We start from the raw sequence: 57,671 nt of genomic DNA, 5'->3' as shown, positions 1-57,671 counted from the left end.
TCCGATTGTGCATGCGGCGGATGATCTGAGCGTCATGCAGACGCTGGAGGCGCTGCCTTTCATTACCCGTTCGGTACGCGCGATCTACGGCGACAAGCCCTATCGCATCGGGCCGTCGACCATCCCCATGCGCCAGAACCCTTATGGCAGCAGGACGATGGAAAACCCGAATGGCAAGCGCATTGCGATGGCCAATCGCGACCCGCGCCATAATGGGAAATTCGCGGAAAGCTTCGCATTGGCCTATGCAATATCGGTGCTGAATGCTGATCTCGACAGCCTTACGCTTTCAGCCCTCACCGGGCCTTTCGGACTCATTGCAGACGAGAATGAACCGGTCGCTACTGGTAACACGCGCCCTTTGTTCAATGCTGTAAAAATGCTTGCACAGCTTGCCGGAAAAAACTTCAGGCTATGCCAGTCTTCGCGTCCATCGGACGTTTTGGCAATGGCGGTAGAAAAGAAGGTCTGGCTGGTCAATATTACACCACATGAACAGGATGTGGTGGTTGCAGGTAGCAAGATGATGACTTTGCCACCCTATGGCTTGCAGTTGAGCATGATCTAAAAAACGGGCCAATGGCCCGTTTTTCATTTAGACACTCGGATACTGAGCGTCCGTCACATGCTCCATCCAGTCGACGACTTTACCGTCGAGTTGTTCCTGAATGGCAATATGGGTCATCGCATTTTTTGGTGACGCACCATGCCAATGCTTTTCATTTGGCTCAAACCAGACAACATCGCCGGGATGGACTTTTTCAATCGGTCCGCCCTCACGCTGCACCAACCCCAAACCAGCGGTAACAATCAGTGTCTGTCCCAGTGGATGGGTATGCCAAGCGGTCCGGGCACCCGGTTCAAATGTCACGGTAGCCGCTGCAGCGCGCCGCGCTTCATTGGGCGAAAACAACGGATCAATGCGAACCTTGCCCGTGAACCAGTCTACAGGACCCACACCTGATGGCGCAGATCCATTTCTTTTGATTTCCATAGCGTTCTCCTGTCCGTGCATAAGATAGCGTCATGACATGGCAAAGAAATAGCAAAACGCCGATCTCATGACCGGCGTTTATCAAATAGATTTGAATCAGTTAGCGGCGTTTTGCAGGAAACTCTCCAAGCTTCATGCCATGTCGCTTGCTCAGTTCGACGGTCACGGCCTCAATTTCCCGCGCTTTGCGTTCCGCATCCCAACCAAATTCAACACTGAGAATGTCGCCGATTGCCGCAAGATTGGCATTCGACAACGCGCCGTCAATTGCCAGTGTCGTGCGTCGCAGCACAACGTCCGAGAGATGCACCACCAGCTCATTGCGCGCAATCCACGCGATTTCCGCACGGCTGATGCTGTCCGTATCAGGCAGAAGTGTAACGCCAACTTTGGCTTCATCATGAATGATCGGCAGAGCGGTCGTGCCATAACGCTGCAAAAGTGTCTCGACACGTTCGACTGCAAGCCCGGTTTCCTTGGCGTTTTTCGCCACCCATGCGGCGCGTGCACGGTCATCAGTCGGGTAATCCTTGCCGCCACCGATGGTCAAAGTGCGGGTTGATTTGAGACGCTCACGATTAAAGCGCTTGAGCACCGTATCAGCGACTTCTTCGGCAAAGCCGCGGAACGTGGTCCACTTGCCACCAACCAGCGAAATGATCGGAAACGGACGACCAGCATCCGGCTCAATAACCGGAGCCGAGTGATCACGACTGATCAGGCCCGGCTCAGACGCATTCGACGCAGGCAGCGGACGAATGCCACTATAGGTGTAGACGATTTGGCTGCGATCAAATTTCAGCTTCGGCAGCAGCGAACGCAGGCTCTCGATGAAGTAATCGATTTCCTTGTCTTCCGCGAAAACCTCATCCGGATTGTTTGCCGGAATATCCGTCGAACCGACCAGCGCAAGACCATGATAATCATAGACAAGACAGATACGACCATCATCCGCCTCGAAATAGATCATCCGGCCCTTCAGGCTCTTCACCAGCTCGGGATGATTTACAAGAATATGCGAGCCCTTGGTGCCGCCAATCATCTTGGTTTCTTTGCCAAGCGCCGCATTTACATGATCGATCCATGGACCAGCGGCATTGATGACGATCTTTGGCTTGATCGTGAAAGCAGCACCATCCGGCCCTTCAAAGCTCACTGCACCGTCGCGGGCTGCAACAATGGAGCTGAAATTGGCTGCTGCGCTCTTGGGATTGGCTTTCACGCCGTCGCTGACAAGCTCATAAACCAGACGTTCCGGCTTGCTGACCCATGCATCATAATAAATGCCACCCGCCACGATAGAAGGCGTCATGTATGGCATTTCCTTCAAGGCACTCTTTTTGAAGAGAAAATTATGCTTTGGCATGACGCGCTCACGCGCACCAAAATAATCGTAAAGACCAAGACCAATCTTGATGAGAACCGCGCCACGGCTGCGCGGTGCTGTGGTTGAACCGAATAGGGTACGAAGTGCTGCGGCAATACCCTTAGTCCAGGAGAAAACCGGAATAAATGTCGGCAGCGGACGGACATTATGCGGCGCGTTTTTGAGCAGGATATTACGCTCAACAGTTGATTGCGCCACGAGACCAAATTCGCCGGTTTCCAGATATTTAAGGCCACCGTGAATAAGACGCGAAGGAGCAGCACTGGTACCAGAACCAAAGTCGCCCTTATCAACAATGAAGCAGCTCACGCCCTGTTCACTCAAATCGCGATAGAGCCCCGCGCCATTGATGCCAGCCCCTAAAATGAGCACATCAACACCTTCAGCTTCGAGTTGACTGATGCGGCTCTTCATTTGGGCACTGCTTACGAAATCGTTCATTTCACTGTCTTTACATATTCGGTGCGCTTAGAGGCGCATTGGATTTCAATCCGTCAGGGCATCGATCTTAGGCCAGATCGGTCCAAGTGCAGATGCGATTTCCTTGAACAACGCATAGCGCTTTTCATACTGCTCGCTGCGCGCTGCATCCGGTGTGTAGGTACGGCCAATTGCATCAAGATCGCGCGGATCGCTATAAACATCAGCAAAAACGCCAGCGCACTTGCCCGCGCAAAGTGCTGCACCCCATGCTGCCGCTTCATCCGTATCAGTGACTGTGACCGGCATACCCAGCACATTCGCAAACATCTGCGCAAAGGATGGGCTGCGCGAAACGCCACCAGTCAAACGTGCTGCGGAAATTTCGAAGCCGTCTTTGAGATGGTCGACATGAATACGGTGATTGAAGGCGATGCCCTCCCACACCGCGCGCAGCATATCGCCACGTTCCTGCCAACCGCGAAGTCCGAAGAACGCACCGCTTGCCATTGCACCATAAGGCGAGCCAAAGAGATAAGGATGGAACATCGCCGTTGAAGGCTTAGCTAATGCTGCATCAATTTCCGGGCGCAGCATATCATGAATGGAGCGGCCTGTTTCTTCCGCTTCACGGCGTTCCGCCGCGCAGAGCTTGTCCAGGAACCAGTCGTAATTTGCAGTGGAAGCAGGCGAGATGGACATATTGTTCCACTCTCCCGGCGCAATCCCATTGCGGCAGAACCAGCTCTTGTCGACATTTGGCTTGGACGACAGCGTTTCGTTGATCGAGTATGTGCCAGCCACGACCGCAACCGTACCGATCTTAAGACCGCCGACACCAAGGGCCGAAGCCGTCACATCGTGCAGACCGCCGACGACTGGCGTTCCCGCAACAAGCCCGGTACGGCTGGCGCATTCCTGCGAAACACCACCGATGATTTCGTCTGAGCGCGACATAGGCGGCAGCGCATCCCAGAGTGCTTCAAGGCCAAAAAGTTTGAGCGCATCTTTGGAATAGTCCTGCGTTTTATAATCAGTGAAAGACGTCGATGCCTCGGTGCGGTCAGTACCAACTTCGCCCGTCAAACAAAAACGCAGCCAGTCCTTACAGGCAATCACATGACCAATGCGATTATAGCGGTCAGGCTCATTTTCCTTGACCCAAGCCAAGATAGCGGAGGGAGCCGAAGCATGCGGCAGTTGGCCAGTAACAGCAATCGACTGGTCCGCGACTGCGCTGCTTAACCAACGTTCAGCAACATCAACGGCACGACTATCGAGCGACAAGATACCTTTGCCAAGCGGGCGACGGTCCTTGTCCAGCATATAAATTCCATCGCCATGCGCAGTGGTTGCAATAGCGAGAATATCCGATGCTGGGCGTCCACTTTTTGCGAGTGCTTCGGCAATGGCATCTTCCGTTGCATTCCAAAACTCATCCATGTCGCGCTCGACATGGCGAGGCTTTGGAAAATATTGAGGGACACGGCGGCGCGCAACGGCAAGCGTTGTGCCATCGACGTCGAATATAACGGCTTTCGTGACGGTCAGTCCGCTATCAATTCCCAACAGAGACGGCATGGATCGTATTTCCTGATATGTATGCGCTAAATTCTTAAGCCTTGCGGCTAATCTTTCGTTCCGCTCAAGCCGGCGATGACCACATTGATGCCCTGTGCCTGCATCCGTTCAACATGTTCGAGCGGCGTTTTGTCATCGACAATCACCACATCAAAATCTTTCAGCGCGCCAAAATTATGCAGCGCGCGACGTTCGAATTTTGTGTGGTCGGTCAACAGCACGCGTTTTGCAGAACTCTCCAGCATCGCCCGCTTGGTTTCCACCATTTCCGGCGATTGGTGAAACAACAGATCATCGGTAATTGCGGCGATAGAAATAAACACCACATCAGCGCGCAGACGACGAATTTCATGGATGGTCATGCCACCGACAAAGGCGTTGCACCAGTTATAAAGCTGACCACCAAGACCCAGCAGCGTGACATCTTTTATATCGCGCACTTCATTCATCAGGATCAGCGAATTGGTGATAACAGTCAGCGGACCCTTCTCGACTAGATATGGCACCATCTGGAGAACGGTTGTGGAATCATCCAGAAAAATAGCCTGACCCGGCTCTACGAATTGCATCGCGGCTTCAGCGATCAGCTTCTTTTCTTCGGATTGGCGAGCAACCCGATAGAGGTCGCTTGCCTCAATAAGGCTCGTCGGGGCTGCGGAAACAATGCCGCGCGATTTGCGAAACAGGCCGCGACTAACCAGTTCATCCACATCCCGATGCGCGGTCATGAGGCTGATTGCAAAACGCTCGGTCAGATCTTCGATCCGAACCGATCCTTCGGACATAATCAATTCGGCGATTTGCTGGCGGCGAACCAGCTGACGTGCGTGCCGACTATCGTTCGGCACCTGCTCTGTCATCAGACTGTCTATGCTTGCTTTGTTGCTTGTAACCATGCCTATCACTCGTCCCCAGCCCGCCAATTTCCTATTGGCCGGTCCCGATTCATAGCCTCGGTACTAAAATATAAAACGGGGCGCAGACTAAACCGCGCCCCATTTCATCAGGTCTTACTGTTCCAGAACGAATGGAGCAGTATACTTGTCAACATTGTCCTTGGTGATCAGGAAGCAATCAAAAAGCTGCTTTTCCTGGTCAACGCCGGTCTTGCCTGTCTTGATAAAGTTGTCGGCCTGCTTAACAGCAGCTTCCGAGAAAATCGCAACTGGCTGAAGAACGGTGTACTGAAGTTCACCGGCCTTGATTGCAGCAACTGCATCTGGCGAACCATCAAAACCACCAACTTTAACCTGATCAAGCTTGCCAGCCTTCTTCAGAGCAGCGATTGCACCGAGAGCCATTTCGTCGTTACCCGAGATAACGCCGATGATGTCTGGGTTTGCCTGAAGCAAAGCCTGCATCTTGTCGTGACCCTGAGTACGGTTCCAGTTCGCAACGTCCTGACCCGCCTTTACGAGGTCTGGGTACTGCGACAGAACAGTTTCGTAGCCGTTCGACCGAGTGGCTGCATTGTTGTCTGATGGCGAACCGAACAGCTCAACATACTTGCCTTCTTCACCAACGCTCTCAACCCACTGCGTTGCACCAAGTGCTGCACCCTGTGCGTTGTTGGAAACGAGCTGTGCCTTAGCAAGGCCTTCCTGGTTGATTTCAGCATTCACGAGGAAAACTGGAATGCCAGCTGCGACAGCGCGCTTAACTGCACCAACAGAACCATCAGCATTTGCAGGATCAAGAATGATCGCAACCGACTTGTTGGTGATCGCAGTGTCGATCAGGTTGCTTTCGGTGTTGGTGTCGCCCTTGTGGCCGCCAACAACAGCCGAATAGCCGAGGCCTTCAGCGGTCTTCTTGGCGATTTCGCCTTCAGTGTACCAATATGGGTTCGAAGGATCGTTGACCACGATTGAGATCAGACCTTCAGCCCATGCGGTGCTGGCGATAAGCGGTAATGCTGCTGCAGCAGCAAAAAGAACGCGCATACCCTTCTTAAACATGTCTCACTCCCGTAAAAGATTATCGTTGCACAATGCCGGTTTCCCGGCGTTACCATTTCCAAAAGGCGAGGCATTTTACTTGATCGCCGTTGTGGAATGTTTTCGCTACCCCCGAAGAACTGGCTCCGCCCGGAACGGTGAGCGGAGCCGTAGTGGTTTTTAACGTCGGGAATATTGAATGCTGTTGAGCAGAACCGCGAGCACGATAACCGCGCCGGTAAATACGGTCTGCCAGTAGGACGATACGCCGATGATCACGAGGCCATCGGAAAGGAAGCCGATAACGAAGGCACCCAGAAGCGTGCCCAGAATTGTACCGCGACCACCCGTCAGCGCTGCGCCACCAATAACCACTGCGGCGATCGCCGTCAGCTCGTAGGTCGTACCTGCGGTTGGGCCAGCTGAAGTCAGCTGCGACGACAGAACCAGACCAGCGATTGCGGCGCAGATGCCCGAAATCACATAGACCGAAATCTGCACGCGCTTGACCGGAACACCGGAAAGTTCAGCTGCACGTTCATTACCACCCGAAGCGTAAAGCCAGCGGCCAAAAGCTGTGCGGTTAAGCACGACTGCGACGATGATCGCGAGAACGGCCAGTACAAGAACGCCAATGGGCACGCCAAAAAGCGTATTAAAGCCAAGCCAATCAAAGCCGGTATTGCCAAGTTCAGGACGACCACCAAGATTATTGTAGGTCAGACCATTGGTCATCAGAAGCGCTACACCGCGTGCGCAATAAAGTACGCCGAGCGTTGCCACGAATGCTGGAACACGCAGATAGGCAATCAGAACACCGTTAATGCCACCAACAAATGCACCAAGCGCACAAGTGATGAGAACAACTGCCCAGACTGGGAAGTACAGAATGATGCCCAGTTCTGGAATATTGACGCCCTGCATCAAAAAGCCCGCGACAACGCCTGCAAGCCCCAGTGTAGAACCGACCGAAAGATCGATACCGCCATTCAAAATAACCAGCAGCATGCCAATCGCGAGCAGGCCAAAGATGGCCACATGCGACGACATGATCAGGAAGTTATTGACGGTGAAATAATAAGGCGAAAGGAATGAAAAGGCCGCGATAATCGCGATAAGCGCAAAAAACGCACGCCCTTCGAGCAACAAATGCACGATGCTGGTTTTCCGCTTCGCCCCGTTCGGGGCCGCTTTTTCTTTTGTAGTCGTGACTGACATTCTATCAGTGCTCCATAACTATTTTAATGGCCGACCATGGACTCGCCCGAGGCGGCCATGATCTTTTCCTTGGATACATCCGAGCCGAATTCGGCCGAGATGCGTCCACGGTGCATAACAATGATACGATGAGCGATGCTGAGGCACTCGCCGACTTCTGACGTGGTATAAACGACGGCCAGACCGCCTTTGGCCTTTTCGGCCAGAAGCTTAAACACTTCAGCCTTCGCGCCAATATCGATACCGCGGCTTGGCTCATCCAGCAGGATAACCTTCGGCTCAGTCGCCAGCATTTTGCCGATCACGACCTTCTGCTGATTGCCGCCCGAAAGCGAACCGATTGCGGCTTCACCACCATCCGTCTTGATGTGAACGTTCTTAATCGACTGATCAACGATGCTCTTTTCACGCTTTTTCGAGGTGAAAAGGCCTTTCGTCATTTCGCCAATGCTGGCGAGCGACAGGTTACGGCCAACTGTCATCGTCTGCACAAGACCATCGCGCTGGCGATCTTCCGGTACAAGAACCAGACCCTGATCGATGCGTTGCGCGATCGTCAGACCCGCGACGTCCTGACCCTTAAGCAGGATGCTGCCCGAACTTGCTTTCAGGCGGCCTGCAACGGTTTCGAGAAGCTCGGTACGACCTGCCCCCATCAAACCGTAGATACAAACGATCTCACCGGCACGCACATTGAGCGACATGTTATCGACAAGTGCGAAATCGCCAGACTTATCCTGAACGGTAAGCCCTTCCACGGAAAGTGCGACATCGCCCCATTCGTAGCCAGTCGGAGGCGAACCAAGATCGAAGTTTTCGCCAACCATGTTGCGGACGATCCACTCAAGATCAATCTCGGCACGCGGCGCATAAGCCGTCATCGCACCATCGCGCAGAACCACGGCATGATCGGTTATCTGAAGTGCTTCTTCGAGGTGGTGCGAAATGTAAACAATCGCCACGCCACGCGCTGTCAGATCACGAATGACCTTAAACAGCACCTCAACTTCCGACGCACTCAAGGCAGACGTCGGCTCATCCATGATTAGAATGCGAGAATTGACCGAAAGCGCACGTGCGATTTCGACAACCTGCTGCTGACCAAGACGTAGTTCTTCAACAGGCGTCAGCGGATCAATGTCTTCTTCAAGCTCTGCAAGCAATTCGCGGGTCAGGCGTTCTTCTTCAGCGAAGTTCACGCCCGATGCACCGCGGATTTCGCGCCCCATGAAAATGTTGTCACGCACATTCATGTTGGTCGCGAGGCTCAATTCCTGGTGGATGATCGAAATACCGCGATCACGGGCTTCCGAGGCGGAATTGAATGTGACAGGTTCGCCATCAAGAATAATCGTGCCTGATGTCGGCTGAATAACACCCGACAGAACTTTCATCAGCGTCGACTTTCCTGCACCGTTTTCGCCAAAAAGCGTGGTGACCTGACCGCGACGGATTTCGAAATTCACACCCTTGAGGGCATGAATGCGGCCATAGGCCTTGGCAACATCATGCGCGCTGAGAACAACGTCGCCGTGCTTGCCTTCAATTGTCTTCCTGTCAGGACTCATTTTACTTCGAGCCCCACTGGCGTTACAAGCCAGTTTTTAGGATTAACAAGCTTGAAAACACCCGTCACTGACACTGTCTTGCCGACGAGATTATCAACGTCGACGCCTTCAAGAACCTGTTTCTTCATCTCATTATTGAGAGCAGAACCAGCATTCTGGAATTCGATCTGATTCTTGAACTGACCAAATTCGATTGTGCCTGTGGCGTCACGCAGATCGGTGCCGTTCACTGCCGGGCCAGTCTGAACGCGGATCGCCATGCCTTCAGGAAAGCCATCGACCTTAATAACATTATAGTTGGACTTACGTTCTTCGACAGTGCCAGTGAACTTCACCGGGATAACCGGGTTCACACTGCCAACGCCGTATTTCTTACCGGCTGCATCCTTGTCGGCTGCAAGCGCTGTACCAACTTCAACAGCATCGGTTGCACGTTCTTCAACACTGGCCTTGACGGTTGGAAACTCTGCGGCACCGTAAGCTTCAGGCGAGAATACCTGCTGACGCACATCGGCATCAGAACCGATCTTCACGACTTTCGTGTCAAATCCAATTGCACCGATAACCACCACCGCAGCGATCACGCTCCAGAGGACGGCGCGACTTGATTTGGCGGGCTTTGGTGTAACTTGATTAGCTTGTGTACTCATTATCAAACGCCTTCAGCAAATTCTGCCGGATTGTCGTTATAGAAACGGGTGATGCGGTTAGACCTATACAGCCTCATGACTGCGCGGATGATGCGTAACCTTAGCGACCGCGAAATATCGAGCAGCCAAAGCGGCAAAACAAACAGGAGCAGAAATCTGAAACATAAATCCTCCGCATGTTGCCGGCACCGCCCCTCCGCGTAGCCTGGAAACAAATATGCCGCCGTCATGATCTATGATAGCAGCATGTTATCAACTCCAATAATCATGTTATAAAGACATATAACTGTCAATCATGACTTTTTGAAAGGCGCCTCATTTTGCACATTTGAACGCCAAAAATACACGCAACTCCGGCGAATTTCGCCGCGAAAGCTAGAATGCCTAACCCAATACTCCGAAAAACAGAAAGTACGCCTCCCGGAGATAAATCTAAATTTTTGTTAATTAAAACAATAATTTAAAAGAATTAAGCCACCTTAAATTATCCAAATAATACTTCTTTGCATCGATATAAACCCCGATAAAATGCAGTGAAATTTACTGCCATCACCTTTTGGTGAAAAAAAATGCTTGTGCACAAAAATTTTACAGACATGCCTGCATCCTTATGTTATCTCAACTATACGCGAAAGCCTATTTCGATTAAAACAATGGGCAGCGAGCGACAAATTTCGTCGCGGGAGGAAATCCAAATGTCCGTCATGGACCTCATTGGGAAAGCATAATTCAGTCATGCGTGGTCAAGGTGATATAATCATCGGCATCGACGCGGGCACATCCGTCGTCAAGGCTGTGGCATTCGACCTTAGCGGTCGGCAACTCGATTCGGCAGCTGTCCGAAACAAATATGAAACCGGCGAACATGGCGCTGTTACACAGTCGCTATCTCAGACATGGGAAGATTGCGCCAGTGCATTGCGTGGCCTTGCCGAGAAAATTCCAAACTTAAGCCAACGCACTGCTGCTGTTTCTGTCACCGGCCAAGGTGACGGTACATGGCTGGTTGGGCGCGATAACAAGCCCGTCGGCGATGCCTGGATATGGCTCGACGCGCGCGCCGCCAATACTGTTACCAAACTTGCAGCAGGACCGATGAACCGTGTGCGCTTTGAAGCGACCGGCACCGGGCTGAACACCTGCCAGCAAGGTACACAAATGGCGCATATGGACAGTTTCTACCCGGAATTGCTCGATCATGCGGAAGTCGCCCTGCACTGCAAGGACTGGCTTTATCTCAATCTCACCGGCGTCCGTGCCACGGACCCCTCGGAAGCCAGTTTCACTTTCGGCAATTTCCGCAATCGTCAATATGATGATGTGGTGATTGAAGCGCTCGGCCTTATTAAGCGCCGCAACCTGCTGCCCGAAATCGTGGATGGCACTCTGGCGCAGCATCCTTTGTCCCCCCACGCGGCCGCTGCAACTGGTCTTCTGGCCGGTACGCCGGTGAGTCTCGGCTATGTCGATATGGTGATGACAGCACTTGGCGCTGGCGTTTATTGTGGCAGTGCCGATGCGGGTTGCTCGACCATTGGATCAACGGGCGTGCATATGCGTGCAAAGCCTGTTTCCGAGATTAATTTGAATGCGGAAGGCACGGGCTACGTTATCGCGCTGCCAGTTCCCGGCATCGTCACGCAAGTCCAGACCAATATGGGCGCGACGATCAATATTGACTGGATTTTGCAGGTCGCTGCCGATCTAATGTCCACGCCGAACAAAGCAGTCTCGCTGAGCGATTTGATACCGCGCCTTGATGAATGGTTTAACGCAAGTCGCCCCGGCGCACTGCTTTACCATCCTTATATTTCAGAAGCTGGCGAACGCGGGCCTTTCGTCAATGCCTTTGCGCGCGCTGGCTTTATCGGGCTTTCAAGCCGCGACCGCTTCCCCGAACTGGTGCGTTCGGTGGTTGAAGGCCTCGGCATGGCGACGCGTGATTGCTACGCTGCGATGGGCGGTATGCCTGCCGAACTGCGCATAACCGGCGGCGCTGCACGCTCACGTGCCTTACGCAGCACGCTTTCCGCAGCGGTCAACGCACCTGTGCGCGTTTCCTCACGCGAAGAAGCCGGTGCTGCCGGTGCCGCGATGATGGCAGCGGTTGCAATCGGTACTTATTCGAACATGGATGACTGTATCGCGGAATGGGTTGCGCCTCTGCTCGGCTCGGGCGAAGCGCCTGATGCAGCCCGCGCGCAGCATTATGAAGAACTCTTCGACGCTTATAAGGATGCGCGACTGGCGCTTGCGCCCATCTGGGACAAGCTCGCCGCTGACCGATAAGCAACGCATTATAACGACACATGATTATGCCGAACAATCGGCATCCGAAGGAGCATGAGATGGCTGAACCGGAAACCTACGACCTGTTCGTGATTGGCGGCGGTATCAATGGCGCGGGTGTTGCCCGCGATGCAGCCGGGCGCGGCCTCAAGGTTGTGCTGGCGGAAAAAGACGATCTCGCAGAAGGCACCTCATCGCGTTCCGGCAAGCTTGTGCATGGTGGCCTGCGCTATCTCGAATATTATGAATTCCGTTTGGTACGTGAAGCGCTGATCGAGCGCGAAGTTCTGTTGAACGCCGCGCCGCATATCATCTGGCCGATGCGTTTTGTGCTCCCGCACAGCCCGCAGGATCGTCCGGCTTGGTTGGTGCGTCTTGGCCTGTTCCTTTACGATCACCTCGGCGGCCGCAAGAAACTCCCCGGCACCCGCACGCTTGATCTCAGGCGCGACCCGGAAGGCACCCCAATCCTTGATCAATACACCAGGGGTTTCGAATATTCTGATTGCTGGGTGGATGATGCCCGTCTCGTCGTGCTCAACGCCGTAGGTGCCGCTGAAAAGGGTGCAACTATTCTCACCCGTACGCCAGTTACCTCCGCACGTCGCGAAAAAGGCGGCTGGATCGTTGAAACCAAGAACCGCGATACCGGTGAAGTGCGCAGCTTCCGCGCGCGCTGCATCGTTAATTGCGCAGGCCCATGGGTAACAGACGTCATCACCAATGTTGCTGGATCGAATTCTTCGCGCAATGTGCGCCTGGTCAAGGGCAGCCATATCATCGTGCCAAAATTCTGGGCGGGTGCGAATGCCTATCTGGTGCAGAACCACGACAAGCGCGTGATATTCATCAATCCCTATGAAGGCGACAAGGCGCTCATCGGCACCACCGATATTGCTTATGAAGGTCGTGCGGAAGATGTCAGTGCTGATGAAAAAGAAATCGACTACCTGCTCACCGCTGTAAACCGCTATTTCAAGGAAAAGCTGCGTCGCGAAGACGTGCTGCATAGCTTCTCTGGTGTGCGTCCACTGTTTGACGATGGCAAGGGCAACCCATCCGCTGTCACCCGCGACTATGTTTTCGATCTTGACGAAACCAACGACGCGCCTCTTCTCAACGTATTTGGCGGCAAGATCACCACGTTCCGCGAGCTAGCAGAGCGCGGCATGCATCGTCTCAAGCACATTTTCCCGAAGATGGGCGGTGACTGGACGCATGGCTCGCCCCTGCCCGGCGGCGAAATTCCGAATGCGGATTATGAAAGCTTCGCCAATAGTCTGCGCGACAGCTATCCTTGGATGCCGCGCAAGCTGGTCCAGCATTATGGACGTCTCTATGGCGCACGCACTAAGGACATCGTTGAGGACGTGAGCAACATTGCAAGCCTTGGCCAGCATTTCGGCGGCAATCTCTATGAAGCGGAAGTCCGCTATCTCGTTTCCAAGGAATGGGCAAAAACGGCGAACGATATCCTTTATCGCCGCACAAAGCATTATCTGCACTTGAGTGAAACCGAACGCGCCGCATTCATTGCATGGTTCGACAACGCGAAAATTTCTGCCTGAGGAAACAATGGCCCTTACGCTTTCACTAAACACCAATCCGCTTGTAAACCGCTTTGCAGAGCCGGATGATTTGATCGAAACTGTTGCGCGCGACCTGCGCCTGCGTGATTTGCAGCTCACGCACGAGTTCATCAATCCAAGCTGGCAGGCTTCAACCATCCGCCGGCTCACCCGCGATATGGACAAAGCACTGCAGCGCACAGGCGTTCGCGTCACCTCCGGCATGACGGGCCCTTACGGTCGTCTCAACCATTTCGGCCATCCGGATGCCGACGTGCGCCGCTATTATGTGGACTGGTTCAAAACATTTGCCGATATTATCGGCGATCTCGGCGGCAAGTCGGTCGGAACACAGTTTGCCATTTTCACCTATAAGGATTTTGACAGTCCTGAACGCCGCGAAGAGCTGATCAAGATCGCGATCGACTGCTGGGCGGAAGTTGCCGAACATGCGGCTGGTGCTGGCCTTGATTATGTCTTCTGGGAACCAATGAGCATTGGCCGTGAATTTGGCGATACAATCGCTGAAAGCATCAAGCTTCAGGATCGCTTGACGGCTGCGAATATGGCAATCCCAATGTGGATGATGGCCGATATTGATCATGGCGATGTCACCTCATCGAACCCGGATGATTTCGACCCTTACGCATGGGCGCGCGCGGTTCCAAAAGTATCACCAATCATTCACATCAAGCAGAGCCTGATGGACAAGGGCGGTCATCGCCCGTTCACAGCAGCTTTCAATGCCAAGGGTCGCATTCAGCCAGAACCGCTGCTCAAAGCTTTTGCCGAAGGCGGCGCAGTGGACAACGAAATCTGCCTCGAACTATCATTCAAAGAACGCGATCCAAACGACCGTGAAGTCATTCCACAGATTGCGGAAAGTGTGGCCTTCTGGGCTCCGCACATTGACACCGGCGCTGGAGATTTGAAAATATAACCACAAGAAAAAAATAAAGAATCGGGAGCAGGCAGCACGAAAATGGCAGATGCAGAGGATTCCTTAGCCCTTCGTGCAGCCTGGCTTCACTTTATTGGCGGAATGACCCAGTCAGCAGTTGCAAAGCGGCTCGGGCTGCCTTCTGTAAAAGCACATCGTTTGATCGCTAAGGCCGTTGCAGACGGCGCGGTGAAGGTCACCATCGACGGCGATATTTCGGAATGTATCGATCTCGAAAATCAGCTCGCTGAAAAATATAACCTCGAATATTGCGAAGTCGCACCCGATCTTGGCGAAGACGCCCTGCCCCTGCTCTCATTAGGCAACGCAGGTGCGGAATTTCTGCGTCGTGAGATTGAACACGGCGACCATGAAGTAATCGGCCTCGGACATGGCCGCACACTTTCGGCGGCGGTCAGCCATATGCCGCGCGTTGCGGCAAAGGATTTAGAATTTGTCTCGCTGCTCGGTGGCTTGACGCGAAACTTTGCAGCTAACCCGCATGACGTAATGCACCGCATTGCCGAGAAGACCGGCAGACCCGCCTACGTGATGCCTGTGCCGTTCTTTGCCAATACAGCAGAAGATCGCGAAGTGCTGCTGGCGCAAAAGGGCGTCATAACCGTTTTTGACATGGGCTGTCGTGCGGAACTGAAAATTGTCGGTATCGGCACCGTTGATGCCCATGCACAGCTCGTCACATCAGGCGTGATTGATTTGACTGAGATGGAAGAGATTGCTGAATATGGTGCAGTCGGTGAAATGCTCGGACACTTCTTTGATAAGAATGGCACGCGACTAGCTACAAAGCTGACAGCCCGCACAATTGCCGCATCGGTAGAAAACGCTGATATGAGCCGCATCATCGGTCTGGCTGGCGGTCTGTCAAAAGCGGAAGCTATTCGCGCCGTTCTCAAAAGCGGTCGTCTGTATGGCCTCATCACCGATGAGCGCACCGCAAAAGCTCTTGTGGAGTAAGGCGCGCCTCACTCAACAAAACATCACAAAATCACATTTTATATGGATTATTATGTGATTTTGTGATTTAAACTTGCGTCATAAGCAACCACGCTTTGAGATCGGAATTTTCGTGAAACGCGACGACAGAAGACAGGCGATCATCAATCTACTGATTGAAAATCATGCAGTCGATCTGGACGATCTTGCCGAGCGTTTTGCAGTCTCAAAAATGACCATCCACCGCGATCTGGATTCTCTTGAAGAGTCAGGCGTACTGCGCAAGGTGCGCGGCGGTGCAACGATGGATGCAGGATCCCAGTTTGAAAGCGATTTCCGTTTTCGCGTGCAGCAGGACAATGACGCCAAGATACAAATGGGCCGCGCAGCGCTGGAACTCATTGAACCCGGCATGACGGTGATGATCAATGACGGATCGACGGCGGCGGTTCTTGGCAGCATGCTGGTTGAAAAACGTCCGCTGACAGTGATTACCAACAATGCTGTCATTATCGAGAATCTCAAAGGCGAAGCGGGCATCAATCTGATTGCGCTTGGCGGTGTGTTTTCGGCAAAGTTCAATGCTTTCTTTGGTCTTCTGACCGAGGAAGCACTTTCCAAGCTGAGCGCCGACATTGCCTTCATTTCGGCACCCGCAGTTAGCGGACGCCTCGTTTATCACATGGACGAAAATGTCGTTCGTACCAAGCGCGCCATGACGGCTTCGGCCACCCGCACCTGCTTGCTGGTCAATCACCAGCGTTTTTGCCGCACAGCACTGCATGTGATGGCCGATCTTGGCGATTTTGATGCCATTATTACGGATCAATCGCCGGGAGAGAAACTTGTGGCCGATCTGGAACCAGCCGGCATCAAACTAACAATCGCAGAGTAAAATACGAGTAGAAAGAGCATTTATCATGTCTAAATTCTGGGTTGGTACGAGCTGGAAAATGAACAAGACGCTGGCAGAAGCCCGCGTCTTTGCGAACGCATTGAAGGAAGCCGACGCTGGCCGTTCGGCAGATATTCAGCGCTTTGTCATTCCACCGTTTACCTATGTCCGCGAAGTGAAGGACATTCTGTCGGAAACCTCCGTCAAGGTCGGTGCACAGAACATGCATTGGGCCGATCAAGGCGCATGGACCGGCGAAATCTCGCCGCTAATGCTCAAAGATTGCAACCTCGACATTGTTGAGCTTGGCCATTCTGAACGTCGTGCAAATTTCGGCGAAACCAACGAAACAGTTGGCCTCAAGGTTGAAGCAGCCGTCCGGAACGGCTTGATACCGCTTATCTGTATCGGCGAAACGCTTGAAGATCGCGAAGGCGGACGTGCAGCGGAAGTTCTTGCCGAAGAAGTGCACGGTGCGCTTTCAAAGCTTTCGGATGAACAGAAAAAGGCCGAAGTCCTGTTTGCTTATGAGCCAGTCTGGGCGATTGGCGAAAACGGCATTCCAGCCTCGGCAGAGTATGCCGATGCTCGTCAGGCCGAAATTATTGCTGTTGCAGAAGGCATTCTTGGCCGTCGCGTTCCATGCCTTTATGGCGGCTCGGTCAATCCCGGCAATTGCGAAGAACTCATCGCCTGCCCGCATATCGATGGCCTGTTTATCGGTCGTTCGGCATGGAGCGTGGAAGGCTATCTCGACATTCTGGCGAAATGCGCCAAGAAAATTGCAGCTAATTAAGGAGCATTATCATGAAAGTAGCAGTAGCAGGCGACAGCGCTGGTGAAGGTCTGGCCAAGATTCTTGCAGAACACCTCAAGGATCGCTTTGAAGTGTCGGAAATCTCGCGCACAGACGCAGGTGCCGAAGCATTTTACGCAAACCTCTCGGATCGCGTCGCCTCTGCCGTTCTCGACGGCACTTATGATCGTGCAATCATCGTTTGCGGCACCGGCATCGGTGTTTGCATTGCAGCCAACAAGGTTCCGGGCATCCGCGCAGCGCTGACGCACGACACCTATTCGGCAGAACGTGCAGCACTCTCCAACAACGCGCAGATCATCACCATGGGCGCACGCGTTATCGGTTCGGAAGTTGCAAAGACCATTGCTGATGCATTCCTTGCACAGACTTTTGACGAAAATGGTCGTTCGGCTGGCAATGTTGACGCGATCAACGAAGTTGATGCCAAGTACAACAAGTGCTGATAGCTTGACTATTTAGAATACGAAAAAGCGGCGGGGAAACCCGCCGCTTTTTTGTTGCCGTAAATTGCAATTCTTAGCTGAACTTAGGGTCCAGCGAACCATCGCGATAACGCTTTGCCATATCTGACAGCGGGATCGGACGAATTGACTGAGCATGGCCAGCGGTGCCGAATTGCTCGAAGCGATCCTTGCAGAGCTTGGTCATCGCAGCCATTGCAGGCTTGAGATACTTGCGCGGATCGAATTCGCTTGGATCTTCCTGCAACACGCGACGGATCTGGCCCGTCAGCGCCATGCGGTTATCGGTATCGATGTTGATCTTGCGAACGCCATGCTTGATGCCGCGCTGGATTTCTTCAACAGGTACACCCCAGGTTGGCTTCATCTTGCCGCCATACTTGTTGATGATTTCCTGCAAATCTTCCGGCACTGAAGACGATCCATGCATAACGAGATGTGTGTTTGGTAGCTTGCGATGGATTTCTTCGATCACGTTCATGGCAAGCACCGAACCATCAGGCTTACGGCTGAACTTATAGGCGCCATGTGAGGTGCCCATGGCAATCGCCAGCGCATCGACCTTGGTTTCACGAACAAATTTCACGGCTTCATCAGGATCGGTCAGAAGCTGGTCATGCGAAAGCTGACCTTCCGCACCGTGACCGTCTTCGGCTTCACCCATGCCGGTTTCAAGCGAACCGAGAACGCCAAGCTCACCTTCGACGGAAATACCGCCAAGATGAGACATTTCGCTGACCTGACGCGTGACGGAGACGTTATAATCCCAGTCAGCTGGCGTCTTGCCATCAGCCTTGAGCGAACCGTCCATCATGACGGAGGTAAAGCCTGCCTGAATTGCGGTCATGCAAGTGGCGGCCTCATTGCCATGATCAAGATGCACACAAACCGGAATATGCGGATAAATTTCCGTGACTGCATCCATCATATGACGCAGCATAATGTCATTTGCGTAAGAACGCGCACCGCGCGACGCTTGCAGGATAACCGGCGCATTTGTTGCATCCGCCGCTTCCATGATCGCAAGCGCCTGTTCCATGTTGTTAATGTTAAAGGCCGGAACGCCATAGCTGTGTTCAGCAGCGTGGTCGAGCAATTGACGGAGCGTAATACGTGCCATCTGAGTTTCCTCCTAGTTAATTGCGCGAACGCGCGTAATATTCGCCGAGCACATCGACTTCCTCGGCAACACCAAACACCAGCGCGCTACGCTCATGGTAGGTTTCCGGAATAATATCGAGGATCGGTTTCGAGCCATTGGTCGCCTTGCCACCAGCCTGTTGGCTAAGGAAAGCAATCGGATTGGCTTCATAAACGAGGCGCAGACGGCCTTTTTCATAACCCGGGCGCACATCGTCTACGTAGAAGAAGATGCCACCGCGCTGCATGATGCGGTGCATGTCGCCCACAGCAGCACCAAGCCAGCGCATGTTGAAATTGCGGCCGCGCGGACCGTCCTTACCGTTGTAGCAATCATCAACATATGCCTTCATACCAGCCGATAGATGGCGATAAACCGAAGCATTATATGCGAGATCAGATGTACGCTCAGGAAGCGTCACATTCTCACGTGTGATCTGGAAAATACCGCTGACAGGATCAAGCGTCGCGAAAATCACGCCTTCGCCAACCGAGAGCGCGAGATCAACGGAATTGCCAAATGATACATAACCAGCGGCAATCTGGCGACTGCCGGGTTGCAGGAAAGGCTCCCCCACATCTGCGGGAAAAATCGAGAAAATGGTGCCAAGCGGCGCACCAAGCCCGACATTGCCTGAACCATCGAGCGGATCGATCGCAACCGCAATCAAACCATCAGATTTGCCGGGAACCGGCAGCTCAGCTTCTTCCGACAGAACCGATGCGGCACCCGCCGCAATCAGCAGTTCAACAAAGAGATTGTGCGCACCGACATCGATGCTCTTCTGCTGGTCCTGATCACTGTTGACGCCAACCAGCTTACCCGGATTGCCGGGCAGCGAACCCCGTGCGATACGACCTGCAAGACGGCCTGATCCTGCGAGGATGGCCTTGATTGCATTGCTCGTTGCAAGGCGCAAGCTGTCCTGACCTGCCCAAGCGTCGAGATATTCACCGACTGCCAGTGCGTCCACACGGTCATTATCGCCAGCAAGCACCAGTGGTGCGAAATTTCCTGCCATTGTCATTCGCCCTGCTCCCGGCAAGATTTCGCAGGCAGCAGTATATTGGAAACGGGGGAAACAGATTTCATTTACACGCAAACTCCATACGGATGTCTTCAGGACGCTCTAAAGTGGGTCGAGACAAGGAGGGCGTAACACCGTTTTGAGATCATCACAATAATGGCGATAACATTATAACGATTGAAATGTGATATTGAGTTTTAAAATGTTGTTAATTCAAGATAAGCTACGTCATTTCGCGATGCGACAGGCATGCAACTGGCTTTAGCGCGCTGGTGACTCGCTCTTATGAGAAAATTAAATGATCTGGTCCAGATCGCAGCAGCGCTCTAATCCTGCTTTTTCTTATCCGGGTTAAACGTCACAAAAAATCGCCATGCAGACCAAAGGCCCAGTGCACCGAACAACATAGCCCAGCCGACCGCGCCAATCGAAATCTCAAATGCGGCCCATGCAAGACAGCTTCCTGAGATCAATACCCGTATCCACAAGGGTCGAAATCGGGGATCATCAAATTCAAACATTTTACAGCCTTGTTATGGGGTATATCTCTGAATCGTTCTTCAGAGGATTTGAAGCCTTATTTAAACAGCTTTCCACCTTTTCGTAAGCCTGATTAAACTTACAAGAGAAAAATTTGGCTCTGAGAAATATTATTTCAGAAGTCCTTTGCTTGATGGCGCAGAACTATTAGATCACCATTCGCGGCATGGACCACACAAGCTATATTTACATTTTAATCGCACTGCTGCCCTTCCTGCTTTGGGGAGCAATACTGTTTGCAATCTACTCATCCAAGGAGAACTTGCAGAAAATGCCTGAATCCAGCGATAAGACGGATGGTGTTTATACGGATAATGTCGTGATCATTCCTTATGGATTGATCTTTCCTATCTATTACCGCTCGCCAACTGGCGTACAGGATTTTGGTTGATTAATTTGCAATTGAAATAATCGGATAAATTAATCTACCGCTTCATCTTGAACTCGTTGAAGACTGTTGAGTTGCTGCCCCTAAATTGGCGTCGCTTTGCGCAAGATTATCAGCAAGGCTTAGGACCTGCGGAACCTGACATCCGCTAAGACGTTTATAGCTGCGGTTCCCTCCGAGGGAACTGTGCAGTAAAATGGCTGGGTAAGGTATCAACGCAACACAAGATGAGGTCAGAAAAATGAAGGCACGCACAGCAACTGTTGGCGATCTAGAAAGCGTTTTTCACGACCTTTCACCCCGTATAACCACGGAATACATTGCTGCGGGTAAAAACACCAAAGCGGCCTATGATAATTTGATGATGAACCTGCGCGAAGGTCGTGCGCATGCGCTGGTTCAGGATGACAAGGTGGTCGCAATCATCGCATGGCAAGAAAGCAATGATGCTGCGGACACTCTTTTTGCGGCTAAAGAAGAATTCTTCAACGCCAAGACAGTCCGCTTTTGCAAAAAACATATACGCCACATTCAGGCACTTTCAGGGGATCTGCCTGTTCACTCCAGAAGCTGGCTCGACCGCCCAGATGCCATCAAATGGTTCAAAGTGATCGGCTATAAGCAAAAGGGTCAGGAAGACGGTGCATGGCTTTTTGAACTGGCTGCTCCGCAGATTAAAATCGTAGTCGGATAATTTCTAACAAGAGGGCAGATAACTGCCCTCTTGTAATATAAGGGCTTTTCTCAGAACCTTCCCAGCAGAATTGCGAAGCAATTAGCGTCCGATATTGCGACAAAACAAATACTTAGAGCGTTCTGTGAGGTTTGATCATAATAAGAAAAGCTCAGCGCGAGTTGATCGTCCAGAAATCCTGCCAATCTTGAAGTTTCGAGTAATCACTCTCAGCAGTTTCAGAATGCGGGACGTAAAGTTGGTCGATGACATTCACGATACCCGAAACTTCACCTTCAGGAATCGTCGCGTCTTTGTTTGACGAAATTTTCCCGTCAGCCAACTGCGGAGCCATCCCCTCTTCCGTCATCATGTAATGAACGAAAAGCTTTGCAGCATTCGGGCTTTTGGTTCCCGATGCAATCACCGCCACGCGTGGTGTGAGTTGGCCAGCCCATGGCTTCATACCTGCACAAATGCCCATGGTATAGCCGTTCTTCTTGGCATCGCGGAAGATTGAGGTGCTGAGGAAGCCCATAAATGGCTTTTCCTGTCCCTTCGCGCCAATGATCGGGCCTACTTCGGTATCGCTGCGTGTTACACTTGGCCGGTTCTTGGCAAAGCGCTTGACCCATTCGGCCGTAGCGCTTTCTTCATCTGTTTTTAGCGGCTCACCGAAAAACTCTTCATAAGCCTTGCGCATGGCTTCATCGTCATGTTCGGCAATTTGATTGAACCAGAACATTGTTTCATTGCGTAGAAGCGGATCTGGGATCGCAATGCGACCCTTCCATTCTTCTGTCGTTAGCGCCCAGATATTGTCGATCGGGCACTTGTCGCCATGAACATCCGAATTATACGCCCAAACCCATGGGTTGAGGCTGGTAATCGCAGGATTCTGATATTCAGCTGGAATCTGATCCTTGAGATCAACCGGCATCCAGCTCAAACCAGCACCCTGAACGATAATTTCAGACGTAACCGACGGCAGATTGCTCATGTTGAACACGTCAGTGCGGACATTGTTTGCTGCTGCTTCACGAAGAATGACCTGCTCCTGGTTCTGACCATTCATCTTAACACCAGTGGCCTTCACACCGTATTTTTCGGTGAAGGCCTCAGCCATGGTTACAATCTTACCAGTTGCATCAACAACAGTGATCGCCGGTTCCTTTTTCGCAGCTTCGATCAGCGCTTCTAGCGAATAATCGGCATCCTTAATGCCGATTTCAGTGACTGGCTCTGCAAAAACCGCTGTGCTTGTCAGAAGCGCTGCACTCAAAGAGAGAGCCGCACAGGTGCGCAAATATAAAGTCATGTTTTCCTCCAAGGTTAATTATTTTATTGAGAACATTCAGCGATTAGATCAACCGCTGATGCGTTTTCCGTCAGTGTCGAACACATGAACGTGGCTTCGTTCGACGTGGAACCAGATTTGATCGTCAGCTTTTTGTGACGGAGCATCTGCGGCGATTGCAAAATACTGTTCGCCGTTCACTGACAATTCCACGATCCAGCTTCCGCCTGTCGGCACGATGTCGATAACCTTTGCGACGCAACCCTGTTCAATCGGCTTATCGCTCAATCGCACAGATTCCGGCCGTATACCGACCGAACCCACATCACTAGCAGCAAAGCCTTGCACTTTAAGATAATCGCGGGCCCAGGTGGCAAGCGCACCATTGTTGGTGTTGTTAAGCTCCGTGATATTGATTGGCAGATTGCCGATAAACTCCGCCACGAAGCGATTTGCCGGGCGTTCATAAATATCGTCGGGCGTACCAAGTTGCTGCAATTCGCCTTCACTCATCACTGCAATAGTGGTTGCGAGCGTCATTGCTTCCCATTGGTCATGGGTCACAAACACGACCGTCGACCCCATCTCCTGATGAATACGCTTGAGTTCCGCACGCATTTCCAGACGCAGCTTCGCATCAAGATTGGAAAGTGGCTCATCCAAAAGAATGATGTCGGGCTTGAGTGCCAGCATGCGGGCAAGTGCCACGCGCTGCTGTTGACCACCGGACATTTGCGCTGGCAGACGATCACGATAGCGCTCGATACCAAGCTTTTTCAGCACATCATTGATGATTAGATCGCGCTCGGCCTTTGCGATCTTGTGAATCTTGAGACCAAATTCGACGTTTTCTTCAACAGTCATATGCGGCCACAGCGCGTAGTTCTGGAAAACCAGTCCCATTCCGCGCTTTTCTGGCGGCACATAAATGCCGTCATCGACCGAGACAATTTTTTTGCCGTCAACCAGTATCTGACCCTCGGTCGGATATTCCAGCCCGGCAATCATCCGCAGCGTCGTTGTCTTGCCGCAACCCGAAGGTCCGAGCAGGCAAAGAAACTCCGACTTTGGAATTTCAAGCGAGAGTTTTTCCACTGCGGCGCGGGTGGCTTTACCGTAGCTCTTTCTGACATCGCGAATAGTTATGCTCGACATTATTTGCCTCCCAATCCGTCAGACAATTTGCTGTTGGTGAGTTTTTGAACGATGATGGTTCCGCCAAAAGCGATGACACAGATCATCAAAACGACTGCATTTGCGGCTTGACTGTAGCTGTAATCCACAAGGCGCAATGCATAGGTGGTGAGAACATCAGTGCCAGGCACCGCCAGAACGACGACAAGGCTCAAACCTTTGATACCGGAGATGAACGGGAGCAGAATCCCTGAAACCAGTGAGCCCTTCTGGATAGGTCCCACGATCGAAACGAGGCGTCTCCAGAAACCAGCACCCACAACTTGGGCTGCTTCTTCCGGGGCTTTGCCAAGCTGCATCATCGCAGAAATACCCGCGCGCGATGCAAAAGGCATCTGATCGGCAAGGATCGCTAGAACCAGCAGTATCGGTGTTCCGTAAAGCGCTGGCAGCGGTCCACGCTGCACCGCAAACATGGTGAGATAGGCAGCAGCAAAGGCGATACCGGGGACAAGATACGGCAGGAACGTTACCTGACGCAGGAATGTGCCAACGAGTGCCACAGGCGTACGTGCCACGACATAGCCAACCAGAAGACCAAGAAGACCAGCACCCAAGGCCGCAGAGCCGACGATCCAAAGCGTATTCCATGTTGCTTTCCAGAATTCGCCAGTCAGCAGAATCCCGTTGCTCATAGCTGTGGTATTGAGGTCGGTGCCAATCCAGAAATCGAGTGTGAAATTATCAAGTGTAAACACGCCCGGCACGCGCATAATGGTCGTTAGCAAAAGCGCCATCAGCGGGATGAACGCGCTGACAACAAACATAAGCATGGCGAAGCTGAATGCAGGCAGACGGAACCGGCCAAGATCAGTCTCGCGGTTCATCGACCCTTTGTTGCCGATAGTAACAAAACGACGGGCCTCTTTGAGAAGATACATATCGAGGAAAATCGAAATGCTGCCTAGAACCACAATCGTTGCAGCAAGAACGGCACTCATACCGGCCTGACTGGTTGAGATTGCTCGGAACAAGGACGTTGCTAGCACGTCAAAGCCGACCGGAACGCCAAGAATATAAGCGACACCGAAATCACCGAGGCATTTCGCAAAGATCAGGGTTGAGGCCGAAACCAGCGAAGGCAGCATCAACGGCAGAATAATGCGCCGTGCGATCAGCAATTTGCCAGCGCCCATGACGCGCGCTGAATCTTCCAACGTGGAATCAAACTGGCGAAGCGCATTGCCAAACAGCAGGATTACGAAAGGCGTATAGTGCATCGCCAGAATGAGTGTAATTGGCAACATGCCATAGGCAAGCCAATCGGATGGCGAAAAACCCAAAGCCTCCATCCAGCTTGGCTGACCACCGGTGGTGCGGTTTTTAAACAGGGTCAGCCAAGCCAGTGCGAAGGTCCATGACGGCAGCATGTAAGGAACGATCAGTGCCGTCGAGAACCACTTCTTTGCGGGCAGATTGGTACGGCTCAAAAGCCATGCCAGCGGAATACCGGTGACAAGCGCAAAGGCAATCGAACCAACAGCAATAATAATCGTGTTCCAAAGCGGTCGCCAGAACACGTCCGTAGAAATTGCTGAGAACAACGCCCGGTTAAGATAATAGAAAGTCAGTTCACCAATCTGCTGACCGGAACGTGCCCGATCCGCGAACTGAACAAGCACCGCATCCGACAACAACAACGCTATGGGAGCAGCGATGAGATAAGCAAATACCACCGATAACAGCACGCCTATGAGGGTCGTCGGGTCTGCATTATAGACTTTGAATTTATATGTTAGCTGTTTGTAATAACTCATATTTGTATCCACTTTGAGCCGAATTGACCCTTGCCGGAACCCTCATAGGTTTCAGCTCGGTGATTTTCTGGCTTACTGCGGGAGCTGACGTCTGGAACGTCATGCGAAACGATTGTCGGCGGTGAAGCAAATTACTGAGGTGGTGCGCCTGCCTTTTCACTCACTTCACGCACCACAGACCAGGCTGGGCCATAATCAATGGGAATAAAATGATCGTCCCCCTGAAACTCGGCCTTCATTTCAGGCGTGAAAGTGAAGTTGAAAAAACAACGCTTCATCTTTGCCACAAGCGATGGGGCAAGGTTATGCGCATAGGCAAAAGAGGATGTCGGAAACATATCGCTTTGATAAATCAGGCGCACAGCGTCGCGCTTTACAAGGCCACGTTCAATCATGCGCTCCAGCACATCGGATGCAACAGCCGCCATATCATAATCACCGGCAACCACACCAAGGATCGACTTGTCGTGTCCACCCGACATGATCGGCGTATAATCCTGCCCCGGCGTCAGCCCGTCTTTGGGGAATAGTGCGCGTGGCGCGAGATTGCCAGAATTGGAGAAAAGCGAGGCATGGGCAATGCGCCGCCCTTTTAGATCGCTTAGCTTTTCATAAGGACCATCGGCGCGAACTACAGCCACAAGTCGATAGCCTCGCATCTGATCGCCAGTGCCTTTGGCAGCAAAAGGAACAGCCCCTGCCCGGTTGACGGCCTCAATCGTCGGCCCAGTCGAAAAGCCAGCAAAGTGCAGTCGCCCCGAACGCATGGCTTCGATTTCATCAGCGCTGGACTGAATGGGGTAATAAACAATTTGCCGCCCCAGACAGGCTTCAAGATGCTGAGTGAAGGGCTTGAACAGTCGCGCATAAACCGCTGGGTCCTCGATAGGCGAATAAGCCCAGACAAGCGTCTGCGGGTCGCGCCACTGGGAACTATCTTTTGGAAGGTCTGCAACAAGGTCGCGGTTTTCATCGCAATAGCGCTCATCAAGCGCACCGCGATAGGCGCAAGCAGCATCAACCGCATTTGCATGCGCGATGCTCAATTGCAGGCCTAACAAGGCCATGCCTATGCGACATGCCAACCGACGCCAGAACATTTTTCACTCCCCTGAGCTCTTGCTATGATACAAGGGCTTCAGCCTCTTCCTCTAAGTTCTCCAACACTACCAATTCTACCTGTCAGAATCCTGTCGTCCTAAAACATCGAATTGAAACATTGAACACACCATGCGTATCCTTCTCATAGAAGACACAATCGACATTGCGTTCGCAATTGCATCGAAGCTGGAAAAAGAAGGCTACACAGTCACTACCGTTTACGACGGGGTGCAGGGTGAAGATCTTGCCATTAACGGCTCTTTTGATCTCGTCGTGCTGGACATCAATCTGCCGGGCCGCGACGGTTTTGCAATTTTGCGCAGCATGCGTGAACGCTATCTGCCCTGCCCGGTTCTTGTGATTACGGCACGCAATCAGATCGCGGACAAGATCAACCTGCTCGAACTTGGTGCCGATGATTATTTGGTCAAACCCTTCGATTTGAGAGAACTTGTAGCCCGCATCCGCGCTGTTGCAAGGCGTCATATGGGGGTTGCGCAACCGCTAATCAGGCTCGGTAAATTGTCGATCAATCTCACCCAGAGATCGGTTATGGAAGGCGAGGAGCCCCTTGATTTCGGACGCCGCGAGTTTGACGTTCTCGAAATGCTCGCAACCCGCATCAATGTCACGGTGCCAAAGGATATGCTGGTTCTCAAATTATTCGGGCATGATGACACCGGAACGCCCAATGCGATAGAGTTACTGATCTCACGCGTCAGGAAGAAACTGGAGAATAGCGGCGCGGAAATCGTAACCCAACGCGGCGTCGGCTATTTACTGCGCCTAAAAACACCTTCGCAATAATGACGAAAACTACTGCAAACAAAGAATATTCAATCCAGCGCCGCATTCTCGTGGGCGGTGGACTGACATTGCTTGCGGTGACTGTTCTGCTGTTTTTTCTCGGGCGCTGGTATGCTCACCGCGCAGCCGACGAAGCCTTTGATCGCGTTCTCGGCGCTGCAGCACTTTCCATTGCAGATACGATAACCCTGCAGGATGGGGCCCTGAGCGTCGATCTCCCCCATTCTGCTTTTTCCATTCTTGGCACATCGCGTCTTAATCGCATTTTTTATCGGGTGGTCGCGCCCGATGGCAGTTTGCTGACGGGTTCACCCATTCTGGGATTGGAAATCCCACATGGCAGCAATAGTCGCGTGCGCCTGAGTGACAGTGTTTATCGCGGTGAAAAGGTGCGCATTGCAGCCGTGGCCCGCTATCATAGCGATGCTCAAGGCGGTGGCTGGGTTGATGTGCTGGTCGGTGAAACGCGGGAAGCCCGCAGGCAATTGACGATGCAACTCAGCCTCAACACCATCTTACCAGCCTTAGGAGTGGCCTTCCTCGCGCTCGCACTCATATGGCTCGCCGTCAGGCTGGCCTTCAGACCATTGCGTAGCGTGGAATCTGATCTTCGTCGGCGCTCATCCTCTGATCTAAGCCCCGTTTCAGGTCCGATCCCCAAAGAAGTCAGCGCATTGGTTTTAGCGCTTAACGACTTCATGGATCGTCTTAATAGGGTTCTGGGTGGACTAAAACTGGTCACTGCCGATGCAGCACATCAGATGCGGACACCTTTGACCGCTTTACGCGCCTTGACCGAATTGTCGCTGGAGGAAACAGACCCCAAGCGTAAACAAGAAATTCTCGCGCGCATCCACGCCAACTCCATCAGCGCCAGCCTGCTCGCCAATCAGCTTTTGTCTGAAGCAACAACCCTTCACAGCATCCAGTCGCGTAATCTTGAAATTCTCGATTTGCGCCAGATTGTGCACGAAGCAATCCGCAGGTTACGCACCGAGGGTGGCTATCAGGATTTAGACCAGACGATCAATCTTGATGGTCCAGACGGCCCACTTTATGTAAATGGAGAAACCATCAGCCTGCGCGAGATGATCCGCAACATCATCGAAAATGCGCTTACCCACGCGCCAGGCCCCGTCAACATCGATCTCTGCCAAAGAGATGATCTCATTGAATTTGCGGTTCATGACAGAGGCCCAGGACTTTCGCCCGAAATGAAAGACCGCGCCTTTGATCGCTTTGTCCGTGCGGATCAAAACAAGCCCGGCTCGGGCTTAGGATTATCCATTGCAAAAATGGTCGCTGAGGCACTGGGTGGGCAAATAGATTTACTGGAAAGACAAGGCGGGGGAACAAGCGTTGTGGTCACTTTGCCAGCAGCTGACCCGCAAGGACAAAGCACATGAAAAGCATGATATTGCAATTCTTTGCGGCTCTAAGCTTGACTGCGTTTTCATGGCAGAATGCTCATGCGCAGAATGATCAGGCTTCCAAGCCAGAGTTCCGTATTGTTGGCGACATCGCACCCGAAACAATTACGTCAGTCACGGCAGGACTGTCTGAACAACTATCCGGCATCAATATCAGCTATCGGCAGGTGAGACCCGGCGAATGGACGTCGCGGCTTCTTGCGGGGGCTGATGAAGCAAATGGTGCCGATCTTGTCATTCTCTCCACTCCCGACCTTGCTGTGCTGATCGCGAACGAAGGTGCCGCTCAACAGCGCCCGGCAATTGTGCGTAACGCCGGATTGCCACCACAGGCGCAATGGCGCAACGAGCTATTTAGTATTGGCTTTGATACTGCGGTGAGCGTGGCGAGACGCAAGGCGCTGGAAAACGAACTTCCGACGACTCGTATCGAACTGGCGCGCATTCTTGAGCAAAATCCATCGCGTTTTCAACGCCGTGTCGGTGTGGTCAATATCGGTATCGACAATGTCAGCTACACACTTGCAGCACAGGATTCGATACGTTCACCGCTTTTCTGGCGCATCGTGCGGGCTTTTGGTGTTTCACAAGCTCGCATCTACGACACAAGCGAAGAGCTGTTGCAGGCCTTAACGGTGGGACGCATTGATCTCGCTTATAATGTGCCCTTGTCGGACATCAGAAAATGGCACTATGACCACGAAGAATTTGAAGTGATCATGCCACAGGATTACGTTGTTGCACTGCCATGGACAGCGCTTATTCCTGAGCGCAGCAAATACGCAAATATTGCGGAACAAGCCATCACATTCTTATTGTCCGAGAAAGGGCAATCCTTGCTCGAACAGACCGGTTTGGCCTCGGGAGAAAGCTCGTCTGATCTGGCTTCACTTCAACCGGTTGAGCTTGGTCCTGAGCTTCTGGTTTATCTGGATGGACTGAAACGCAGCCGTTTTCTGGACACCTGGTTTCAGCTGATCGTCCACGAGTGAATAGCCTTCAACTCCCAAGCACTTACAAAAAAGGCCGGAGACATAATATCTCCGGCCTTCTCATGTTAAATAAGGCCTTCTTCTTTCAAAGCCTTTTGTACAGCCGGACGCGCCATGACGCGTTCGCGAAGAGCAAGCGATTTTGGATAAGCCGAAAGATCGACCTTCATTACCAGACCCCACCCAATAACCACTGCTGCGTAAGCATCTGCCTGCGTAAAATCAGCACCAAGCCAATAGGAACGACCATCGGCAAGAATTGCTTCTAATTGGCCCATACGGCGGGTGATTAAACCGATAACTTTACGCTTCGCATCATCAGAAAGGTCGGGCGCAAACAAACCGCCGAAAGCCACGTGCAAATCACCGCAGAAACCGAGCGCTTCCTGCAAACGAGCGCGTTCAATACTGCCGTAGGCTGGCTTGAAGGCCGCAACATCAGAATGATCACCGATATACTGCAGGATAGCCGCATTTTGCGTGATCACCAGACCAGGCTCAACTTCAATCGCAGGAACGGCCCCGCGAGGATTGATTTTGAGATAATCAGCACCGCTTGCGGTCTTCTTTTCCTTGAGATCAACCGTTTCGAGATCGTAGGAGAATCCTGCCTCGCTCAGAACGATATGCGGGGCAAGAGAACACGCACCGGGCTTGTAATAGAGCTTCATTATTGACTCCGTTGAGATATGATTCTTAACAGGGTTTAACATTTTTAGGCTTAGAGAAAATATTTCTAGCAATCACAATAGTGGGAGGATTTTTCTATTATTATCCTATGCCTGCGCTGCTTTTGTTGGCTATCATCGAAACACGCGCAACCAATATCTGTTTATTGACTATCGATAGACAATCAAAGCCAATCCTATAACGACGGATGCCGCACCAACCCAAGCACCTGCAGCAGGTCTTTCACCTGTCCGCAACCACAAAAGCGGTAAAATAATCACCGGTGTCGTTGCAGAAATCGTTGAGACAATTCCGGTCTTGCCGCCAGACAAGGCAAACAAAAGCAATGTCATACCTACTGCCAATGAAACAAATCCGGAAAGAGCTGTCATCGCAAGGATTGGCAATGTCGGAGGATTTCGCGGTTTGACAGTTGAGATTGGCAATTGCGTCAATACACTTAGACATGCTGCCGCAACACCAACGCGCATCAGAGAGCCAACGAACGGATCAATTCCGGTTTCCATGACGGGACGCACAATAATTGAGCCAATGGCCTGCCCGAGAGCCGCCAGCATTCCAAAAACGATCCCAACCCATAATGCGCCTTTGACGGCTTCCCATGGGTGCTTCTGCAATCGTCTTTTACCAAAGAAAATAGCGAGACATACGCCAGCAATGGTGAAAACAATTCCAAGCACGGAACGTGCCGTCAGTGTCTCACCCAAAACCATCCAGCCCAGAACCGCAGCAATAGGTGCATTCATTGCAAAAAGAATGCCTGCGCGACGAGGTCCCAAGCGATTGAGCGTAGCGAAAAGCACCGTGTCACCGAGGAAAATTCCAATAAACCCCGACAGGATAAGTGGCCCAAGATTGTAGCTATCAAGCTGTCGCCACGTGCCGGTGACAAGCACATAGACAAGTAGAATACTCGTCACGAATAACTGACGAACCAGATTGTATGTCGGTGCACCAAGATGCCCCGCTGGTCCTGCCGATATAAGCCCTGTTAAAGCCCAACAAAAAGCCGCTCCCAAAGCAGCCAATTCATAAATCGGCAAGTTCGATCTCCCCCGCGGCTACGAAATGCGCGGTAAAGTAATTTGCTTTTCGGGCTCGTTGATTCCGCTCCGCAGGTTTATCACTCTGAACACAACCGCTCCACTTAAATATCTAGCGCATGTCTCCCAAAAGTGGGAACCGGTTGTGGGATAAAGACATGCTTAAAAACATTTGGATAGAGCGAGCCCGGTGGATACGATTGAGCGCGACACGCTCTAGGCTCAGAAATCCAAGTGCTGCCCTCCATAACTGTCACACCCTGAAATCAATGGGCATGCGTGAGCAATACCTGCACTTATGCTATGATTTAATCAAAATCCGTCAACATATCAGACAATAGCTTAAGCTCGCCTTGTCGTTTGAAACCAGTCTTGTTACAAGATTGAAATCAGCCATTCAGAAAGATCGAGGCATTGATCAGTAAAAACGAGCCTTCATCACGCGCAACCGGCAATCTTGTCGTACGAGTAAGCGGCGAGCTTAGAGAGGTCATCCAGTCAGGCACCTTCAAACCTGGCATGAAATTGCCAAGCGAGGCAAAGCTAACCGAATCTATGGGTGTGAGCCGCACAGTCATACGTGAGGCGATTGCAGCCTTACGCGCAGACGGTTTGGTTGAAGCACGGCAGGGTGCGGGTGTGTTCGTCCTCGAAACACAGCCGCAGGAGATGCTGCCATTTCAAAACCTGAATTATGAACGTATCTCGTCTGTTATCGAACTTCTGGAGCTCAGAACAGGCGTCGAGATCGAAGCCGCAGGTCTTGCTGCCATACGTCGCTCCCCGCAGCAGGAAGAGAATATCATCATGTGTCACAGGCAGGTTCTCGCCTGCCTTGAAGCGGGTCAATCAACTGCCGAGGCCGACTTTGCGTTACATATTGCCATCGCCGACGCTTCCAATAACCCGCGGTTTCGTGAATTCCTGACAATGATCGGCAGCGGCGTCATCCCGCGCGCAGCACTGCAACCCGGAAATGATGCCAGTTCCGGCAACTATATTGCACATCTTCATAAAGAGCATGAGCGCATTATTGAGGCTATCGCCACTGGCGATGAAGATGGTGCCCGCGAAGCGATGCGAAGCCACCTGAAGGGAAGCCAAATGCGCTATCGCGCAATTTTGCGGCAGGCCCGCGATAACTTATAATATAACTTGTTGACACTCATCATCTAAGTTTACTACAGTCCATGTGAAACTTCTTCCAAAAGGGAACATCATATGGAACCGCAACAGATCAAACAAAAACTCGGCGCCGGACTGCTTTCTTTTCCGGTCACACATTTCGATGCACAAGGACGCTTTGCGCCTGAAAGCTACAAGGCTCATGTCGAATGGCTCTCCAGCTTCGATGCGCCGGTGCTTTTTGCTGCAGGCGGCACAGGCGAATTTTTCTCGCTGCGCCCAGACGAAATTCCAGCGATTGTATCTGCTGCCAAGGAAGCTGTAGGCAACAGCAATACGGCCATTGTTGCAGGTTGTGGTTATGGCACTGAAATTGCCATCGACATTGCAAGGTCGGCCGAGAAGGCAGGTGCCGACGGTATCTTGCTTCTGCCGCATTATTTGATCGATGCGCCGCAGGAAGGCCTTTACGAACATATTAAGCGCGTTTGTCAATCGATTGGTATCGGTGTCATGGTCTATAACCGTGATAACTCGGTCATCCAGCCTGACACCCTTGCCCGCTTGTGTGATGACTGCCCTAATCTGGTTGGCTTTAAAGATGGTGTCGGCGACATCGGACTTGTCCGCCAGATCACCGCGAAAATGGGAGATCGTCTGACCTATCTTGGAGGAATGCCGACAGCCGAACTCTTTGCGGAAGCCTATCTCGGTGCAGGCTTTACCACGTATTCATCGGCGGTATTCAACTTCGTTCCCGATCTAGCAGTCGAGTTCTACAATGCTCTCCGTGCTGGCGAACGCGCCACTTGCGAACGTATTCTGAACGACTTTTTCTATCCGTTCATGGCGATCCGCAACCGCCGCAAAGGCTATGCTGTTGCAGCTGTCAAAGCTGGCGTTCGCCTGCAAGGGTTTAACGCAGGAAAAGTTCGCTCACCTCTCTCCGACCTGACGCGCGAAGAAGAGGGAATGCTTGAGGCTTTGATCGGCAAATATGCTCGAAAACAGGCCGCCTAAGTCACAACAACAAACAAAGCCGCGGGCTTTTACCTGCGGCTTTGTTTTACGCAATCTGCTACGATAAAGAAGCGACCATATCTTTCAGCCGAGCACATGCTTTGATAAGCTCTTCATCGGAAGCCGCAATAGATAATCGAATAAAACCCGGCGCACCAAACGCGATCCCCGGCACACTGGAAACACCAAACGCATTGAGCAAATAACTTGCAATGTCCGTATCATCATTGAGCGTCACGCCCGACGGCGTTTGCCTTCCGATCAACTGTTCGACACCGATAAATGCATAAAAAGCCCCTGCTGGTTTGAGAAACTCAATCTCAGCTATTTGGCTAAGATAACCAGATACCAAGTCAACACGCTGGCTGAAGGTTTGAGCGGCTTTCGCAACAAAACCCTGATCGCCATCAAGCGCCGCTTTTGCCGCTGCCTGTGCTACACCACAGACGGACGTGACACTTTGAGATTGCATTTTGTTGATCGCAGCAATCAGTGCCTTAGGCCCCGCCGCATAACCGACACGCCAACCAGTCATGGCATAGGCTTTGGAAACACCGTTGACGATCAGCGTGCGCTCACGCAATTGCAGACATACACTCCCAAACGAGACAAAAGGCACTTCACTTAACAGGATATGCTCATAAATCTCGTCGGAAAGGATGAGAATCCGTTCGTGCTTTTCGAGTACAGCAGCCAATTGCTCATATTCGTCTGCACTGTAAACCGCGCCAGTGGGATTGGATGGTGAGTTCAGCATCAGCCAACGCGTGCGCGGGGTGATCGCTGCTTCTAGTTGCGCTGATGTGAGTTTGAAACCTGTTTCGGCTCCGCAATTCACGAAAACCGGTTTGCCGCCGTGGAGTGAAACAATATCGGCATATGAAACCCAACATGGCGTCGGAATAATAACCTCGTCACCCTCTTCAAGTGTTGCAAGAAATGCATCAAACAAAATCTGCTTCGCACCATTGGCGACTGTCAGTTCGTCGAGGCTGAAATCAAGCTGGTTATCTCGTTTGAACTTGGCAATGATTGCATTCCGAAGCGCTTCATTTCCTGCGGCCGCGCCATAACGGATGCCGCCTGCTTTCACTGCAACACACGCCGCCTCCACAACATTTACGGGTGGCTCAAAATCTGGCTCTCCCAAAGAGAGATCGACAATATCACGGCCTTCAGCGCGGAGCTTTTTGGCGGCCATCGAAACTGCCATGCTGGGCGAAGCCTTCACACCTGCTGATCGGCGGTTTTCATAATTCATTTTGAACGCTCTTTTCCAATCATTGAGACAAAAGAAGCCGCCCATGCGGCGGCTTCTGAAATTCTTGCAATTACCCGTTTATGACATAGTCAAATTCAAGATCTCGCTGCACAGCCTCTTCCGACCGCTTATCGACCGGACCATAGCCACCGCCACCGGGCAGCTCAAGGATCAGACGACGACCAGCGGGTACGTGCTGTCTGCCCTTGGCGTTGAGGACCGTACCATCATCAAGAACGACTGCGCCTGCAGCACCATTCTCGCCACCCTCGCGACCACGTGGCGGATGCTTGATGCGGTCGAACATGGCATTGAAATAAATCTCATGACCTTCGGTTGGCGCGATCTCAACAACCTGTCCAAGGCCACCACGATATTGCCCCGCACCGCCAGACCCATCGCGCAATTCCTTACGCCAGAAGATAACCGGACCGACATGTTCGGTGGCTTCAATCGACATAGAATGCACGCCACTTGGAAAGGCCGTCGCACTCAAACCATCAAGTTGCGGACGCGCTCCCGTTCCTCCACTATTAAACAACAGCACTTCAGCGCGATGGCCACCATCCTTTGGTGCTTCCGCGCCGGTCAATGGACGCGCGCTGACATGCAGATTCCACAAGGCGCCTGATCCTTCCGCCGGAATTTTTCCCGGCAGCATCTTGTGAACCGCACCAAGTACCGCATCCGGCACGAGGTGACCAAGAACGTGGCGGACTGAAACAGGTGCCGGACGCTGCGCATTAAGAATGCAATCCTTCGGCGCCGTCACCTTGAATGGCAGCAGCGAGGCATGATTGTTGGGAATTTCCGGCGCAAGGGAACATTTCAGGCCATAACACGCATAGGCTGCTGAATAGATCAGCGGACAATTGATCCCCTTTGGGCTTGGCGCGGACGTACCGGTGAAGTCTGCCAGAATATGATCGGAATGCACATCAAGGCGCACAACAATGTCGATGGGATCAAGATAACCATCGACCCGCATAACATTAGAATATGTTCCATGCGGCAAGGCAGCGAGCCGTTCGAGCGTCGCATCATAGCTGCGCTTGAAAATGAAATCAGCCAGTCCTTCAAGATCGTCGAGATGGAATTCATCCATCATGTCCATCAAGCGGCGATGACCGATCTCATTACAAGCCGCCAATGAGTAGACATCGCCGACAACCTGATGGCTTTCGCGCACGTTGTTACGCAAAATATTGACGAGGTCCTTGTTGACCACACCGCGTTCCGCAAATTTCATGATCGGCACAAAAATGCCTTCCTCATAAACCTCATTTGCGTCCGGTCCAAAGCCACGGCCACCCACATCAACAACGTGTGCCGTACACGCAAAAAAGCCAGTCAGCTCGCCTTTGCGGAAGCTTGGCGACACAACAGTGAAGTCATGCAGATGTCCTGTACCCTTCCAAGGATCGTTGGTAATGTAAACATCACCCTCAAAAATATTCTCACGGCCAATGTCATTGATGAAATGGCCGACTGCTTCCGCCATGGCATTGACGTGTCCTGGCGTACCAGTCACAGCTTGTGCGATCATCAAGCCAGCACGATTGAAAACACCCGCCGAAAGATCACCAGATTCACGCACACTTGTACTGAAAGCGGTGCGGATAAGTGTCACTGCCTGTTCTTCAACAACGGAAATAAGGCGGTTCCACATGATCTGCATATGGACGTCAGAAATAGGTTTCTTTGTCATAATAACATTCCTCAAGCAGCTTTTGCGCGCAACAACAGGCATCCATCGGCCTGCATGATCACTTCGCGGCTAGCAGTCACGATGGTTGATGTTTCGCGTTCTGTGATGACAGCAGGTCCGGCGATCCAATCACCCGGTTTCATATCGGCACGTTCAACCACAGACGCGTCCAGAAAACGTTCCTCCAGAACATCGAATATCTGTCGCTGACCAGATACGGATGCTTGCGACTGTTTGTTTACAGGCTTTGCTGGCGATGGAGCGGCCGCATCTGCACTTGCACGCAACGACCAGCTCACAATTTCAACGTCGAGATCATCAATCACACGACCGAAGAAACGTTCATAGCATTCATCGAAAAGGCTGCGGAAAAGGGTAGCATCTGCATCCTGATAGTCGCGAACTTCGATGGTGACAGGCACTTCCCAGCCTTGGCCCGCATAGCGCATATAGGCTGTGCATTCGAGCGATGGGTCGGCATCAGGCGCACCCGAACGGACAAAGGAGGTTGCCTCGTCAACCAATTCGCTGATGACCGTATTGATCGCGGTGCCATCAAAACGGCTTAGGCGGCTATAGGCACTGCGCACTGATTCAAAACCAAAAGGGGCACGTAAAAAGCCAATCGCTGAACCGACGCCTGCACCGGGTGGAATGAGAAGATCATTGACGCCCAGCTTTTCGCAAAGACGTGCCGCATGAACAGGGGCTGCTCCACCAAAAGCAATCATGGTGAACTCTGACAATTCCTTCCCGTTTTCAACTGCGTGCATACGGGCTGCGTTGCTCATGTTCTCGTCGACGACTTCACTCAAACCATAAGCAGCCGTTGCAACATCGGAACCAAGCTTACTACCAATATCGGCTTCCATCGCCTTTTCAGACGCGCCGCGGGACAACTTCATAGCACCGCCAGCAAAGCTATCGGGATCAAGACGACCAAGAATAACATCGGCATCAGTAACGGTTGGATGAACACCACCGCGATCATAGCATGCAGGTCCAGGCTCGGAACCAGCACTATGCGGACCTACTCGGATCTGGCGCATGGAATCCACCGTTGCAATCGAGCCACCACCAGCGCCGATCTCGACCATTTCGATAACCGGAATGGAAATTGGCATGCCGCTGCCCTTCTTGAAGCGATATGTACGCGCGACTTCAAAGGTCTTGGAAGTCTTTGGAACCTGCTGTTCAATCAGACATATTTTTGCAGTTGTCCCACCCATATCGTAGGAGACAACCTGATCGAGTTTGTGATTGGCCGCAATGTAGGCTGCAAAAATTGCGCCTCCTGCGGGGCCTGATTCAAGCAGACGAACTGGAAATTCAATCGCACTTTCAATGCTGATGATGCCGCCGCCCGAATGGATCATGAATACCGGCGAAAGCAGCCCCTCTTCGCGCAAACGCCCAACAAGGCGATTGAGATAAGAAGCCATCAGGGGTTTTACATAGGCGTTCGCACAAACCGTATTAAAGCGCTGGAACTCACGCATCTGTGGCGAGACCTCCGACGAAATTGAAACCGAGAGATCAGGTTTTTTGGCTAACAACCGATCGCGGAAACGGCGCTCATGTTCCCCATTCAGGTACGAATGAATGAAGCCGATAGCGACGCTTTCATACCCATCCGCAATAATGCGGTCGCAAAGCGCATCGACTTCCGCATCATCAAGCGGCTTTAGAATTTCGCCATTCGCTCCAATACGCTCATCGATAACCAATCGGTCGTTGCGCGGAACAAGTGGTGCGGGCAGGACAATATCCAGATCGTATTGCTCAAAGCGGCTTTCAGTGCGCATTTCGATAACGTCGCGGAAGCCTTTGGTTGTTACCAGTGCAGTTTTGGCACCGCGCCGCTCAATGAGGGCATTGGTGGCAAGTGTTGTGCCGTGAATAACGGTGTCGATCTGCTCAAGCTTGACTTCAGCTTTTTCGGCGACTTCACAAATAGCCTTGATGATAGCGTTTTCCGGAAATGCGTAATCCGTAAGCACCTTGGTCGAATGAAGAGTCTCACCCACTTCCATCGCCACATCAGTAAAGGTTCCGCCAATATCGACACCAACCCTGATCAGTTTGCCATCTATCGTCATGTTCTGCTTAACTCCCAGAAAGAGATCAATACGGTATGTGCGGGCGCAGCCGGTAAGCTGTAGAGCGGCACGTGTTTATCAGTTCCCGCAAATATCCTTTGCGGGTTCAATGTCGTTGAATGTGAATGCTTTGGTGGTCGGTGTGCGGTTAGCCCCACACACCTTCTATTTCAGGCCACAGGCTGAACTATTGCTTGCCCGTAAAATCCACGCCTTCAAGCTGGGTCGGCAATTTCGGGCGGTCGACACCGATCCACTTTTTGTAAAGCGCATCCAATGATCCGTCCGCGTTATGACGCGTTACGAAATCATTGAGATAGTCGAGCATTTCCTGATCGCCTTTACGAACGGCCATGGCCTGAATATTATCTGCAGCCTTGTACTTGCGGTCATAGTTACCGCCATTCCCCGTGCTGTCGATCACCAAACCATAGGTCAGACTTCCGAGAATAGCGTCTACCTGTCCAGACAAAAGGGCTTGCACGGTTGTTGCGTCATCATCGAAACCTTTGGTTTTCGTTCCCGCTGGTGCAACCCTTCTAAGGATCGGCTCAAACGCACTGCCACGATTGACACCGATTGTATAGTTAGCAAGGTCTTCATTGCCTTTGATATCGAGGTCTTTCTTGCCCCAAACAGTGATGTCGTTTGCGGAGTAAGGCAGCACAAACTGAATAACTTTGGCGCGTTCCGGCGTGATCGTCATAGACGGCACAAGAAAATCCACCATTCCATTGGTCAGCAATGGAATACGGTTCTGGCCGGTAACGCGTTCGAACTTGACCTCCACGCCAAGTTCCTTGGCAATCAAATTGGCAACCTCAATATCGTAGCCGCCATTCTTGCCATTCTCATCGATAAAGCCCCATGGAAACTGGTCCATCTGAACCCCAACCACGGCAACGCCCTTGGCTTTGATTTCTTCCGGCGATGCAGCCAATGCTGCACCCGAAGTCCAAAGAGATGCAACAACACCTGCTGCCAGACTGAATGCGAGCTTCGAAAGCGTAGAATTTCGATTAAACATGTTCTTACCTCTAGTTTATTTATTGTTGATTTAGCGCGAAGCGTTGAGGCGCTTCTCGATCCGGGCGCTGTAGTAAGTGAGCGGCACACAAATGACGAAATACATCAGACCTACCGTGCCAAAGACTTTCATCGGCTCGAATGTGATATTGGCCATCAACTGCCCCGAACGGGTAAGTTCCGTCAGACCAAGCAGCGCGGCCAGTGCCGTTCCCTTAATCAGATTGACCAGAAATCCGATGGTTGCTGGCAGGCCAATGCGAAATGCTTGCGGCAGGACGACATCTTTCATGCGATCAAAATATCCAACGCCGAGTGCACGTGCGGCCTCATCCTGACCAGCAGGCACAGCTTCAATGCTTCCGCGCCAGATTTCACCCAAAAATGCGCTGGCATGCAATGAAAGCCCAACAATCATGGCCACCCAAACATCGACGCGCAGCCCCAAAAGCGGCAGGCCAAAATAAACGAAGAAGAGCTGGATAAGCAGCGGAGTACCCTGGAAAATCTGGATATAGGTCGCCATGGTATAACGAAGCCATTTCATCCGGCTGGTACGCCCAAGCGCAACTAGCAAACCCGCAAGGCCTCCGAAAGTAAAAGCGAGGATTGACAGCAAGACCGTCCAGCGTGCGCCTTCAAGGATGAAAAAGAATTCTCCTGAACCAAAACTACGGATCATCGCTGGGCCTCACTTCGACGGATAGGAAAAGTAGGTTCTGCCGATGACTTGCAGAACGATGGAGAAGAATTGCGAAAGTGCGAGATAGATAACGCCGAGCACGAAATAGACTTCAAAACTGCGGAACGTTTCTGAATCTATCATCTGTCCGACATAGGTCAGTTCTTCCGCTGAAATGGATGCCACCAAGCTCGAGTTGAGCATCATAAGGATGAACTGGCTGCATAGAGCTGGATAGACCGCACGAATGGCTGGACGGAAGATAATGAAGCGGTAAATATCGAACGTATGAAGTCCTAATGCCTTCCCTGCTTCAATCTGACCAACCTTGATCGATTCAACCCCTCCACGAACGATTTCAGCAGCATAGGCGGCGCAATTGAGCGTCATTGCCAGAATTGCTGCTTGTTCCGCAGTCAGCGTGATCCCCATCGAAGGCATGCCGAAGAATATAAAAAACAACTGCACGAGAAACGGCGTATTTCGGATCAATTCAATATAACCAAACGCGATAAGCGAAATTGCCTTGATTGAACTCATGCGCATGAGCATGAAAACGATACCGAGCAGCAAGCCTAAAATCATCGACGTGGACGATATTTTCAGCGTCAGGATTGCGCCATTAACAAGTGCAGGCCAAGCTGCTAACACTGGTCCAAAGTCAAATATATAATGCATTCGCTATCTCCCACTTATTGCCTTTATTCCCCTTATTTTCAGTGGTTGAGAATCTGCCCCAGAAACGCTTTGGCGCGCTCGTGTTTGGGGTTGTTGAAAAATTCGTTCGGCGGAGCGCTTTCGATAATCTCACCGCGGTCCATGAAAATGACGCGATGCGCAACCGCGCGTGCAAAACCCATTTCATGGGTCACGCAGATCATAGTGATGCCGTCATCCGCGAGGGAAACCATGGTATCAAGCACCTCTTTGACCATCTCGGGATCAAGCGCCGAAGTCGGTTCGTCGAAAAGCATGATTTTGGGATCCATACAAAGTGCGCGTGCAATCGCGACACGTTGCTGCTGACCGCCCGATAGCTGTGCCGGAAACTTTTCGGCCTGATCGGCGATGTGAACACGATTGAGGAAATGCATCGCCTTTTCCTTGGCAACCGGCACCGAAGATTTGTGCACACGGCGCGGCGCAAGCATGCAATTTTCCAGCACAGTCATATGCGGAAACAGATTGAACTGCTGGAACACCATGCCAACATCACGGCGAATATGATCGACATTCGCACCTTTGTTACCCAAACGGGTTCCGTTTACATCGATAATGCCGTCCTGGATTTCTTCCAGAAAATTGATGCAGCGGATAAGCGTGGACTTACCAGAACCGGATGGGCCGCATAGGACGATGTGCTCGCCGCGATTGACCTCCAGATTGATGTCTCTGAGGACGTGAAGTTGGCCATACCATTTGTTGACCGAACTCATCTTGATGGCTTTATCAGTCATCTATCTCTCGCTTCGTATGTATCAGCAGAATGGAAACAGCGCACTTACGCCCGGACTTCAAAAATCGCATCGACTTCAACGGCGAAGCCACGCGGCAAAGAACCCGCACCCAACGCTGTTCGTGCGTGCCGACCTTTTTCACCAAGGATTTCGACCAGAAGATCAGAAGCCCCATCAATGACTGCTGGATGATCTTTAAAGTCTGGAACCGCATTGACGAAACCACGCACTTGCAGACAGGCCGAAACACGATCAAGGTCTCCGTCAAGTGCCGTGGAAACACGTGAAAGGATATTGAGCGCGCAGACACGCGCTGCCTGATAAGCCTCTTTCACATCCATCGTGCTACCCACCAAGCCTAGATAGCAATCAATGCCATCAACGCGCGGAACCTGACCTGAAATGTAAAGTGTGTTGCCGCTGAGCCTGAACGGAACATAAGTACCGCTAGGAGCGGTGATTTCTGGCAGGCTGATACCCAACTCTTTTAGTCTGGATGAAACCGATCCCATCATGTTTCCCCTCTTTTGTTTTTTCGCACTCTCATTTTACAGCAACTGTTATGTGACAGAAAAATGATGTGATATTATCACTTGGCTTTTTGTTATGACGTTAAATTCGCGGAAATAATACCTCTTGTCAAGAATGATTATTAGACGTCATACAACACCATAATCTTACTACTATATTGGATATAATTATTATTTATCATATGTTTATTGCCATAATCGATCAAAAATCCATCTTCCACGTGTAATTTTTTGTGATCGAAATTTTTTTGAATCCCCTGCCTGATCGTCAAAATGCCATTTAAAATCAGTCAACACAGAAGATGAATTTTAACCAAAAAGGAAATAAATTAGACAAGTGATAATATCACTAGATTAATGATACTACCTTGTGTATAATATTCCGACAGCGTATCAAAGCTCTAAGAGCGAAGATCAAATTTGGCGGGGTGGATTTTCATTGAAGACACTTACTTCACGAACGATCGACAATCTGAAGTCACTGATCAGCGATGGCACACTCCAAAATGGAGATAAGCTCCCCACTCTTGCGGAGTTGGGTGACAAGCTTGGTGTCAGTCGTACGGTCATCCGCGAAGCCATCGCCGCTCTGCGTTCGGATGGGCTGCTCGAGGCCCGGCATGGAGTGGGTATCTTCATCCGCGATCAGGACAAGGCCAACGCGACAAGCGGTGACGCCTCCACAATTCTGGAACCGCTGGGTCTTTTGTCGCTACCGTTCATGGACCTGCTGGAATTGCGAATGGCCTTCGAGGTACATGCGGCAGGCTTGGCTGCCCAGCGAAGGTCGTGGGCGCAGGAAGCTAAAATGTGGGAAGCTCTGAAACAATTTGAAGCCTCGCAGGAAGACGAGGCAGCGCTGGATGAACTGGATTTTGTCTTCCATCGATGCATCGCCGAAGCGACTAACAATTTGGCATTCATAGAGTTTTTCAGCGTAATGAGCATGAAGATGCTGCCGCAACCTGCATTCTCACGCAATCTCAATCCCGCGCTGATTACACCCAAATATATACAGAATACGGTGATCGAACATCGCGCGATCTGTGAAGCCATCAGCGCGGGCCATGCCGGGCAAGCCCGCGATGCAATGCAAGCCCATCTCACACGCAGTCACCAACGCTATCGCGGCTTCTCTGGAAGCATGGGGTCTCCGTTAAGCAATATAACGGAGACATGATCGTCAATGTGAACTACACACAGGGCTTTAAATTGAAAACCGCATCAGCGATTGGCGACGCATTCTCAAGCGTTGACGCAGCCTTTGCATCGCCCATATCTTCTGTCAGAAGAATGCCAACCTGTTTGACGCCGAGATCATCAAGCTGATCCGGTGTGCCGAAGCCATATTCCATATGTCCTCGTCCTACGATGCCAACGACCAGCGCGTCCGGTTTTTCAGCCAGATAAGACGCTATGTTACACGCAAAGGCACGGTCCCAAGTTTGTTGCGCACGAACAAAGCGATCAAACTCCGGTGCGTCGGCAGTCTTTCCCTGCATAAATGGCGGGCCGCCATTGGTAAGGCGCAGAAGATGTTCGCGATGGGCCATGCTTGCAGGCCTTGCAGGCGTTAACCCATCCCGCTCTGCATCTGGAATTGCGTCCCAACCTTCCCTGCCGACACGCGTCACAAGATCACGACGACAGTTTAAGGCCAGCATCTTGACCTGAAACTCACGGCAGAAATGGAAAAGTGGCCAATAAAGATCGGCAGCAAAACCCCACACCTTCCCCCACTCAACGCGCTCCAGAAATGTGTCCGCATCAAGCTTTCCGTCGACCCACTCATCGAGTACAGGTTGCAGCCTACGGGGAAACATCTCAAAGCCAACCGCAAGATCGTCCCGCAGTGCGAGAAGTGACGCGCATATATTGCCCTGCCAACGGTGAATATCATAACGATCATGCGTTTCGCCAAGCAGAACAACCTGCTTTTGCGCCATGTCCTGCATTACCAGACGGTGTGGGCGCTCCTCACCAGATAACGCATCAACCCAGTGCCCGGCACTTTGTTTTGACTGCATAGTACTCATTGGAAGGCTTCTTTTTTACCCGACACGATCAGGCCCGTTTCTTCATTTTCTTTGTTAAGCGCATAGAACACGAGATCTTCTCCTTGCTCATCAGCACGCCATGACGTCACGTTGCCTGCTTTGAGATGCAGATGAAAGTCAGGCTTCATCACGTTGATAAAACCCCGTGATAGACGCGGTTCGGGCATCTGGCCTCTCCATTCCTGCTTGAACGATGGCAGATCAATAGCAATACGAACGTCCGCATTGTTGCGCTGCGCTTTCGCAAATGGTGCTAGTCCGGGATCATCCTCGCCAACTTCCAGTGTTTCCGTTGCACCCTGCTCTTTTTCCTTTGGTTCAAGTGCCGTGAATTCAAAGCCATGAAGCGCTTTATCGAAAGGTTCTGCGCCTTCGAAGCCGATCACACTGCCAATCACAGTTTCATCCGCTGCAAGAAGATCGATACGCGGATAAACCTTCTCCTGCATGACGCTGCTGCGATCCGCAATCAGCGATGCGATCGCTGTCAATTCGATCCGGGAATGATGTTCATCACCGGTAAAATAAATCCAGCCGTCGCGAACCTCGACCTGTTCCACAACGCCGATACGTTCGTGGGTCGCACCTCCGCTTTTGGTATTGATCATCAGCTTTCCCATCAAAGGCAGCGTCTTAAGAACATCAGCCGCAGCGGCCAGAATTTTCGCACGGATTGGTTGTTCGCTCATAGTTTTCCTCATGCAGTTTGGAGAACAGCTGTGTCTGACGGCTTTTGCGTGCTGCAAAAACTTTCCAGATCGATGACGCTGTCGATTGAAAGATTTCCGGGCTCTCGATGAGCCAGAATTACGATGGTGGAATCGGGAAGTTCACGACGCAACAACTCCAGCAACTCAGCCTCCGAAGCCTTGTCCAGTGCGCTCGTCGCTTCATCAAGAAACAGCCAGTCGGGCTTGATCAGGATTGACCGCGCAAGGGCGAGGCGTTGCATCTCACCACCAGAAAGCGTTCCCGGCGCGATATGGCTAAGGGAAGCGTCACTCTGCAACAGCTTCGATAATCTAACTTTTGTGAGTGCTTGCGTAATTTCTGTCGTACTGAACTTCTCTGCCGAAAGCGGATAAGCTACGGCATCATATAGGCCAGCATTCGGCATATAGGGCTTTTGCGAAAGCACAAGCATCGTGGCATCTGGACGATGGAGCGTCCCGCTTGCAAACTTCCATGCACCTGCAATCAGCCGAAGCAGAGTGGTTTTGCCAAGCCCCGAGCGACCGCGCAGCCACACCGTTTGGCCCTTTGCTATTTCAAGATTTGAGATGTTGAGCAAATCCCGCGCATCAGGTGTCTTCACCGAAACATCCATTAGATGCAGCGAAGAATGAGAAGGCTGCGCTGTCACCATATTGCCTGCAACGTCAACGCGGTGGATGGCGTTGATGAAACCTGACAGGCGCGAAATCGCCGATACCAGTTCAGCCAGGGTTTTATAATTGAAAATGAACCATGACAGATTGGTCGATACTTGCGAGAAGGCCTGCCCCAGTTGCATTAATCCGCCGAACGTCAATGTGCCTGCAAAATATCCCGGCAGGCCAAGAAAAGTCGGAATTCGAAAAATACTGTGGCGATAGGGAAATATGAACAAATCAAGCTGAACCTGTCGCAAAACCAGTCGATACCAGTTCTCGCGGACAGCAGAAAACTTGTCTGCCAATATCTTTTTCTCGTACTCTTCCCCGTTCATTACGGCAATATCGCCAGCGTGCTGACGAATATGCGCCATTGCAAATCGAAAATCCGCTTCTTTCTTTTGCTGCTCAACGAAGGTTGCTTTCAGGCGCCGCCCGAAGAAGTGCGTCATAAATGAAGAGATGAACACATAGATAAATGCTGCCCAGAGCATATATCTTGGAATGACGAAATCGATCCCCAATAGATTGAAATTAAGAGCGTAGGTCGAAAGTGACCAGAGAACCGCAACGTAAGAAAATAGGGCTATGATATTCGTTATCAGGCCCAATCCTTCTTTAAGCGTATGCTTGACAAAGAGTTCGCAATCCTCAGCGATACGCTGATCGGGATTATCCGGCACCTGCCCGTCGCGGCCGATGGCAAAATTCCAGTAAGCCTTATTGGACATCCAGAACGCGATAGCCGTCTCGGTGAGCTTCTGGCGCCAGCGAATTCTAAGTGTGCCCTCCAGATAATTGCCCGTCAGAGTTAGACAGGTGTTCACAAGAACAATCAGGCCAAAGATACCGATCTGATTTATCGCAACAGTAACATTGCGCTGTTCGAGCGCATTATAGAAATCTGCCGTCCATTTGATGAGCCACAGACCCGTATAAATACCAACCAGTTGCAGAGCGAAGATTACGACGAGTAGCGACCAGTTCAGAACCTTTCCAGAACCTGAATTGCAATATTTGAACAACTGCGAAAACTGTCTGAAGACAATAAGCATAATCAACCAGTACCAATGTGAGAAAGCCGGAGCAGCTGTGAAGCCGCTCCGGCAAAGAGGCCTTCAATGGCGATCAGAAACGCATTGTTGCGCCAATTTTGAAGGTACGCCCCGGCGCAATCTGCATTTCCAATGGATTGACATTGGCGACAGATGACGTTTCCGGTGTGTTGGCGTAACCGGTCAGCGTATTCGGGAAATAGCGCTTGTCGAAGATATTCTCGACACCAAAATTAACGTCGATATGCTTGGTGGGCGACCACTTTGCATAGGCATCGAACACCGAATAGTTCGAAGGTTTGAACGCATTCTCATCGGCACGACGCTTCACACCCGACGCAAATGTACCGACGAATTCCGTTTCAAGATTCCAGTCTGGAATGATGTAACGTAATCCCAGAACAGTCGTCAGCGGAACGGCGCCATCAAATGGTGTTTTTTCAGAACCCGCATCTACACGCTGATCACCGCGCATGTAAGACAGGGCAGCATTTGCGAAGAGGTTATTATAGACCTCATATTCGCCGCCAAACTCGATGCCCCATACTTTTACGCTTTCGACATTATCGGACGTATATTTATCAGCAGTCCCCGGAACCTGTTGCAGGCTCCGAATGAAGTCTCGGTAATCCGAATAGAATGCAGAAGCGCTAAAATAGCCCCGATCATACTCGCCGCGTAAACCAGCTTCGTAGCTGCGCACAAATTCCGGCTTGAGGTTCGGGTTAGGAATGACTTCGACCATGCTCGTCGCACCGATTGAGGTGGAAGATACGAAGAGCTGTTGTGCAGTCGGCATTTTGAAACCTTCGCCATAGGAGCCGAATAGCGAATAGGTATTATCCAGTTTATAGATCGCGCCAAGACGCTTGATCAGACGCGTCTCATCCATCTTTTCAGGTTCAAATCCATCGAGAGGGACGTAATCACCATCCTTGGTGGGATCAATGGAATAGGTAGCGAGACGTAAGCCCGGTGTCAGCGTCAGACGGTCATCCAGAATCTTGATTTCATCCTGAACATAGAAATCGGCCCGCACTGTATCGACTTTTGGAAAGTTGAAACCTTGTCTCGGCGTAACGGTGGTAACACCCGTATTGAGATTTGTGGTGATATTCTCACCATCATAATTGCTCTTGGTGATGTCGCCCGCGAAGCCATAAATAAGTTTGTGGCTGGTTTGACCAAGATCAAAGGAAGATGTGAGCTGAACATCCGTTTGCAAAAAATCTTCGCTATAATTGCGGATCTGAATACGCTGTTCGCGGCGCGGCACTGCAAGACGCGAATAATTGCGAAGCTGATTGCTTGTCGTATCGCGCTTCTGAGGCGAATAGGAAACGTTCCACTTCACCTCATCCAGCCATGACGCACCGACTGTCCAGCGATGATCGAGTGCGAAGCGCGCGCGCTGCATTTTAAGCGAACGATCCCAGCTCTCATTTTCATAATAGAAGCTGGGCATGTTCAGATATAGCGGATTGGCAGCGCCGGAATCATATTTCTGATCCACATCCGTGTTACGCTCGAACCACTCGCCCGTCAGCTTGAATTCGTGATCCGCCGATGGATTCCACTGAAGCTTCATAAGGCCGTTATAGGCATCCGTATCCATTGGAGACGCTTTGTTACATGGCCAGATTGCTTCACGCGGACAACCCCATATCCCGCCATCAGCGCGGGCTTTCCGCATATCCGGTTCAGATGCGCTTATGTGTCCAAAACTACCAAGAACTTTAAAGTCACCCGCTTCTGCAGCACCCGTAATCTGTTGACGGAACGACTTGTCAAAGCTGTCATAGCTGAACTTCGTTTCAACCGCCCACGGCTTTGTACCATCCAGCAAATCGTCCGGATCGATTGTTCTAAAAAACACAACGCCGCCTAAAGCGTCCGCACCCCAAAGCACAGAGTTAGGGCCGCGGGTAATTTCGACAGATTTCATGTTGAAAGGATCAACAAAGTCACGGCTACCATCGGTGATGCGCTCCTGAACACGTGCACCATCGACGAGAATTTGCACACGGTTTCCACCCACACCACGTATGTTAAAGCTGTTAAGCTGTCCGAACGGATTTGTCAGCGATGTCTGGCGATCAACGCTCACGCCGGGTTCATAGCGCACCATATCCTGAATATCGCGCACCTGATGGCGTTCGAGCGTATCGCGATCAATCACGCTGATTGACATGGGAACATCAAGCAGATTCTTGGCAGCGCGTTCGGCAGAAAGCGTGATGGTTTCAAGTCTGATCGTTTCAGGACTTTCGGTCTCGACCGCTGTGCTCAGGCTTTGTGGCACCGCGTCCTGTTTTACTTTTTCAGTAACAGTTTGAGCGTGAGCGTGCGAAGCTGCAAAGACCACAACAGAGGCTGAAAACATGTTCAGCCAACGACGATTGACGGAATTTTGGGTAGACGGAATTCTCAGCATAATGTCCCCGAGATAAGCATTGCGAAATCGCTGGCTTGCTCATGGGAACTTGCTGGCTAAAGTTGAGTGAATCACTCAATATATTATTTCAATCCTTTTTCAACACAAAAAATGTGCAGGCAAAAAGACTTCAACGATTCTTAAGATCAGCTTGAAACAATTGAATTAAAGTCAGCTACTCCGGCAAAACGTGCAGCACGGACCTTGCCGAATTTGCTCTCATCAACAACAAGATATTTCTGCAAAGCACGCTGCATGGCCATCTGCTTGACCGGAACCTCGTGGAAATGGGAACAAGTCACGCCATGCTCATTATCAACGCCACCGGCGGATAAAAAAGCCTTGTTGATATTGACGCGCTTGAGCACCTCAATCCCCTCATCGCTGGAAAACGATGCGGCTTCCGGGTGATAGACGCCACCAAGCACGATCAGCCGAACATCGGTTCGGCGCGAAAGAATCTCGGCAACATTCAACGAATAGCAGACGACTGTTAAGTGCTGGTTCTGTGGAATGAGATGCGCCAGATGCGGTGTTGTCGTGCCACAATCTATGAAGATTGTGTCATGCGGTTCGATTAATGCGGCAGCCGCGGTGCAGGCTTGAATCTTGGCGTTGGCATGACAGTCTTTTTCAAGATCAAAGACATAATCGCTGCCATTTGCACCTTCTTGCACAGGAATAATGTAACCACCCAAACAATTGAGTGTCCCGGCATCGCTGCCAATATCACGCCGGATCGTCATCTCGGAAACACCCAACCTTGTGGCTGCGTCCCGAAGACGTAACACCCCTATCTCTTCAACAAGAGCAGCGATTTCAGCAATGCGTTCATCTTTTCGACTGATCCTGCTCACTGATTCCCCAATTCCCGTGCGGTTCAGTTTCGTTTAACCCGCTTCATCATTTGGTGCAATTGTGATGCAGCATACTTGACAGGTCAAACAAAAATATGAAACGATCCAAACATAATGATCGGATTATAACATTATAATTCGCATTATCGGGAGGATTTGACAATATTAATTTTGGCGAGCGGCGACATCCATGCAGCCGATAGCCAAAAGGAGGAGACGATCGTGTCAGCAGCAAACTGCAAAGCACGGCGTCAAGATCAGTAGTCACCAATCTCGTCTGACGATTAGACGTTTGGACGGGGCGCTATTCGTTTCCAGGGAGGAAATACCGGTGAAAAAATTTATCGCGTCCATGGCAATCGCCATGTCTGTGGCCATGCCTCATGCTTTTGCTGAAGGCGTCGTCGATACGTCCAAGATCAACAAAGAGCTGATCACGACCACAGACGACAAAAAATATACAATTGCGACGGTTGTGAAAGTCGACGGCATTGCCTGGTTCGACCGTATGCGTGACGGTGTTGAACAGTTCAAAACCGATACCGGCAACGATGTCTGGATGGTTGGCCCAAGTCAGGCAGATGCCGCCGCTCAGGTGCAGATTGTTGAAAATCTGATTGCACAGGGCGTAGACGCTATCGCTATCGTTCCTTTCTCGGTGGAAGCCGTGGAACCGGTACTAAAAAAAGCGCGTGATCGCGGCATTGTTGTTGTCAGCCATGAAGCATCGAACATCCAGAATGTCGATTTCAACATCGAAGCTTTTGATAACAAGGCTTATGGCGCGAACCTGATGAAGGAACTCGGCAAGGCGATGGGCGGCAAGGGCAAATATGTCGCGACCGTCGGCAGCCTGACCTCCAAATCACAGATGGAATGGATTGATGGCGCTGTTGAATATCAGAAGGCCAATTTCCCGGAAATGGAACTCGTAACCGAGCGCCTCGAAACCTATGACGATGCGAACACGGATTATAACAAGCTAAAGGAAGCAATGACTGCCTATCCGGACATCACCGGAATTCTGGGTGCTCCAATGCCGACATCGGCTGGTGCTGGTCGTCTGATCGCTGAAGGCGGCCTGAAGGGTAAAGTCTTCTTTGCAGGCACCGGTCTTGTTTCGGTTGCTGGCGAATACATCAAGAACGACGATATTCAGTATATCCAGTTCTGGGACCCAGCAGTTGCGGGCTATGCCATGAACATGCTGGCTGTTGCAGCACTCGAAAAGAAGAACGAGCAGATCAAAGCCGGTCTTAATCTCGGTCTGCCAGGCTATGAAAGCCTGCTCGCTCCTGATGCTGCCAAGCCAAACCTGCTTTATGGTGCAGGCTGGGTCGGTGTAACCAAGGATAATATGGATCAGTACGATTTCTGATCGTTGCTGAACCGGAGAAAGGGGCATCCGCCTCTTTCTCCCTCTCCATCTGCAATTGCAGCCTTGTACGAGGCCCTTATGATTGAAAATCTTATCGAGTTGCGCCATATCGGCAAGCGCTTCGGTGGCGTGAAAGCGCTGGACGATGTGTCCTTTGCGATCAAGCCCGGCGAAATTCATTGCCTTGCGGGCGAGAACGGCTCTGGCAAATCCACTGTTATCAAGATCATGTCCGGCGTTTACACGCCGGAAGACGGTGAAATCCTGATCGACGGCAAGACTGTCGGCAAGCTGGACCCCGTCAAATCCGTGCATCATGGCATTCAGGTTATTTATCAGGATTTTTCCCTGTTCGGAAATCTCACCGTCGCTGAAAACCTCGCGATCAATACGTTTCTTATGGAAGACCGTAAGGCTGTAGACTGGAAGCGCGTGCGCAAACTTGCGCAGCAGGCGCTAGACCGTCTTGGCATTCAGATGGATCTGGACGCCGATGTGGACAGCCTGCCAACCTCTGGCAAGCAGATCGTGGCAATTGCGCGCGCCGTCATGGCTGACGCGCGGCTTCTGATCATGGATGAGCCGACAACCGCCCTCACCCGTCATGAGGTCGATGCTTTGTTCAAGATCGTGCGCGATCTTCAGGCGCAGGGCATCGCTGTGCTTTTTGTCAGCCATAAAATGCGCGAAATGCTCGAAATCAGCGAAAGGCTGACTGTTTTTCGCAATGGCAAAAAGGTCGCAGAAGGCCCTATTACCGAGTTTGACGAACCCTCAATCACCCATGCGATGACCGGACAGGAACTGACAGCACATAGCTATAGCTGGACCGCGCGTGAGGGAGCGAGCAGTACCCCAAGCCTTGAAGTCGAAAATCTGACCGTTCCGGGTTCCGTAGAGAAAGCCAACCTGACGCTTCACGCTGGAGAGATCGTTGGTATTTCTGGCCTGATCGGTTCCGGTCGTACAGAGCTTGCATTAGCGCTCTTCGGCATGAAACCGGATTTCACAGGCACTGTGCGGATTGAAGGCAAGTCGGTTCATCCAAAGAACGTGCAGGAAGGTATTGCCTGCGGCGTCGCCTATGTGCCGGAAGACCGGCTGACGGAAGGGCTTTTCCTCACTCAATCCATTGAACGCAATATCATTGTCACCTCAATCGACAAATTCGTACGCGGCCTGTTCATCAATCGCAAAAAGGCAGATGCCACCACCCGAGATATGTTTTCGGCAATGAATATTGTCGCGCCTGGTCCGCATACCCCGGTCAACCATCTTTCGGGCGGCAATGCGCAACGTGTAGTTCTGGCCCGCTGGCTTCTGACAGGGGCCAAAATCCTGATCCTCAACGGACCGACCGTTGGCGTTGATGTCGGGTCAAAAGCACAAATTCACAAAATCATCCGTAAGCTCGCACAGGATGAGGGCTTGGCCGTCCTGATGATTTCCGATGACGTACCCGAACTGGTTCAGAACTGCAATCGTGTGCTGGTGATGCATCGCGGCCGTTTCGTCGATGAATTATCCGGTGAAAGCATGACCGAAGATGCCGTCAATGACCGGCTCAAGACCCTGAATTGAGGAACCGGACATGAAATTCCTTCGCAGTACCGAATTCATCATTGCCTGTGTGCTTCTCATCGCAATGATCACGATCGGCCTTATCAATCCTGCCTTCTGGTCATTGGATAATATTTTCGGCCTTCTTCGCTCCAATGTTGTTATCGGCATCATGGCGCTCGGCGTTTTGCTGGTGATGATTTCCGGCGGTATCGACGTGTCCTTTACGGCTTTCGCCATTGCCGCCATGTATCTAACCGTCCGCGCTATGGTCTATTTTGGCTATGACGGCGTGTTCATTCCGTTTATCGCGGCAACGCTCATCGGTCTTATGCTCGGCGCATTCAACGGTTTCATCATCCATCGCTTCAAAATGATCCCGCTGATTGTGACACTTGGCACCGGCTCTATCGTGCGCGGCCTTGTGCTTGGTCTTGTCGGCACCAGTATCGTCAACATCAACAAAATGCCAAAAGAACTTATTGAGTTTGGCAAAACGGACGTTGTTTCGCTGACCTCTGCGACCGGCACGACTTTCGGCCTCACAGCAATGTTCCTCGTTTATCTGACAATTGCTTTGCTGATCCACCTGATCCTCACCCACACGATGATCGGACGCAGTGTTTACGCCTATGGTGGTTCGCCGGAAGCGGCAAAACGCGTTGGCTTCAACACGCGCCGCACCATCTTCTTCGTCTATTGCGTTGCGGGTGCCTTGGCAGGCTTTGCGGGACTTCTGCACTCATCGATGATCTGGCTTGCCAATCCGCGTGACTTTGTCGGCCTCGAACTGGATGTGATTGCAGCCGTGGTTCTCGGCGGCGCTTCCATCTTCGGGGGGCGCGGCACAGTGCTTGGCACACTCATGGGCGTCTTCATGCTGGTGATGGTCAAGAACTCTCTCATCATCATGAAAGTCGACACCACATGGCAGCGTGTCGTGGTTGGCGTCATCATCATTGCAGCCACAGCCATCACAGCATGGCGTGATCGCAAAAGCATCGCCTGAAGGGAGAAAGCGACATGAAACAGTCTTTCGACATGCGCCGCATCCTTGGCGGAGACAACAACATCATCCAGCTCGTCGTCATTACGATTATCGTATTTGCGCTGATGACCTGGATGAATCCGGACAAGTTCCTGCGCTATTATAACTTTGAATCCATCAGCTACATCATGCCGGAGCTTGGTATCCTCGCAATCGCCATGATGATCGCAATGCTGACCGGCGGCATTGATCTTTCAGTTGTCGGCATCGCTAATCTCGCGGGAATCGTTGCAGGCGTCTATTTCCACTCGTCCATGGTGCAGGCAGCACAGACATCGGGTTCCGGTATGCTGTTCTACACGATCATCGGCATTCTTCTTGCCATGCTAATCGGGCTTTTATCCGGCCTTGTGAATGGCCTGCTTATTGCGAAACTCCGCATCACACCCATTCTCGCAACACTCGGCACCGGTCAGGTCCTGATGGGGCTTGCGCTGGTACTCACGGGTGGCCCGGCAATCGTTGGTTTCCCCGATACATGGAACTGGGTCGGCAACGGAAAAATCATGGGCATTGCCACGCCGTTCCTGTTGTTCATTGCCGTCAGCATACTCGTAGCAATTCTTTTGACCCGCACAACGCTTGGCATCAATCTCATGCTGATCGGCACCAATCCACGCGCCGCAGTCTTTGCCGGTATCCGCAAGGATCGCATGATCCTCTATTCCTATATGCTGACCGGCGTTCTTGCTTCGCTTGCAGGGATCATTCTGTCTGGTCGCACCAATGCAGCCAAGTCCGATTATGGTTCATCCTATCTGCTGCAAGCAGTTCTGATCGCTGTCCTTGGCGGCACCAATCCAGCTGGCGGCAAAGGGCGCGTGCTGGGTATCGCGATTGCACTGGTTGCCTTGATGCTTCTCTCCTCTGGCTTTCAGATGATGCGGTTCTCCAATCACCTCATCGATTTCATCTGGGGCGCGTTCCTCATCCTCGTCATTGCGATCAATGCTTCGCGCAATCAAGGCAGGTGATCCTAAATGCAGGACATTGAATTTCATCTTCGTCGCGAGCATTTTACTGAGCAGCCGCATATCATTGCGAGCGCGGACGGCTTGAGCGTAACAGCCTTTCGCTATCCAAGCGGCATTGAAGCGCTGCTGATCGAAAACGACCGTGGCAATATCATTGTGCTCCCATTCATGGGGCAGATGGTTTGGGGTGCAGAGTTCGACGGCGTCGATCTCACCATGGGTAACAGCTTTTCCATGCCGCGCCCGGCGACCACTATCGTAGAAACCTATGGCTGCTTTGCTTTCCATAGTGGCATGCTGCGCAATGGTTGCCCGTCACCACAGGATAATCACCTTCTGCATGGTGAAATGGCCTGCGGAAAGATGGACAAAGCAGGCCTTTTGTTCGGTGAAGACGAACAGGGTGCCTTTGTCGAGGTCACTGGCGAATACGAATATGTGATGGGCTTTGGCGCGCATTATCTTGCCCGCCCAAGTGTTCGACTTCACGCAAAAGAGACGCTGTTCGACATAACCATGGATGTTGAAAACCTATCATCCGCTCCGATGGAGCTGATGTATATGTGCCATGTCAATTTTGCCCATGAGGACGGTGCGCGCATCGTGCAGCCGGTGGCGTTTACGCCGCAGAATGTGCAGGTGCGTACATCGGTTCCGGGGCATGTGACACCCAATGATGATTATCTCTCATTTATCGATCAACTGGCCGCTGACCCTTCCGCTATGGAAGTGCTCAACGAGCCAGAACGCTACGACCCGGAGCAGGTTTTCTACATTCGTGATTTGCCTGCCGATAGTGAAGGCCAGACGCATCAGATGATGCAGCTTCCAGATGGGGACGGATTTGCGATCTCGTATCCGCTCAAAGCTTTTCCGAAGACCGTGCGCTGGATTCTCGTCAATGGCGATGCACAGGTTGCAGCCTTCGCCCTGCCCTCCACTTGCGAACCGGAAGGTTATCTCGCCGAGAAAGCCAAAAACAATGTTCGGATATTGGCATCGGGCGAGCGCGCCATCTTCCCCGTGCGCCTTGGCTATCTCGATCAGCCTTCAGCCGAACAGTTTGAAGCCAAGATCAAGGCACTCTGAAATTTCAAAGGAAACTCTCATGACCAGAAAGATCGGAGTGGTCGGCTCCAACATGGTTGACCTCATTACCTATGTGAACCGTATGCCCGGTCCCGGCGAAACGCTTGAAGCACCAACTTTCGAAATTGGTTGCGGCGGCAAGGGTGCAAATCAGGCAGTTGCGGCTGCGCGTCTTGGTGCAGACGTGATGATGGTAACGCGCGTTGGCGATGATGTGTTTGCCGACAATACAATCCGCAACCTCAACAACTTTGGCGTCGACACACGCCATGTCGTGAAAATTTCAGGCAAGTCGAGCGGCGTGGCGCCTATCTTCGTTGAGCCTTCAGGCGAAAACTCTATTCTCATCGTCAAAGGTGCAAATGCCGATCTTCTGCCTGCCGAAGTCGACAAGGCTTCCGAGGATTTGAAGACATGCGGCCTCATTCTGATGCAGATGGAAGTGCCGGTCGAGACCGTTTACCACACCATCTCATTTGCCGCGGAAAACGGCATCGAAACCATTCTGAACCCCGCACCTGCGGCGGCTGATCTCGATCCGGAACGTATCCGGCAGGTGACATTTCTCGTTCCAAATGAGAGCGAACTTGCACTCTTGTCCGGCCTCCCGACTGACACAAACGATGAGATCGTCATCGCTGCCCGTTCACTGATCGAGCGTGGCATTCGCACGGTGATCGTGACGCTTGGCGGACGTGGTGCGCGCATGATTACAGCAAACGAAATCGTCAATATCCCGCCGGTTAAAGTGACGCCCAAAGACACCACCGGCGCAGGCGACGCCTTTATCGGCTCTTTTGCCCGCTTTTATGCGGAAACCGGCGAAGTGGAAGCATCACTGAAAAAAGCGGCGCTTTATGCCGCTCATTCCATCACCCGCCCCGGCACCCAAAAAGCTTACGCCAGTGCCGAAGAATTCGAAACGTTCTGCCGCGATCACGCGCCTGAACGCTCATGACCTCACACACGGACAATAAAATGACCGAAACTTTTCCCCGCAACGTTGGCACTTTGCTCAAGGCTGATTGGTTTGAGGATATTGTTGTGAACCGCAGTGCATCGGAACGTCGCGCCGCTACCATCACTGCGCGTCGATCGATCAAGAAAGAATATCAGGCGGCATGGCTTGTTCGGGCAATTGAGTGCATTGATCTGACCACGCTTGCGGGTGAT

General features: G+C 51.8%; 50 protein-coding genes and 1 pseudogene (1 of these 51 running past the window's edge). 22 read left to right on the top strand and 29 right to left on the bottom strand.

Annotation, left to right across the window (positions count from 1 at the left end; all coding sequences use genetic code 11):
• A protein-coding gene (apnL, locus tag CEV31_RS09000; protein WP_094506738.1) for a D-apionate lactonase crosses the window boundary here: on the top strand, window positions 1-568 show its end. It extends 1,259 nt beyond the left edge of the window; only the last 568 of its 1,827 coding nucleotides appear in the window; its start codon lies beyond the left edge, outside the window; it ends in the stop codon at window positions 566-568.
• A 27-nt stretch (window positions 569-595) separates the two neighbouring features.
• On the opposite strand, the gene CEV31_RS08995 is transcribed toward apnL, so the two are convergent.
• From CEV31_RS08995 to CEV31_RS08960, 8 genes are all read right to left on the bottom strand, one after another.
• Window positions 596-994 (bottom strand): (R)-mandelonitrile lyase, encoded by a 399-nt coding sequence (locus tag CEV31_RS08995; RefSeq protein ID WP_094506737.1) that lies wholly within the window; start codon window positions 992-994, stop codon window positions 596-598.
• A gap of 100 nt (window positions 995-1,094) precedes the next feature.
• A complete protein-coding gene (locus tag CEV31_RS08990) occupies window positions 1,095-2,822 on the bottom strand; it encodes a glycerol-3-phosphate dehydrogenase/oxidase (protein WP_094506736.1) in 1,728 nt (575 codons plus the stop codon).
• Window positions 2,823-2,867: 45 nt separating this feature from the next.
• Window positions 2,868-4,382: an FGGY-family carbohydrate kinase gene (locus tag CEV31_RS08985; RefSeq protein ID WP_094506735.1), complete on the bottom strand. Its 1,515-nt coding sequence runs from the start codon at window positions 4,380-4,382 to the stop codon at window positions 2,868-2,870.
• Window positions 4,383-4,429: 47 nt separating this feature from the next.
• Window positions 4,430-5,278 (bottom strand): DeoR/GlpR family DNA-binding transcription regulator, encoded by an 849-nt coding sequence (locus CEV31_RS08980; RefSeq protein ID WP_094506734.1) that lies wholly within the window; start codon window positions 5,276-5,278, stop codon window positions 4,430-4,432.
• A gap of 114 nt (window positions 5,279-5,392) precedes the next feature.
• Window positions 5,393-6,340: a D-ribose ABC transporter substrate-binding protein gene (locus CEV31_RS08975; protein WP_094506733.1), complete on the bottom strand. Its 948-nt coding sequence runs from the start codon at window positions 6,338-6,340 to the stop codon at window positions 5,393-5,395.
• Window positions 6,341-6,499: 159 nt separating this feature from the next.
• Entirely contained in the window at window positions 6,500-7,537 is a 1,038-nt protein-coding gene (locus tag CEV31_RS08970; RefSeq protein WP_094506732.1) for an ABC transporter permease, read from the bottom strand.
• 23 nt (window positions 7,538-7,560) lie between these two features.
• Window positions 7,561-9,105 (bottom strand): sugar ABC transporter ATP-binding protein, encoded by a 1,545-nt coding sequence (locus CEV31_RS08965; RefSeq protein ID WP_094506731.1) that lies wholly within the window; start codon window positions 9,103-9,105, stop codon window positions 7,561-7,563.
• Window positions 9,102-9,755 (bottom strand): DUF2291 family protein, encoded by a 654-nt coding sequence (locus CEV31_RS08960; RefSeq protein ID WP_094506730.1) that lies wholly within the window; start codon window positions 9,753-9,755, stop codon window positions 9,102-9,104. The genes CEV31_RS08965 and CEV31_RS08960 overlap by 4 nt, the downstream gene beginning before the upstream one ends.
• Window positions 9,756-10,490: 735 nt before the next feature.
• Between CEV31_RS08960 and CEV31_RS08950 the strand changes: the two genes are divergently transcribed.
• The 7 genes from CEV31_RS08950 (at window position 10,491) to derI (ending at window position 17,667) form a co-directional block, all read left to right on the top strand.
• On the top strand, window positions 10,491-12,044 hold the full coding sequence (locus CEV31_RS08950; RefSeq protein ID WP_094506728.1) for an FGGY-family carbohydrate kinase: 1,554 nt from the start codon (window positions 10,491-10,493) through the stop codon (window positions 12,042-12,044).
• 59 nt (window positions 12,045-12,103) lie between these two features.
• Complete coding sequence (locus tag CEV31_RS08945) at window positions 12,104-13,612, top strand: glycerol-3-phosphate dehydrogenase (RefSeq protein ID WP_094506815.1); 1,509 nt, start codon at window positions 12,104-12,106, stop codon at window positions 13,610-13,612.
• 7 nt (window positions 13,613-13,619) lie between these two features.
• Window positions 13,620-14,552, top strand: a complete 933-nt coding sequence (locus tag CEV31_RS08940; RefSeq protein WP_094506727.1) for a TIM barrel protein — start codon at window positions 13,620-13,622, stop codon at window positions 14,550-14,552.
• A gap of 42 nt (window positions 14,553-14,594) precedes the next feature.
• Complete coding sequence (locus CEV31_RS08935) at window positions 14,595-15,530, top strand: sugar-binding transcriptional regulator (RefSeq protein WP_094506726.1); 936 nt, start codon at window positions 14,595-14,597, stop codon at window positions 15,528-15,530.
• Window positions 15,531-15,642: 112 nt separating this feature from the next.
• Entirely contained in the window at window positions 15,643-16,404 is a 762-nt protein-coding gene (locus CEV31_RS08930; protein ID WP_094506814.1) for a DeoR/GlpR family DNA-binding transcription regulator, read from the top strand.
• Between the two features lie 25 nt (window positions 16,405-16,429).
• A complete protein-coding gene (locus CEV31_RS08925) occupies window positions 16,430-17,200 on the top strand; it encodes a triose-phosphate isomerase (protein WP_094506725.1) in 771 nt (256 codons plus the stop codon).
• A gap of 11 nt (window positions 17,201-17,211) precedes the next feature.
• Window positions 17,212-17,667 carry a D-erythrulose-4-phosphate isomerase gene (gene derI / locus CEV31_RS08920; protein ID WP_094506724.1) on the top strand — a complete coding sequence of 152 codons (456 nt, stop codon included), beginning with the start codon at window positions 17,212-17,214 and terminating at the stop codon, window positions 17,665-17,667.
• A 73-nt stretch (window positions 17,668-17,740) separates the two neighbouring features.
• On the opposite strand, the gene fba is transcribed toward derI, so the two are convergent.
• Together fba and CEV31_RS08910 are read right to left on the bottom strand one after the other, a co-directional pair.
• Complete coding sequence (gene fba, locus CEV31_RS08915; protein WP_064321482.1) at window positions 17,741-18,805, bottom strand: class II fructose-bisphosphate aldolase; 1,065 nt, start codon at window positions 18,803-18,805, stop codon at window positions 17,741-17,743.
• A 16-nt stretch (window positions 18,806-18,821) separates the two neighbouring features.
• Entirely contained in the window at window positions 18,822-19,853 is a 1,032-nt protein-coding gene (locus CEV31_RS08910) for a class 1 fructose-bisphosphatase (RefSeq protein ID WP_094506723.1), read from the bottom strand.
• 1,169 nt (window positions 19,854-21,022) lie between these two features.
• Here CEV31_RS08910 and CEV31_RS08895 point away from each other — a divergent pair.
• On the top strand, window positions 21,023-21,475 hold the full coding sequence (locus tag CEV31_RS08895; protein WP_094506720.1) for a hypothetical protein: 453 nt from the start codon (window positions 21,023-21,025) through the stop codon (window positions 21,473-21,475).
• A gap of 151 nt (window positions 21,476-21,626) precedes the next feature.
• Here the strand turns inward: CEV31_RS08895 and CEV31_RS08890 are convergent, their stop codons facing one another.
• The 4 genes from CEV31_RS08890 to phnD all read right to left on the bottom strand — a co-directional run bounded on the left by CEV31_RS08890 (window position 21,627) and on the right by phnD (window position 26,802).
• Window positions 21,627-22,772: an ABC transporter substrate-binding protein gene (locus CEV31_RS08890; protein WP_094506719.1), complete on the bottom strand. Its 1,146-nt coding sequence runs from the start codon at window positions 22,770-22,772 to the stop codon at window positions 21,627-21,629.
• A gap of 48 nt (window positions 22,773-22,820) precedes the next feature.
• Window positions 22,821-23,906 (bottom strand): ABC transporter ATP-binding protein, encoded by a 1,086-nt coding sequence (locus CEV31_RS08885; protein WP_094506718.1) that lies wholly within the window; start codon window positions 23,904-23,906, stop codon window positions 22,821-22,823.
• Window positions 23,906-25,702 carry an ABC transporter permease gene (locus tag CEV31_RS08880; RefSeq protein ID WP_094506717.1) on the bottom strand — a complete coding sequence of 599 codons (1,797 nt, stop codon included), beginning with the start codon at window positions 25,700-25,702 and terminating at the stop codon, window positions 23,906-23,908. Before CEV31_RS08880 ends, CEV31_RS08885 begins: the two co-directional genes overlap by 1 nt.
• A 131-nt stretch (window positions 25,703-25,833) precedes the next feature.
• Entirely contained in the window at window positions 25,834-26,802 is a 969-nt protein-coding gene (phnD, locus tag CEV31_RS08875; RefSeq protein ID WP_094506716.1) for a phosphate/phosphite/phosphonate ABC transporter substrate-binding protein, read from the bottom strand.
• 130 nt (window positions 26,803-26,932) lie between these two features.
• On the opposite strand from phnD, the gene CEV31_RS08870 reads away from it, so the two are divergent.
• Genes CEV31_RS08870 through CEV31_RS08860 form a run of 3 tightly spaced genes read left to right on the top strand, consistent with a single transcriptional unit; the run spans window position 26,933 to window position 30,032 of the window.
• Entirely contained in the window at window positions 26,933-27,610 is a 678-nt protein-coding gene (locus CEV31_RS08870; RefSeq protein WP_094506715.1) for a response regulator transcription factor, read from the top strand.
• Window positions 27,610-29,016: a sensor histidine kinase gene (locus CEV31_RS08865; RefSeq protein WP_094506714.1), complete on the top strand. Its 1,407-nt coding sequence runs from the start codon at window positions 27,610-27,612 to the stop codon at window positions 29,014-29,016. Before CEV31_RS08870 ends, CEV31_RS08865 begins: the two co-directional genes overlap by 1 nt.
• Complete coding sequence (locus tag CEV31_RS08860) at window positions 29,013-30,032, top strand: ABC transporter substrate-binding protein (protein ID WP_094506713.1); 1,020 nt, start codon at window positions 29,013-29,015, stop codon at window positions 30,030-30,032. Before CEV31_RS08865 ends, CEV31_RS08860 begins: the two co-directional genes overlap by 4 nt.
• Window positions 30,033-30,097: 65 nt before the next feature.
• On the opposite strand, the gene gst is transcribed toward CEV31_RS08860, so the two are convergent.
• Complete coding sequence (gene gst / locus CEV31_RS08855) at window positions 30,098-30,703, bottom strand: glutathione transferase (protein WP_094506712.1); 606 nt, start codon at window positions 30,701-30,703, stop codon at window positions 30,098-30,100.
• 168 nt (window positions 30,704-30,871) lie between these two features.
• Complete coding sequence (locus CEV31_RS08850; RefSeq protein WP_094506711.1) at window positions 30,872-31,765, bottom strand: DMT family transporter; 894 nt, start codon at window positions 31,763-31,765, stop codon at window positions 30,872-30,874.
• Window positions 31,766-32,179: 414 nt separating this feature from the next.
• Here CEV31_RS08850 and CEV31_RS08845 point away from each other — a divergent pair, with 414 nt between their 5' ends.
• Window positions 32,180-32,914 carry a FadR/GntR family transcriptional regulator gene (locus CEV31_RS08845; protein WP_094506710.1) on the top strand — a complete coding sequence of 245 codons (735 nt, stop codon included), beginning with the start codon at window positions 32,180-32,182 and terminating at the stop codon, window positions 32,912-32,914.
• A 72-nt stretch (window positions 32,915-32,986) separates the two neighbouring features.
• The gene (kdgD, locus tag CEV31_RS08840; RefSeq protein ID WP_094506709.1) at window positions 32,987-33,910 is read left to right on the top strand and encodes a 5-dehydro-4-deoxyglucarate dehydratase; all 924 of its coding nucleotides are present in this window, start codon (window positions 32,987-32,989) and stop codon (window positions 33,908-33,910) included.
• Window positions 33,911-33,968: 58 nt separating this feature from the next.
• Here kdgD and CEV31_RS08835 read toward each other — a convergent pair whose 3' ends face one another.
• The 8 genes from CEV31_RS08835 to CEV31_RS08800 form a co-directional block, all read right to left on the bottom strand.
• Window positions 33,969-35,171, bottom strand: a complete 1,203-nt coding sequence (locus CEV31_RS08835; protein WP_094506813.1) for a pyridoxal phosphate-dependent aminotransferase — start codon at window positions 35,169-35,171, stop codon at window positions 33,969-33,971.
• Between the two features lie 70 nt (window positions 35,172-35,241).
• The gene (locus CEV31_RS08830; protein WP_094506708.1) at window positions 35,242-36,879 is read right to left on the bottom strand and encodes a hydantoinase B/oxoprolinase family protein; all 1,638 of its coding nucleotides are present in this window, start codon (window positions 36,877-36,879) and stop codon (window positions 35,242-35,244) included.
• 11 nt (window positions 36,880-36,890) lie between these two features.
• Entirely contained in the window at window positions 36,891-38,978 is a 2,088-nt protein-coding gene (locus CEV31_RS08825; protein ID WP_094506707.1) for a hydantoinase/oxoprolinase family protein, read from the bottom strand.
• A 187-nt stretch (window positions 38,979-39,165) separates the two neighbouring features.
• Window positions 39,166-40,005 carry a transporter substrate-binding domain-containing protein gene (locus CEV31_RS08820; protein WP_094506706.1) on the bottom strand — a complete coding sequence of 280 codons (840 nt, stop codon included), beginning with the start codon at window positions 40,003-40,005 and terminating at the stop codon, window positions 39,166-39,168.
• Window positions 40,006-40,035: 30 nt separating this feature from the next.
• A complete protein-coding gene (locus tag CEV31_RS08815) occupies window positions 40,036-40,686 on the bottom strand; it encodes an amino acid ABC transporter permease (RefSeq protein ID WP_094506705.1) in 651 nt (216 codons plus the stop codon).
• Between the two features lie 9 nt (window positions 40,687-40,695).
• The gene (locus CEV31_RS08810) at window positions 40,696-41,364 is read right to left on the bottom strand and encodes an amino acid ABC transporter permease (RefSeq protein WP_094506704.1); all 669 of its coding nucleotides are present in this window, start codon (window positions 41,362-41,364) and stop codon (window positions 40,696-40,698) included.
• A gap of 38 nt (window positions 41,365-41,402) precedes the next feature.
• Window positions 41,403-42,143: an amino acid ABC transporter ATP-binding protein gene (locus CEV31_RS08805; protein ID WP_094506703.1), complete on the bottom strand. Its 741-nt coding sequence runs from the start codon at window positions 42,141-42,143 to the stop codon at window positions 41,403-41,405.
• A gap of 44 nt (window positions 42,144-42,187) precedes the next feature.
• On the bottom strand, window positions 42,188-42,655 hold the full coding sequence (locus tag CEV31_RS08800; protein WP_094506702.1) for a RidA family protein: 468 nt from the start codon (window positions 42,653-42,655) through the stop codon (window positions 42,188-42,190).
• A 457-nt stretch (window positions 42,656-43,112) separates the two neighbouring features.
• On the opposite strand from CEV31_RS08800, the gene CEV31_RS08795 reads away from it, so the two are divergent.
• Window positions 43,113-43,853: a FadR/GntR family transcriptional regulator gene (locus tag CEV31_RS08795; RefSeq protein WP_094506701.1), complete on the top strand. Its 741-nt coding sequence runs from the start codon at window positions 43,113-43,115 to the stop codon at window positions 43,851-43,853.
• A gap of 13 nt (window positions 43,854-43,866) precedes the next feature.
• On the opposite strand, the gene CEV31_RS08790 is transcribed toward CEV31_RS08795, so the two are convergent.
• From CEV31_RS08790 to CEV31_RS08770, 5 genes are all read right to left on the bottom strand, one after another.
• A complete protein-coding gene (locus tag CEV31_RS08790; RefSeq protein ID WP_094506700.1) occupies window positions 43,867-44,709 on the bottom strand; it encodes a ChaN family lipoprotein in 843 nt (280 codons plus the stop codon).
• The gene (locus CEV31_RS08785) at window positions 44,706-45,419 is read right to left on the bottom strand and encodes a hypothetical protein (protein WP_094506699.1); all 714 of its coding nucleotides are present in this window, start codon (window positions 45,417-45,419) and stop codon (window positions 44,706-44,708) included. Before CEV31_RS08785 ends, CEV31_RS08790 begins: the two co-directional genes overlap by 4 nt.
• 8 nt (window positions 45,420-45,427) lie before the next feature.
• Window positions 45,428-47,158, bottom strand: a complete 1,731-nt coding sequence (locus CEV31_RS08780) for an ABC transporter ATP-binding protein/permease (RefSeq protein WP_094506698.1) — start codon at window positions 47,156-47,158, stop codon at window positions 45,428-45,430.
• 73 nt (window positions 47,159-47,231) lie between these two features.
• The gene (locus CEV31_RS08775) at window positions 47,232-49,592 is read right to left on the bottom strand and encodes a TonB-dependent hemoglobin/transferrin/lactoferrin family receptor (protein ID WP_094506697.1); all 2,361 of its coding nucleotides are present in this window, start codon (window positions 49,590-49,592) and stop codon (window positions 47,232-47,234) included.
• A gap of 146 nt (window positions 49,593-49,738) precedes the next feature.
• A complete protein-coding gene (locus CEV31_RS08770; protein ID WP_094506696.1) occupies window positions 49,739-50,449 on the bottom strand; it encodes a DeoR/GlpR family DNA-binding transcription regulator in 711 nt (236 codons plus the stop codon).
• A gap of 331 nt (window positions 50,450-50,780) precedes the next feature.
• Here CEV31_RS08770 and CEV31_RS08765 point away from each other — a divergent pair, with 331 nt between their 5' ends.
• The 7 genes and pseudogenes from CEV31_RS08765 to CEV31_RS08735 form a co-directional block, all read left to right on the top strand.
• Complete coding sequence (locus tag CEV31_RS08765; RefSeq protein ID WP_169717322.1) at window positions 50,781-51,827, top strand: autoinducer 2 ABC transporter substrate-binding protein; 1,047 nt, start codon at window positions 50,781-50,783, stop codon at window positions 51,825-51,827.
• A gap of 78 nt (window positions 51,828-51,905) precedes the next feature.
• Window positions 51,906-53,408 (top strand): sugar ABC transporter ATP-binding protein, encoded by a 1,503-nt coding sequence (locus CEV31_RS08760; RefSeq protein ID WP_094506694.1) that lies wholly within the window; start codon window positions 51,906-51,908, stop codon window positions 53,406-53,408.
• A 10-nt stretch (window positions 53,409-53,418) separates the two neighbouring features.
• Window positions 53,419-54,396, top strand: coding sequence for an ABC transporter permease (locus CEV31_RS08755; protein WP_094506693.1), 978 nt, complete (start codon window positions 53,419-53,421; stop codon window positions 54,394-54,396).
• Window positions 54,397-54,410: 14 nt separating this feature from the next.
• Window positions 54,411-55,409 carry an ABC transporter permease gene (locus tag CEV31_RS08750; protein ID WP_094506692.1) on the top strand — a complete coding sequence of 333 codons (999 nt, stop codon included), beginning with the start codon at window positions 54,411-54,413 and terminating at the stop codon, window positions 55,407-55,409.
• 6 nt (window positions 55,410-55,415) lie between these two features.
• Window positions 55,416-56,498: an aldose 1-epimerase family protein gene (locus CEV31_RS08745; protein WP_094506691.1), complete on the top strand. Its 1,083-nt coding sequence runs from the start codon at window positions 55,416-55,418 to the stop codon at window positions 56,496-56,498.
• A gap of 19 nt (window positions 56,499-56,517) precedes the next feature.
• Window positions 56,518-57,456: a ribokinase gene (rbsK, locus tag CEV31_RS08740; protein ID WP_094506690.1), complete on the top strand. Its 939-nt coding sequence runs from the start codon at window positions 56,518-56,520 to the stop codon at window positions 57,454-57,456.
• 20 nt (window positions 57,457-57,476) lie between these two features.
• Window positions 57,477-57,671, top strand: a pseudogene (locus CEV31_RS08735) (deoxyribose-phosphate aldolase); the annotation flags it as partial.

The organism is Brucella thiophenivorans (assembly GCF_002252445.1).
Taxonomy (GTDB): domain Bacteria; phylum Pseudomonadota; class Alphaproteobacteria; order Rhizobiales; family Rhizobiaceae; genus Brucella; species Brucella thiophenivorans.
This window is presented reverse-complemented; position numbering and strand designations above follow the sequence as displayed.

Coding starts and splice junctions, on each gene's coding strand:
- CEV31_RS08995 (WP_094506737.1), bottom strand. CDS start 994: ATGGAAATCAAAAGAAATGGATCTGCGCCATCAGGTGTGGGTCCTGTA.
- CEV31_RS08990 (WP_094506736.1), bottom strand. CDS start 2,822: ATGAACGATTTCGTAAGCAGTGCCCAAATGAAGAGCCGCATCAGTCAA.
- CEV31_RS08985 (WP_094506735.1), bottom strand. CDS start 4,382: ATGCCGTCTCTGTTGGGAATTGATAGCGGACTGACCGTCACGAAAGCC.
- CEV31_RS08980 (WP_094506734.1), bottom strand. CDS start 5,278: ATGGTTACAAGCAACAAAGCAAGCATAGACAGTCTGATGACAGAGCAG.
- CEV31_RS08975 (WP_094506733.1), bottom strand. CDS start 6,340: ATGTTTAAGAAGGGTATGCGCGTTCTTTTTGCTGCTGCAGCAGCATTA.
- CEV31_RS08970 (WP_094506732.1), bottom strand. CDS start 7,537: ATGTCAGTCACGACTACAAAAGAAAAAGCGGCCCCGAACGGGGCGAAG.
- CEV31_RS08965 (WP_094506731.1), bottom strand. CDS start 9,105: ATGAGTCCTGACAGGAAGACAATTGAAGGCAAGCACGGCGACGTTGTT.
- CEV31_RS08960 (WP_094506730.1), bottom strand. CDS start 9,755: ATGAGTACACAAGCTAATCAAGTTACACCAAAGCCCGCCAAATCAAGT.
- CEV31_RS08950 (WP_094506728.1), top strand. CDS start 10,491: ATGCGTGGTCAAGGTGATATAATCATCGGCATCGACGCGGGCACATCC.
- CEV31_RS08945 (WP_094506815.1), top strand. CDS start 12,104: ATGGCTGAACCGGAAACCTACGACCTGTTCGTGATTGGCGGCGGTATC.
- CEV31_RS08940 (WP_094506727.1), top strand. CDS start 13,620: ATGGCCCTTACGCTTTCACTAAACACCAATCCGCTTGTAAACCGCTTT.
- CEV31_RS08935 (WP_094506726.1), top strand. CDS start 14,595: ATGGCAGATGCAGAGGATTCCTTAGCCCTTCGTGCAGCCTGGCTTCAC.
- CEV31_RS08925 (WP_094506725.1), top strand. CDS start 16,430: ATGTCTAAATTCTGGGTTGGTACGAGCTGGAAAATGAACAAGACGCTG.
- derI (WP_094506724.1), top strand. CDS start 17,212: ATGAAAGTAGCAGTAGCAGGCGACAGCGCTGGTGAAGGTCTGGCCAAG.
- fba (WP_064321482.1), bottom strand. CDS start 18,805: ATGGCACGTATTACGCTCCGTCAATTGCTCGACCACGCTGCTGAACAC.
- CEV31_RS08910 (WP_094506723.1), bottom strand. CDS start 19,853: ATGACAATGGCAGGAAATTTCGCACCACTGGTGCTTGCTGGCGATAAT.
- CEV31_RS08895 (WP_094506720.1), top strand. CDS start 21,023: ATGAAGGCACGCACAGCAACTGTTGGCGATCTAGAAAGCGTTTTTCAC.
- CEV31_RS08890 (WP_094506719.1), bottom strand. CDS start 22,772: ATGACTTTATATTTGCGCACCTGTGCGGCTCTCTCTTTGAGTGCAGCG.
- CEV31_RS08885 (WP_094506718.1), bottom strand. CDS start 23,906: ATGTCGAGCATAACTATTCGCGATGTCAGAAAGAGCTACGGTAAAGCC.
- CEV31_RS08880 (WP_094506717.1), bottom strand. CDS start 25,702: ATGAGTTATTACAAACAGCTAACATATAAATTCAAAGTCTATAATGCA.
- phnD (WP_094506716.1), bottom strand. CDS start 26,802: ATGTTCTGGCGTCGGTTGGCATGTCGCATAGGCATGGCCTTGTTAGGC.
- CEV31_RS08870 (WP_094506715.1), top strand. CDS start 26,933: ATGCGTATCCTTCTCATAGAAGACACAATCGACATTGCGTTCGCAATT.
- CEV31_RS08865 (WP_094506714.1), top strand. CDS start 27,610: ATGACGAAAACTACTGCAAACAAAGAATATTCAATCCAGCGCCGCATT.
- CEV31_RS08860 (WP_094506713.1), top strand. CDS start 29,013: ATGAAAAGCATGATATTGCAATTCTTTGCGGCTCTAAGCTTGACTGCG.
- gst (WP_094506712.1), bottom strand. CDS start 30,703: ATGAAGCTCTATTACAAGCCCGGTGCGTGTTCTCTTGCCCCGCATATC.
- kdgD (WP_094506709.1), top strand. CDS start 32,987: ATGGAACCGCAACAGATCAAACAAAAACTCGGCGCCGGACTGCTTTCT.
- CEV31_RS08835 (WP_094506813.1), bottom strand. CDS start 35,171: ATGAATTATGAAAACCGCCGATCAGCAGGTGTGAAGGCTTCGCCCAGC.
- CEV31_RS08830 (WP_094506708.1), bottom strand. CDS start 36,879: ATGACAAAGAAACCTATTTCTGACGTCCATATGCAGATCATGTGGAAC.
- CEV31_RS08825 (WP_094506707.1), bottom strand. CDS start 38,978: ATGACGATAGATGGCAAACTGATCAGGGTTGGTGTCGATATTGGCGGA.
- CEV31_RS08820 (WP_094506706.1), bottom strand. CDS start 40,005: ATGTTTAATCGAAATTCTACGCTTTCGAAGCTCGCATTCAGTCTGGCA.
- CEV31_RS08815 (WP_094506705.1), bottom strand. CDS start 40,686: ATGATCCGTAGTTTTGGTTCAGGAGAATTCTTTTTCATCCTTGAAGGC.
- CEV31_RS08810 (WP_094506704.1), bottom strand. CDS start 41,364: ATGCATTATATATTTGACTTTGGACCAGTGTTAGCAGCTTGGCCTGCA.
- CEV31_RS08805 (WP_094506703.1), bottom strand. CDS start 42,143: ATGACTGATAAAGCCATCAAGATGAGTTCGGTCAACAAATGGTATGGC.
- CEV31_RS08800 (WP_094506702.1), bottom strand. CDS start 42,655: ATGGGATCGGTTTCATCCAGACTAAAAGAGTTGGGTATCAGCCTGCCA.
- CEV31_RS08790 (WP_094506700.1), bottom strand. CDS start 44,709: ATGAGTACTATGCAGTCAAAACAAAGTGCCGGGCACTGGGTTGATGCG.
- CEV31_RS08785 (WP_094506699.1), bottom strand. CDS start 45,419: ATGAGCGAACAACCAATCCGTGCGAAAATTCTGGCCGCTGCGGCTGAT.
- CEV31_RS08780 (WP_094506698.1), bottom strand. CDS start 47,158: ATGCTTATTGTCTTCAGACAGTTTTCGCAGTTGTTCAAATATTGCAAT.
- CEV31_RS08775 (WP_094506697.1), bottom strand. CDS start 49,592: ATGCTGAGAATTCCGTCTACCCAAAATTCCGTCAATCGTCGTTGGCTG.
- CEV31_RS08760 (WP_094506694.1), top strand. CDS start 51,906: ATGATTGAAAATCTTATCGAGTTGCGCCATATCGGCAAGCGCTTCGGT.
- CEV31_RS08755 (WP_094506693.1), top strand. CDS start 53,419: ATGAAATTCCTTCGCAGTACCGAATTCATCATTGCCTGTGTGCTTCTC.
- CEV31_RS08750 (WP_094506692.1), top strand. CDS start 54,411: ATGAAACAGTCTTTCGACATGCGCCGCATCCTTGGCGGAGACAACAAC.
- CEV31_RS08745 (WP_094506691.1), top strand. CDS start 55,416: ATGCAGGACATTGAATTTCATCTTCGTCGCGAGCATTTTACTGAGCAG.
- rbsK (WP_094506690.1), top strand. CDS start 56,518: ATGACCAGAAAGATCGGAGTGGTCGGCTCCAACATGGTTGACCTCATT.